The sequence below is a fragment of the Streptacidiphilus jeojiensis genome, from assembly GCF_042510965.1.
Lineage (GTDB): Bacteria > Actinomycetota > Actinomycetes > Streptomycetales > Streptomycetaceae > Streptacidiphilus > Streptacidiphilus jeojiensis.
The window spans coordinates 539,401-594,008 of record NZ_JBEUKS010000004.1 but is presented as its reverse complement, the minus strand read 5'-3'; the positions used below and the strand labels follow the sequence as shown (position 1 = coordinate 594,008).

54 protein-coding genes and 1 tRNA gene are annotated in these 54,608 nt (G+C 71.7%); 29 read left to right on the top strand and 26 right to left on the bottom strand.

Going from position 1 to position 54,608, the window contains the following annotated elements; translation table 11 throughout:
• Positions 1-146 precede the first annotated feature (146 nt).
• Positions 147-1,436, top strand: coding sequence for a carbohydrate-binding protein (locus tag ABUW04_RS14915; RefSeq protein WP_380565008.1), 1,290 nt, complete (start codon positions 147-149; stop codon positions 1,434-1,436).
• A 70-nt stretch (positions 1,437-1,506) separates the two neighbouring features.
• On the opposite strand, the gene ABUW04_RS14910 is transcribed toward ABUW04_RS14915, so the two are convergent.
• From ABUW04_RS14910 to ABUW04_RS14890, 5 genes are all read right to left on the bottom strand, one after another.
• Positions 1,507-2,808: a KamA family radical SAM protein gene (locus tag ABUW04_RS14910; RefSeq protein WP_380565006.1), complete on the bottom strand. Its 1,302-nt coding sequence runs from the start codon at positions 2,806-2,808 to the stop codon at positions 1,507-1,509.
• A gap of 10 nt (positions 2,809-2,818) precedes the next feature.
• On the bottom strand, positions 2,819-3,835 hold the full coding sequence (locus ABUW04_RS14905; protein WP_157623720.1) for a hypothetical protein: 1,017 nt from the start codon (positions 3,833-3,835) through the stop codon (positions 2,819-2,821).
• Between the two features lie 147 nt (positions 3,836-3,982).
• On the bottom strand, positions 3,983-5,140 hold the full coding sequence (locus tag ABUW04_RS14900; RefSeq protein ID WP_380565004.1) for a N(5)-(carboxyethyl)ornithine synthase: 1,158 nt from the start codon (positions 5,138-5,140) through the stop codon (positions 3,983-3,985).
• Positions 5,141-5,198: 58 nt separating this feature from the next.
• On the bottom strand, positions 5,199-5,678 hold the full coding sequence (locus tag ABUW04_RS14895; protein WP_380565003.1) for a helix-turn-helix transcriptional regulator: 480 nt from the start codon (positions 5,676-5,678) through the stop codon (positions 5,199-5,201).
• 24 nt (positions 5,679-5,702) lie between these two features.
• Positions 5,703-6,113 carry a VOC family protein gene (locus ABUW04_RS14890; protein ID WP_030253791.1) on the bottom strand — a complete coding sequence of 137 codons (411 nt, stop codon included), beginning with the start codon at positions 6,111-6,113 and terminating at the stop codon, positions 5,703-5,705.
• Positions 6,114-6,296: 183 nt separating this feature from the next.
• Between ABUW04_RS14890 and ABUW04_RS14885 the strand changes: the two genes are divergently transcribed.
• From ABUW04_RS14885 to ABUW04_RS14875, 3 genes are read left to right on the top strand one after another with little or no spacing between them, the layout of a single operon-like run.
• The gene (locus ABUW04_RS14885) at positions 6,297-6,890 is read left to right on the top strand and encodes a hypothetical protein (protein ID WP_380565001.1); all 594 of its coding nucleotides are present in this window, start codon (positions 6,297-6,299) and stop codon (positions 6,888-6,890) included.
• Between the two features lie 29 nt (positions 6,891-6,919).
• Positions 6,920-8,335: a sensor histidine kinase gene (locus ABUW04_RS14880; RefSeq protein WP_380564999.1), complete on the top strand. Its 1,416-nt coding sequence runs from the start codon at positions 6,920-6,922 to the stop codon at positions 8,333-8,335.
• Positions 8,332-9,006, top strand: a complete 675-nt coding sequence (locus tag ABUW04_RS14875) for a response regulator (RefSeq protein ID WP_030253786.1) — start codon at positions 8,332-8,334, stop codon at positions 9,004-9,006. The genes ABUW04_RS14880 and ABUW04_RS14875 overlap by 4 nt, the downstream gene beginning before the upstream one ends.
• A gap of 37 nt (positions 9,007-9,043) precedes the next feature.
• On the opposite strand, the gene ABUW04_RS14870 is transcribed toward ABUW04_RS14875, so the two are convergent.
• Positions 9,044-9,670, bottom strand: coding sequence for an NADPH-dependent FMN reductase (locus ABUW04_RS14870; RefSeq protein WP_380564998.1), 627 nt, complete (start codon positions 9,668-9,670; stop codon positions 9,044-9,046).
• A 112-nt stretch (positions 9,671-9,782) separates the two neighbouring features.
• Here ABUW04_RS14870 and ABUW04_RS14865 point away from each other — a divergent pair, with 112 nt between their 5' ends.
• Positions 9,783-10,622 carry a helix-turn-helix domain-containing protein gene (locus ABUW04_RS14865; protein ID WP_380564996.1) on the top strand — a complete coding sequence of 280 codons (840 nt, stop codon included), beginning with the start codon at positions 9,783-9,785 and terminating at the stop codon, positions 10,620-10,622.
• Between the two features lie 66 nt (positions 10,623-10,688).
• Here the strand turns inward: ABUW04_RS14865 and ABUW04_RS14860 are convergent, their stop codons facing one another.
• On the bottom strand, positions 10,689-11,252 hold the full coding sequence (locus ABUW04_RS14860) for a TetR/AcrR family transcriptional regulator (protein WP_380564994.1): 564 nt from the start codon (positions 11,250-11,252) through the stop codon (positions 10,689-10,691).
• Positions 11,253-11,407: 155 nt separating this feature from the next.
• Between ABUW04_RS14860 and ABUW04_RS14855 the strand changes: the two genes are divergently transcribed.
• The 3 genes from ABUW04_RS14855 (at position 11,408) to ABUW04_RS14845 (ending at position 14,905) form a co-directional block, all read left to right on the top strand.
• Complete coding sequence (locus ABUW04_RS14855; protein WP_380564992.1) at positions 11,408-12,364, top strand: quinone oxidoreductase family protein; 957 nt, start codon at positions 11,408-11,410, stop codon at positions 12,362-12,364.
• Positions 12,365-12,655: 291 nt separating this feature from the next.
• Positions 12,656-14,185, top strand: coding sequence for a UDP-N-acetylglucosamine 1-carboxyvinyltransferase (locus ABUW04_RS14850; protein ID WP_030253781.1), 1,530 nt, complete (start codon positions 12,656-12,658; stop codon positions 14,183-14,185).
• A gap of 126 nt (positions 14,186-14,311) precedes the next feature.
• Positions 14,312-14,905, top strand: a complete 594-nt coding sequence (locus ABUW04_RS14845; RefSeq protein WP_380564990.1) for a hypothetical protein — start codon at positions 14,312-14,314, stop codon at positions 14,903-14,905.
• 17 nt (positions 14,906-14,922) lie between these two features.
• On the opposite strand, the gene ABUW04_RS14840 is transcribed toward ABUW04_RS14845, so the two are convergent.
• On the bottom strand, positions 14,923-16,449 hold the full coding sequence (locus ABUW04_RS14840) for an alpha/beta hydrolase (protein WP_380564989.1): 1,527 nt from the start codon (positions 16,447-16,449) through the stop codon (positions 14,923-14,925).
• A 73-nt stretch (positions 16,450-16,522) separates the two neighbouring features.
• On the opposite strand from ABUW04_RS14840, the gene ABUW04_RS14835 reads away from it, so the two are divergent.
• Positions 16,523-17,470, top strand: a complete 948-nt coding sequence (locus tag ABUW04_RS14835; protein WP_380564988.1) for a helix-turn-helix domain-containing protein — start codon at positions 16,523-16,525, stop codon at positions 17,468-17,470.
• 76 nt (positions 17,471-17,546) lie between these two features.
• Here ABUW04_RS14835 and ABUW04_RS14830 read toward each other — a convergent pair whose 3' ends face one another.
• The 5 genes from ABUW04_RS14830 to ABUW04_RS14810 all read right to left on the bottom strand — a co-directional run bounded on the left by ABUW04_RS14830 (position 17,547) and on the right by ABUW04_RS14810 (position 20,538).
• Positions 17,547-18,287: a DUF899 domain-containing protein gene (locus ABUW04_RS14830; RefSeq protein WP_030253774.1), complete on the bottom strand. Its 741-nt coding sequence runs from the start codon at positions 18,285-18,287 to the stop codon at positions 17,547-17,549.
• Between the two features lie 93 nt (positions 18,288-18,380).
• Positions 18,381-18,905 (bottom strand): hypothetical protein, encoded by a 525-nt coding sequence (locus ABUW04_RS14825; protein ID WP_380564986.1) that lies wholly within the window; start codon positions 18,903-18,905, stop codon positions 18,381-18,383.
• A complete protein-coding gene (locus tag ABUW04_RS14820; RefSeq protein ID WP_030253771.1) occupies positions 18,889-19,383 on the bottom strand; it encodes an RNA polymerase sigma factor in 495 nt (164 codons plus the stop codon). Before ABUW04_RS14820 ends, ABUW04_RS14825 begins: the two co-directional genes overlap by 17 nt.
• Before the next feature lie 79 nt (positions 19,384-19,462).
• Entirely contained in the window at positions 19,463-20,119 is a 657-nt protein-coding gene (locus tag ABUW04_RS14815) for a class F sortase (RefSeq protein WP_380564985.1), read from the bottom strand.
• 2 nt (positions 20,120-20,121) lie between these two features.
• Positions 20,122-20,538: a sortase-dependent protein gene (locus ABUW04_RS14810; protein WP_380564984.1), complete on the bottom strand. Its 417-nt coding sequence runs from the start codon at positions 20,536-20,538 to the stop codon at positions 20,122-20,124.
• Positions 20,539-20,716: 178 nt separating this feature from the next.
• Here ABUW04_RS14810 and ABUW04_RS14805 point away from each other — a divergent pair, with 178 nt between their 5' ends.
• A complete protein-coding gene (locus tag ABUW04_RS14805) occupies positions 20,717-21,535 on the top strand; it encodes a maleylpyruvate isomerase family mycothiol-dependent enzyme (protein WP_380564982.1) in 819 nt (272 codons plus the stop codon).
• A gap of 92 nt (positions 21,536-21,627) precedes the next feature.
• On the opposite strand, the gene ABUW04_RS14800 is transcribed toward ABUW04_RS14805, so the two are convergent.
• Positions 21,628-23,220, bottom strand: coding sequence for an MFS transporter (locus ABUW04_RS14800; RefSeq protein WP_380564981.1), 1,593 nt, complete (start codon positions 23,218-23,220; stop codon positions 21,628-21,630).
• A gap of 171 nt (positions 23,221-23,391) precedes the next feature.
• Here ABUW04_RS14800 and ABUW04_RS14795 point away from each other — a divergent pair, with 171 nt between their 5' ends.
• Complete coding sequence (locus ABUW04_RS14795) at positions 23,392-24,135, top strand: TetR/AcrR family transcriptional regulator (protein ID WP_380564979.1); 744 nt, start codon at positions 23,392-23,394, stop codon at positions 24,133-24,135.
• A 72-nt stretch (positions 24,136-24,207) separates the two neighbouring features.
• Here ABUW04_RS14795 and ABUW04_RS14790 read toward each other — a convergent pair whose 3' ends face one another.
• A complete protein-coding gene (locus ABUW04_RS14790) occupies positions 24,208-26,283 on the bottom strand; it encodes a glycosyl hydrolase family 28-related protein (protein WP_380564978.1) in 2,076 nt (691 codons plus the stop codon).
• A 350-nt stretch (positions 26,284-26,633) separates the two neighbouring features.
• On the opposite strand from ABUW04_RS14790, the gene ABUW04_RS14785 reads away from it, so the two are divergent.
• Together ABUW04_RS14785 and ABUW04_RS14780 are read left to right on the top strand one after the other, a co-directional pair.
• Positions 26,634-26,885 carry a hypothetical protein gene (locus ABUW04_RS14785; RefSeq protein ID WP_030253761.1) on the top strand — a complete coding sequence of 84 codons (252 nt, stop codon included), beginning with the start codon at positions 26,634-26,636 and terminating at the stop codon, positions 26,883-26,885.
• 13 nt (positions 26,886-26,898) lie between these two features.
• On the top strand, positions 26,899-28,059 hold the full coding sequence (locus ABUW04_RS14780) for a flotillin family protein (RefSeq protein ID WP_030253760.1): 1,161 nt from the start codon (positions 26,899-26,901) through the stop codon (positions 28,057-28,059).
• 290 nt (positions 28,060-28,349) lie between these two features.
• Here the strand turns inward: ABUW04_RS14780 and ABUW04_RS14775 are convergent, their stop codons facing one another.
• Complete coding sequence (locus ABUW04_RS14775; RefSeq protein ID WP_380564976.1) at positions 28,350-29,408, bottom strand: sigma-70 family RNA polymerase sigma factor; 1,059 nt, start codon at positions 29,406-29,408, stop codon at positions 28,350-28,352.
• 220 nt (positions 29,409-29,628) lie between these two features.
• Between ABUW04_RS14775 and ABUW04_RS14770 the strand changes: the two genes are divergently transcribed.
• Positions 29,629-30,699, top strand: a complete 1,071-nt coding sequence (locus tag ABUW04_RS14770; RefSeq protein ID WP_380564975.1) for a TolB family protein — start codon at positions 29,629-29,631, stop codon at positions 30,697-30,699.
• Between the two features lie 4 nt (positions 30,700-30,703).
• On the opposite strand, the gene ABUW04_RS14765 is transcribed toward ABUW04_RS14770, so the two are convergent.
• The 3 genes from ABUW04_RS14765 to ABUW04_RS14755 form a co-directional block, all read right to left on the bottom strand.
• Complete coding sequence (locus tag ABUW04_RS14765) at positions 30,704-31,282, bottom strand: hypothetical protein (RefSeq protein WP_380564974.1); 579 nt, start codon at positions 31,280-31,282, stop codon at positions 30,704-30,706.
• Between the two features lie 99 nt (positions 31,283-31,381).
• On the bottom strand, positions 31,382-31,807 hold the full coding sequence (locus tag ABUW04_RS14760) for an STAS domain-containing protein (protein ID WP_037595121.1): 426 nt from the start codon (positions 31,805-31,807) through the stop codon (positions 31,382-31,384).
• A 55-nt stretch (positions 31,808-31,862) separates the two neighbouring features.
• Positions 31,863-32,012, bottom strand: a complete 150-nt coding sequence (locus tag ABUW04_RS14755) for a DUF6126 family protein (RefSeq protein WP_198037442.1) — start codon at positions 32,010-32,012, stop codon at positions 31,863-31,865.
• A 101-nt stretch (positions 32,013-32,113) separates the two neighbouring features.
• Between ABUW04_RS14755 and ABUW04_RS14750 the strand changes: the two genes are divergently transcribed.
• Complete coding sequence (locus ABUW04_RS14750; RefSeq protein ID WP_030253751.1) at positions 32,114-33,088, top strand: magnesium transporter CorA family protein; 975 nt, start codon at positions 32,114-32,116, stop codon at positions 33,086-33,088.
• 109 nt (positions 33,089-33,197) lie between these two features.
• On the opposite strand, the gene ABUW04_RS14745 is transcribed toward ABUW04_RS14750, so the two are convergent.
• Genes ABUW04_RS14745 through ABUW04_RS14730 form a run of 4 tightly spaced genes read right to left on the bottom strand, consistent with a single transcriptional unit; the run spans position 33,198 to position 37,081 of the window.
• Positions 33,198-33,842 carry a GTP-binding protein gene (locus tag ABUW04_RS14745; protein WP_084714104.1) on the bottom strand — a complete coding sequence of 215 codons (645 nt, stop codon included), beginning with the start codon at positions 33,840-33,842 and terminating at the stop codon, positions 33,198-33,200.
• Positions 33,826-34,140, bottom strand: a complete 315-nt coding sequence (locus ABUW04_RS14740) for a DUF742 domain-containing protein (protein ID WP_380564972.1) — start codon at positions 34,138-34,140, stop codon at positions 33,826-33,828. The genes ABUW04_RS14745 and ABUW04_RS14740 overlap by 17 nt, the downstream gene beginning before the upstream one ends.
• A 23-nt stretch (positions 34,141-34,163) precedes the next feature.
• Positions 34,164-34,598, bottom strand: a complete 435-nt coding sequence (locus tag ABUW04_RS14735; RefSeq protein WP_380564971.1) for a roadblock/LC7 domain-containing protein — start codon at positions 34,596-34,598, stop codon at positions 34,164-34,166.
• Positions 34,595-37,081 (bottom strand): sensor histidine kinase, encoded by a 2,487-nt coding sequence (locus ABUW04_RS14730; protein ID WP_380564969.1) that lies wholly within the window; start codon positions 37,079-37,081, stop codon positions 34,595-34,597. The genes ABUW04_RS14735 and ABUW04_RS14730 overlap by 4 nt, the downstream gene beginning before the upstream one ends.
• Before the next feature lie 358 nt (positions 37,082-37,439).
• Between ABUW04_RS14730 and ABUW04_RS14725 the strand changes: the two genes are divergently transcribed.
• The 3 genes from ABUW04_RS14725 to ABUW04_RS14715 all read left to right on the top strand — a co-directional run bounded on the left by ABUW04_RS14725 (position 37,440) and on the right by ABUW04_RS14715 (position 39,979).
• Positions 37,440-38,606 (top strand): hypothetical protein, encoded by a 1,167-nt coding sequence (locus tag ABUW04_RS14725; RefSeq protein WP_380564968.1) that lies wholly within the window; start codon positions 37,440-37,442, stop codon positions 38,604-38,606.
• A gap of 189 nt (positions 38,607-38,795) precedes the next feature.
• Positions 38,796-39,092 carry a type II toxin-antitoxin system VapB family antitoxin gene (locus ABUW04_RS14720; RefSeq protein ID WP_030253738.1) on the top strand — a complete coding sequence of 99 codons (297 nt, stop codon included), beginning with the start codon at positions 38,796-38,798 and terminating at the stop codon, positions 39,090-39,092.
• Between the two features lie 158 nt (positions 39,093-39,250).
• Entirely contained in the window at positions 39,251-39,979 is a 729-nt protein-coding gene (locus tag ABUW04_RS14715) for a LytR C-terminal domain-containing protein (protein ID WP_380565045.1), read from the top strand.
• Between the two features lie 7 nt (positions 39,980-39,986).
• Here ABUW04_RS14715 and upp read toward each other — a convergent pair whose 3' ends face one another.
• Positions 39,987-40,625, bottom strand: coding sequence for a uracil phosphoribosyltransferase (gene upp / locus ABUW04_RS14710; protein ID WP_030253735.1), 639 nt, complete (start codon positions 40,623-40,625; stop codon positions 39,987-39,989).
• A 148-nt stretch (positions 40,626-40,773) separates the two neighbouring features.
• On the opposite strand from upp, the gene ABUW04_RS14705 reads away from it, so the two are divergent.
• From ABUW04_RS14705 to ABUW04_RS14690, 4 genes are all read left to right on the top strand, one after another.
• Positions 40,774-40,971, top strand: a complete 198-nt coding sequence (locus ABUW04_RS14705; protein WP_030253733.1) for a hypothetical protein — start codon at positions 40,774-40,776, stop codon at positions 40,969-40,971.
• Between the two features lie 219 nt (positions 40,972-41,190).
• Positions 41,191-41,742: a tRNA adenosine deaminase-associated protein gene (locus tag ABUW04_RS14700; protein WP_030253731.1), complete on the top strand. Its 552-nt coding sequence runs from the start codon at positions 41,191-41,193 to the stop codon at positions 41,740-41,742.
• A gap of 36 nt (positions 41,743-41,778) precedes the next feature.
• Positions 41,779-42,321 (top strand): tRNA adenosine(34) deaminase TadA, encoded by a 543-nt coding sequence (gene tadA, locus ABUW04_RS14695; protein WP_380564966.1) that lies wholly within the window; start codon positions 41,779-41,781, stop codon positions 42,319-42,321.
• A gap of 33 nt (positions 42,322-42,354) precedes the next feature.
• Positions 42,355-42,441: transfer RNA gene (locus tag ABUW04_RS14690), tRNA-Ser, on the top strand.
• Positions 42,442-42,555: 114 nt separating this feature from the next.
• Here ABUW04_RS14690 and ABUW04_RS14685 read toward each other — a convergent pair.
• Positions 42,556-43,002, bottom strand: coding sequence for a DUF1772 domain-containing protein (locus ABUW04_RS14685; RefSeq protein ID WP_030253727.1), 447 nt, complete (start codon positions 43,000-43,002; stop codon positions 42,556-42,558).
• A 91-nt stretch (positions 43,003-43,093) separates the two neighbouring features.
• Between ABUW04_RS14685 and ABUW04_RS14680 the strand changes: the two genes are divergently transcribed.
• From ABUW04_RS14680 to ABUW04_RS14660, 5 genes are all read left to right on the top strand, one after another.
• On the top strand, positions 43,094-43,672 hold the full coding sequence (locus tag ABUW04_RS14680) for a TetR/AcrR family transcriptional regulator (RefSeq protein ID WP_380564964.1): 579 nt from the start codon (positions 43,094-43,096) through the stop codon (positions 43,670-43,672).
• Between the two features lie 124 nt (positions 43,673-43,796).
• The gene (locus tag ABUW04_RS14675) at positions 43,797-44,273 is read left to right on the top strand and encodes a hypothetical protein (protein WP_380564962.1); all 477 of its coding nucleotides are present in this window, start codon (positions 43,797-43,799) and stop codon (positions 44,271-44,273) included.
• A 267-nt stretch (positions 44,274-44,540) separates the two neighbouring features.
• Positions 44,541-47,390 (top strand): PKD domain-containing protein, encoded by a 2,850-nt coding sequence (locus ABUW04_RS14670; protein WP_380564960.1) that lies wholly within the window; start codon positions 44,541-44,543, stop codon positions 47,388-47,390.
• Between the two features lie 53 nt (positions 47,391-47,443).
• Complete coding sequence (locus tag ABUW04_RS14665) at positions 47,444-48,283, top strand: isocitrate lyase/PEP mutase family protein (RefSeq protein WP_380564958.1); 840 nt, start codon at positions 47,444-47,446, stop codon at positions 48,281-48,283.
• Positions 48,284-48,351: 68 nt separating this feature from the next.
• Positions 48,352-48,993: a GNAT family N-acetyltransferase gene (locus tag ABUW04_RS14660; RefSeq protein WP_380564956.1), complete on the top strand. Its 642-nt coding sequence runs from the start codon at positions 48,352-48,354 to the stop codon at positions 48,991-48,993.
• 45 nt (positions 48,994-49,038) lie between these two features.
• On the opposite strand, the gene ABUW04_RS14655 is transcribed toward ABUW04_RS14660, so the two are convergent.
• Entirely contained in the window at positions 49,039-50,928 is a 1,890-nt protein-coding gene (locus ABUW04_RS14655) for a cellulase family glycosylhydrolase (protein WP_380564954.1), read from the bottom strand.
• A 517-nt stretch (positions 50,929-51,445) separates the two neighbouring features.
• On the opposite strand from ABUW04_RS14655, the gene ABUW04_RS14650 reads away from it, so the two are divergent.
• Together ABUW04_RS14650 and ABUW04_RS14645 are read left to right on the top strand one after the other, a co-directional pair.
• Positions 51,446-53,074 (top strand): purple acid phosphatase family protein, encoded by a 1,629-nt coding sequence (locus tag ABUW04_RS14650; protein WP_380564952.1) that lies wholly within the window; start codon positions 51,446-51,448, stop codon positions 53,072-53,074.
• Between the two features lie 181 nt (positions 53,075-53,255).
• Positions 53,256-54,338, top strand: a complete 1,083-nt coding sequence (locus tag ABUW04_RS14645; protein ID WP_380564950.1) for a lactonase family protein — start codon at positions 53,256-53,258, stop codon at positions 54,336-54,338.
• The last annotated feature ends 270 nt before the right edge of the window (positions 54,339-54,608 follow it).

The following is a 54,608-nucleotide window of genomic DNA, read 5'->3' as shown; positions in this document are numbered from 1 at the left end:
AAGCAGCTTCTCACTCTGGTCTGTACCAATCTGGGTGAGTGGTCTTGACCAATCCGTTCACCGGCCGTACAAAGTGAGTCACCTTGTCGGTCCACTGACAAGGTGCGATGTGCGATCGCCAAGCTCCTCTCCCCCTTGGAGGGTTCATGCGGGTCGGAAGACGGATTCTTCACTCAGCACTCATAGCCGGTTCGGCCTTCGGGCTGGCGATCGGTGGATCGGTCATCGCGGTGGTCTCGGCGCCCGCCGCGCAGGCGGCGGTCACCTGCGCGACGGCGTGGAGCTCCTCCACCGTCTACACCGCCGGCCAGCAGGCCAGCGAGAACGGGGTCGAGTACACCGCCAACTACTGGACCCAGGGCAACGATCCGGCCACCAACAACGGTGGTACCGGTTCCGGGCAGCCGTGGACGTCCAACGGCGCGTGTACCGGCGGATCGACCGGGGGCGGCGGAGGAGGCGGGGGGACCGGTACCGGCACGGGCTCGGTGAGCGGTCTGCTCTTCAGCCCGTACAAGGACGTCACCATCAACATGAACTGGAACACCTACCAGATGCAGTCGGCCGCGTCCGGCTCCGTGCTGCCGGTAGTGGGTTCCGGGAGCCTGGTGTCGCAGTACGTCCCGAAGCTGCCCGCGCTCACGCTCGCGTTCGCCACCGGCGCCTGCGGCAGCGAGACCTGGGGAGGTGTCTCGGGTGCCAACTTCGCCACGGAGAACGTGGCCCAACTCCACACCGCCAACCTGAACTACGTCGTCTCGACCGGCGGTGCGGCAGGGTCCTTCACCTGTGCCTCGACGGCCGGCATGGATTCCTTCATCGCCCGCTACGCGAGCACGAACCTGGTCGGCATCGACTTCGACATCGAGGGCGGCCAGAGCCAGTCGGACATCCAGAACCTGGTCGCCGCCGCGGCGGGGGCGCAGGCGCAGTACCCGAAGCTGCAGTTCTCCTTCACGCTCGCCACGCTGGGCGCATCCGACGGGAGCTACGGCGGGGTGAACTCGCTCGGCAGCGAGGTCGTCCAGGCGGTGAAGGGCTCCAGCCTGACGAACTACGTCATCAACCTGATGACCATGGACTACGGCAGCGCGTCCAGCAGCGTGTGCGTCGTCACCTCCGGCAGCTGCGAGATGGCGCAGTCGGCGATCCAGGCGGTGAAGAACCTGGAACACACCTACGGAATCGCGGCGAGCAAGATCGCCGTCACGCCGATGATCGGCATGAACGACGCCACCAGTGAGACCTTCACCACCGCGGACGTGAGCACGCTGTCGTCGTACGCAAGCAGCAACGGCCTGGCCGGGCTGCACTTCTGGTCGCTGGACCGGGACACGCCCTGCTCCTACACGTACGCGTCCCCCACCTGCGACTCCGTCCCCAGCACGTCGCCGCTGGGATACACCAAAGCGTTCCTGAGCGCCCTCGGGTACTGACCAGGAACCAGGGCGGGCCGCGCACGAGCTACCGTGCGCGGCCCGCCGTGCTGTCGCTGAACCGCTGGACCTAGTCCACCCCCGGCAGCGGCCCCGCCCCAGGGAGTGGCTTGAGTTCGGTGAGCCAGCGGGCCGACGGGTCGTAGGCCGCGAAGAAGGGGCGGCCGACCAGGTCGGGGTCGCGGGCCTGGACGTAGTGCAGCACGAAGGCCTGCTGGCCGGCGACCTCGGCGACGCCGTCGACCTGGACCTTGCCCGGGGTGGCCGACATGATCGGCCCGCGTACCGTCCGGGCGAGGCCGGAGACCTGGGCGTACGCGTCCCGGAAGATCTCGTGGGCGCGGGCCAGCGGGACCGCGAAGTAGTCCTGCGGACCGGTGTCGCGCTCGACGAAGAGGTAGTAGGGCACCGCACCCTGGGCGACCAGGCGCCGCCACAGCACCGCCCAGTCCTCGGCCCGGTCGTTGATCCCCCGGATCAGCGGCGCCTGGGCGCGGATCACCGCCCCCGTCCCGCGGATCCGGTCCACCGCCCGCCGGGCCGACTCGGGCTCCAGCTCCCGCGGATGCGAGTAGTGGGCCATGAAGGCGAGCGTGCGCCCGCTGCTCCCGACCCGCTCGAACAGCCGCAGCAGGTCGTCGGCGTCCGGGTCGGTGAGCACACGGTGCGGCCAGTAGGAGAGCGCCTTGGTGCCGATCCGGATCGACTCCAGGTGCGGCACGTCCAGCAGCGGCTCCACATAGCGGGCCAGCACCGCGCTGCTCATGATCAGCGGGTCGCCACCGGTGATCAGGACGCTGGTGACCTCCGGATGGGCCAGCAGGTAGGCGCGCAGGGTGTCCGCGTCGCTACTGGCCATGCGCAGGTCGGGCTCGCCCACGAACTGCGGCCAGCGGAAGCAGTAGGTGCAGTAGGCGTGGCAGGTCTGGCCCTGCTGGGGGAAGAACAGCACCGTCTCGGGGTACTTGTGCTGCATCCCGTGGACCGGCTCGCCGTTCAGCCGCGGGGTGTTCAGCGACAGTTGCTCGCCCGGGTGCGGGTTCAGCCGCATCCTGACCGCGTGCGCGGCGGCCTGCAGTTCGCCGGGCGTGGCGCCCCCGCTCAGCAGCCGGGCGATCCGATTGACGTCCGCGGCCGGGAGCATGTCCGGCTGCGGGAAGACCAGCCGGTAGATCGGGTCGTCCGGGGCCGCGTCCCAGTCGATCAGCTCGTCCACCACATAGGAGTTGGTGCGGAAGGGCAGCACGGTGGCGACCGCACGTGCTCTGAGCTGATCCGCTGGATCGAGCCCGGCGCGGGCGAGCAGCCCGGCCAGTTGCGGCATGGTGACCGCTTTGAAGGTCGGTCCGGTACGGTCGCGCGAGGTCGGCACAGTGGCAACGCTATAGCCCCACTGGCCGCAGCCTCACGAAGACGTCGTCGACCGGCGTTCCGTACTTCTCCTCGAAGTCCGCGCCCAGCGACGCCAGCAGCGACTCGTCCGCGTCGTCCACCAGTTCCAACTCGTAGACCTCGTCGTCCCGTCCGTCGATCTGGGCCCGGGGCGGTCTTGGTCGCCGCCGGGCGAGTTCGACCACGACCCGTTGGTCGCTGATGTAGACGTGGCCGTCCTGGCGCCGGACGTACTCCAGTTGCAGCGCGCTGCGCCCGCCCTCGTCGTGCAGCAGCACCAGACGCTGCGTCATCACCTCCGCCATCGGGCGGGCGTTGGCCCACAGGTCGGCGAAGCGCTCGGCGACGAACGAGCCGAGCGGGGTGGAGACGCGCACCTCCAACTGCTGCCCCTCCCCGGAGAGTCGGTCGACCGGGTAGAAGCTGACCATCATCCGCTCGCCCCAGCGGTAGAGCTGGATCGAGGGGGCCGCTGCGTAGAGCCGCACCTGGAACTGGTCCCGGCGTCCGGCGGGCAGGCCGGCCTGGAGCCGGTGCAGGTCGCGCAGGTTGCGCATGATCTCGCGGCGCACGTCCTCCCGGATCTCGGCGGAGCGCTGCCGGGCGGCGAGCGACTCGGGGTCCAGCAGCAGGACCCGCACCACCGCGCCCCGGCCGACCGCGGCCGTCGCCGCCCGGACGAAGCGGTCCGCGGTGCGGCCGGAGAAGAGGTAGGAGAAGGTGTCGAGCACGAAGACGACGTCGGTGGCCGAGGCGACCTGCTCGCAGAAGGCCGGGTAGTCGAGCCGGATGTGCTCGCGTACCCGTTCCTCCTCGATCCGGGTCAGGAACGGCTGGATGATGAGCACGGTCACGATCGCGCCCAGGAACTCCGGTGCCAGGTTGAGCAGCAGGTTGGCCCGGAAGTCGGGCACGCTCCGGGCGGACCAGACCGCGACCAGGCCGCACACTGCGAGGGCGGCGCAGAGCAGCAGCATCCTGCGGTGCGGACCCCCGTGCCTGGACACTCTTCACCCCCGCCGTCCCCGACGTCCTTGCACACACCCGTGCGAGGCTTCCTACCCGCGCCGACGAGGCGTCATGCGACGGTTTCCAGCCCCGGTGACGTGGCGTCCGACCGCCGTCGTGGCCGGGCACCACATCACCGGAAGCGGCTACGACGCCCTGGCGTGGGGGTAGTCCGGGGAGCGGTGCTGGAAGGCCAGCACCGCTCGGTTCCGGATGGTGCCTTCCTGGATCTCGATGGCACGACGGATGGTCTCGTCCGCCTCCCAGCTGCTGGGGCCGTCGAGGACCGCACGCAGGTAGGGGATCAGCGCTTCGCTGTTCTCCCAGGTGGCGGCGTTCCACAGGTAGGAGGGGCTGTGGTCGACACCGTAGTAGTGCACCTGGTCACCGACGGTGAACATCGGGTCGGTGAAGGTGGTCGGCCGGGCCCAGCTGAAACCCATGCCCTCGTCGCAGGAGACGTCGATGATCAGGGTTCCCGGCGCCAGCATCGCCAGATCCTCGTCGATCAGGAACGTCAGCGGCGCGCCGGTGTCCTGCAGGACGCAGTTGACGATGATGTCGTGCCCGGCGAGGAAGTCCGCCAGCGGTACCCGGCCCTCCTCGGTGAGGGCGTGGCTGCGGCGCGGGTCGGCGGTGTCGTCCGCCACGTCATGGTCGAACTGGACGATGCGCGCCGAGTGGATCGGTGAGCTGACCGCGGTGACACCGCGCGCGGTGAGCACGTCCACGTCGTGCACACCCAGCGAGTTCAGCGCCGTCACGGCCCCCCGGGCCGTCGCGCCGAAGCCGATCACGACCGCGCGCAGCCGACGGCCGTAGTCGCCGGTCGAGCCCCGTAGCTGCAGGGCGTGCAGCACCGAGGAGTACCCGGCCAGCTCGTTGTTCTTGTGGAAGACATGCAGGTTGAACGAACCGTCCGTGGTCCAGTGGTTCATCGCCTCGAAGGCGATGAGCGTCAGCCGGCGGTCGATGGCCGTCTGGGTGACCTTCTCGTCCTGGACGCAGTGCGGCCAGCCCCACAGGACTTGCCCGTCCCGCAGTTCGGCGACGTCCTCCAGCATCGGTTTGGCCAACAGAATGACCTCGCACCGCTCGATGAGCTGCGCCCGTGGCAGGAACCCGGCGACCAGGGGTGCCAGCTGCTCGTCGGAGACCCCGAAGTACTCGCCGTATCCCTGCTCAAGGTGGATATGTGCCCGGAGATCGACGTCGATCCGCTCGAAATGCGCGGGGTGGATCGGCAGTCGGTGCTCGTTCTCCTTGCGTGACTGCGCCATGATTCCGAGATTGAGTCGGTGCAAAACTGCCCCTTTGATTACCTCCTGTGTAACACGCCGTACCTAATCGCACGCTCCGCGATCAGGCTGGTTGCAGTTCTGCGGCGGCCGCGGCGGTGGGCTGGGACTCCCGGTGCCGGACCGGTCTGGTCACCTGCTTCGCGACGCAGGACGGGATTCCGGCCGTGGCGTCCGCCGCCTGGCGCTGGTAGCTGCTGGGGGGCATGCCGACCAGTTCGGTGAAGCGGGTGCTGAAGGTGCCCAGCGACGAGCAGCCCACCGCGAAGCAGACGTCGGTGACACTGAGGTCGCCACGGCGCAGCAGCGCCATCGCCCGCTCGATCCGACGCGTCATCAGATAGCTGTACGGCGACTCCCCGTAGGCCGACCGGAACTGACGGCTGAGATGCCCCGCCGACATGAACGCGCCGCGGGCCAGCGCCTCGACGTCCAGCGGCTGCGCGTACTCCCGGTCGATCCGGTCACGGACCCGGCGCAGCCGCGCCAGGTCCTCCAGGTGCTGCGCCGCCGTGCGTGCGCGCGCCCATCCGGGACGGCACATGAGAGAGCTCCTTCCGGTATCGGGTCAGCGGAGTTCCTGGATGCGGACCAGGTTGCCCGCCGGGTCGCGGAAGGCGCAGTCGCGGATGCCGTACGGCTGCTCGGTCGGTTCCTGGACCACCTCGGCGTCGCCGGCCTGCACCTTCTCGAAGGTGCCGTCGAGGTCCCGGGTGGCCAGCAGGATCCAGCCGTAGGTGCCCTTGGCCATCATCTCGTGGATGGTGCGCCGCTCGTCCTCGGTGACCCCGGGGTCGGCGCCGACCGGCGCCAGCAGGATGGACGTGCTGGGCTGGTCGACGGGGCCGACCGTGATCCAGCGCATCTTGCCCTGGCCGACGTCGCTGCGGACCTCGAAGCCGAGGGTGTCACGGTAGAAGGCCACGGACGCGTCCGGGTCGTCGTGGGGGAGGAAGCTGGTGTGAATGGTGATGTCCATGGCTGTCACGTTAGCCGCGGCCGACGCGCGGCACTTCTCGATTCCTGACCGGTCCGGCCGCCGCGTACCCCCTACCGGAGTAGGGGGTCGGAACAGGACCGTGGTGTGAGGTGGACGAGGGTGTCCTGCTCCTAGCTTTCCGGTCGTCGGCAAGGGGCCGATCGGAGCGTGGAGGAGCAGACCATGGCAGTCATCACCGCACGGAACAGCCGCAGGACTTCCCCGTCGCAGGCCACCCCTGAGCGGTCCGTACGCCGCTTCGGGCGGCGGGTCGGGTACGCCGCGGCGCTGCTGCCGATCGCCGTCGGGACGGTTGCCGCGGTCGCGGTCGGACGGGCGGACCGGGCACGGACCTGGTGGGCGCGGGTCGCCGAGCAGCAGCCGGAACTGACGGAGGGGTCAGGCCCGCGCCCCGGCCCGGTGCGGCTGCTCGCGCACGCGGTGTTGGCCGTGCCGCTGGGGCTGCTGGCGCTGATCCCGGTCGGGATCGAGATCCTCTTCGTGCTGCGCGGCGTCTGCTACGGCCTGGTGGACCACGGCCCCTACGACCACTCGTGGGGCGGTCCGACCGCAGGCGGCGCCTGGCTGGCCCACTTCGGCATCGGGCTGCCCTGTGCGGCCGGCGGGGTGCTGGTGCTGTGGCTGCTGAACCGGCTGCACGCGCGTCTGGCGGGCTGGATGTGGGGACGCCGGGTCGGGTTCGGACCGGTCCTGCTGACGGTGCTGGCCTGCGTCGGCGGGGTGGCCCTGATGACCGCCTGGATCCACCAGCTGTGAGACCCGGTCCGGAGGTATCGTGGCGGACGATGATGATCGACACCGTGCGGGGGCGGCTCGGGGATCTGCCGGGGCTCGTCCGGCGGGCGGTCTGGGACGACCTGGGCCGGCCGGCGGAGGCCGCGCCGGGCGGGAGCCCGGGTCCGGGCAGCCTGGGTCCCGGCAGATGGGGTCCGGGCAGGTGGGGTCCGGGCAGGTGGGGTCCGCGGACACTGTGGGCGCTGGCCGTTCTGGTCCTGGTCAGCGGCACCCTCGATCTCGTCCAGCACTACGACTTCGACTACGCCCCGTCGCTGGCGCTGAGCCTGGCCCGGGCCGCCCCGCTCGCCGTGGCGCTCGGCCGACCGCGCACCGCCTGGTGGACCGAGCTGGCGGCGGTGACCGCGACCGCCGCGCTGACCCGCCCGCACTCGGCCGCCGAGCCGTGGCCGTGGGCGGTGACCTCGCTGCTGTCGCTGGCCCCGGTGTTCATCGCGGTCGGCCTGCGGACCTCGCGCCGCGCCACGGTCGCCATGTGGCTGGAGGTGACCGCGGTCGGCGCCGTGCTCTTCGCGCTGGTGCCGACCGGACACGGCTGGTTGGGGCTGCTCCCCATGGGCGTGCTGCTCGCCGTCGGCGCGCTCACCGCCGACGCCCTGCGCGGACGGAGCGAGGCCCGGACCCGGCTGGCCGCCGCCGAGCAGCTCGGCGAGGCCGAGCAGGCTCGGGCCACCCTGCTGGCCGAGCGGGCCCGGATCGCCCGCGAACTGCACGACGTGGTCGCGCACCACATGTCGCTGATCACGGTCCAGGCCGACAGCGCGCCGTACCGAATCCCGGACGTACCCGCGGCCGCCGCCGAGGAGTTCGCGTCCATCGCCGCCGAGGCGCGACGGTCGCTGACCGAGATGCGACGGCTGCTGCACGTGCTGCGCAGCGAGGACGCGCCGGACGGGGAGAACGCCCCGCAGCCGGGCCTGTCCGACCTCCCCGCGCTGGTCCGGGCCACCCGCCAGGCCGGTGTCGATGCCCGCCTGGTGCTGGCCGAGGGGCTGCCGGACGACGCCGAACTACCGGCCCTGGTACGGCTTTCCGTCTACCGGATCGTCCAGGAGGCGCTGAGCAATGTGGTGCGGCACGCGCCCGGGGCAGACGCCAGGGTCACCGTGGATCGGGGCACCACAGACCGGGGCGACGGCGCGGTGCGGATCGAGGTGGTCGACTCCGGTGCCACCGGTGCCGCGCCCCCATTGGAGCCGCGGGCCGGCGGCCACGGCCTGGTCGGGATGCGGGAGCGCGTCGCCGTGCTCGACGGTGAGCTGGACGCCCGGCCGCTCCCCGGCGGCGGCTTCCGGCTGAGCGCCGTCCTTCCGCTGCGTGGACTGCGACAGAGCGAACTGCAAGAAGGCGGACTGCGAGAAGGCGGACTGCGAGAAGGCGGACTGCGAGAGTCAGGAGCACCATGACCGTCAGCGTGCTGGTCGTCGACGACCAGGCCATGATCCGTGCGGGCTTCGGCGCGCTGCTGGCCGCCCAGCCCGACATCGAGGTGGTGGGCGAGGCGGCCGACGGCCGGGAGTGCCTGGAGCTCTCCCACCGCCTGCGCCCCGACCTCGTGCTGATGGACGTTCGGATGCCGGTCATGGACGGCCTGGAGGCCACCCGGCAGTTGATGGACCCGCCGCGCGGTGTCGAACACCGGCCCCGGGTGCTGATGCTGACCACCTTCGACATCGACGACTACGTGTACGCCGCCCTGGCCGCCGGCGCCAGCGGCTTCCTGCTCAAGGACGCCCCGCCCGCCGACCTGATCGCCGCGGTCCGGATCGTGGCGGCCGGCGACGCCCTGCTCGCGCCATCGGTCACCCGCCGACTGATCGAGGGCTTCGTCCGCAGCCGCCCGCCCGCGCTCCGGGACGCGACCCGCCTGAACGGGCTGACCCCACGTGAGACCGAGGTGCTCGGCCTGGTCGCCCGCGGCCGGTCGAACAGCGAGATCGCCGGGGACCTGTTCCTGGCCGAACAGACCGTCAAGACGCATGTCAGCCGGATCCTTGACAAACTGTCACTGCGCGACCGGGCCCAGGCCGTGGTCTTCGCCTACGAGAGCGGACTGGTCACCCCCGGTCAGTCCTGACCGGCCGGGACCGGGAGCCCATCAGGCCGGGAGCCCATCAGGCCGGATAGGGCGCCGTCCCGCGCGCCGTGCGGAGCGCTTCGGCCCACCAGACCAGCTGGTCCAGCACGGTCTTGGCGTACCCGGGGGCCGCCGGGTCGAGCGGTCGGCCGTCCTGCCAGGCGGTGAAGTAGTTGGGGAAGGTGAGACCGTCCCGGATGGTCACCGCGTGCAGTTCGGTCAGCACGTTCTCCAGGTGCAGCACCGCGTGCCGGCCGCCGGCCGCGCCGCCGTAGCTGACGAAGGCGACCGGCTTGGCCGTCCACTGGGTGAAGTGCCAGTCGATGGCCGCCTTCAACGACGCCGGATAGCTGTGGTTGTACTCCGGCGTCACCACGACGAACGCGTCCGCCGCGTCCAGGGCCGACGTCAGCGCCGCCATTCCGGCCGGACGGGGGTACGCGTCCCCGGCGTACTTCGGCGACGTCGCGGGCAGCGCCAGCGGGATGTCGATGTCGGCCAGGTCGAGGACCTCCGTCTGGAAGCCGCCGTGGACCTCGGCCTGCTCAGCGACCCACGAGGCCACCGTCGGGCCGAAGCGCCCCTCCCGGACGCTCCCGACGATGATCAGCAGCCTGGGCCGGTCGGAACTGGGCTGGTTCTCCTGCTTGTTCTCGTTCTCCATGCCCACCACCATCGCGCCGCCCCGCGCGGGCAACCAGGCCGTGCCCAGGCTGGCCCCCGCAGGACCATGCTGAGCCCGCCGCGGGCCGCCCGAACCGCCCTATCCTCGGACCATGAGCAGTACGCCGTTGGGGGACTTCATCCGGACCAAGCGCGACAGCATCCAGCCGGAGTCGCTGGGGCTGCCTGAGCGCGGCCGCCGCCGCTCGCCGGGGCTGCGCCGGCTCGACCTCGCCGCACGCGCCGGCGTGAGCGTCGAGTACCTGACCCGGATCGAGCAGGGCCGGGACCGCAATCCCTCGGCAGCGGTGCTGCACGCGATCGCCGACGCCCTCAGCCTCGACGCCTCGGAGCGCAACCACCTGCGCTACCTGGCGAAGATCACCGCCGGCGAGTGCCCCAGCCACACCCGGCCCGCACCCCCGCGCCGGGACGTGCGGCCGTCCGTCCTGGAGACGCTCCGGCTGCTCGAACCGGGCATCGCCATCGTCACCAACCGGCTCGGCGACGTCCTCGCCCGCACCAGCGGCTTCGAGGCGGTGACCGGCGGCACCGGGCTGCTCGACGGCGACGTCCCCAATGTCACCCGCTATGTCTTCACCGATCCCCGCGCCCGTGCGCTCTTCGCGGACTGGGACGACATCGCCGACCAGCAGGCCTTCGACCTGTGGCTCGGTCCGTCCGTGGAGAGTTCGGCCTGGTTCACCGCGGAGCTCGCCTCCGTCGCCGGCCCCGACTTCGCCCGCCGGCTCAACCGTCATGTGGTCCCGCAACGCGGTGTGCTCCGGCTCAACCACCCGGCGGGGCCGGCGCTCCAGTTGCACCGGGAGACGCTGGACCTCCCCACGGACGAGCAGCAGTTGATCGTCTTCCTGCCCGCGGACGAGCAGACGGCCCGGGCCGTCGAGCAACTGCGCCACCGGCCCCTGGGACGGCTCCGGTCCATCTCGTAGCGCCGGGCCTTGTCGGCCGTCGCCTCGGGTTGAGCCTCCGTCAGGGGGTGTGGAGCAGAGGGGTGTTCAGGCGTTCAGGTCCAGCCGGGCCAGCAGCGCCCACAGCACCTCGCGGCCGCGCTCGTCGCGCTGTCCGGTGGCCATCTCGGCCATGGACAGCTCCGCGGACATGGCGACCACCAGGCCTGCGGCCGTGCGCGCGTCGGACCAGCCCATGGCCAGCAGGTCCGGTTCGGCCATGGCGGCGAAGGCGTCGTTGCGGGCGGCGACGTCCGCGGCGACGCCGGGGGTGTTGCGGGCCTCCAGCACCAGTGCCTTGACCCCCAGATTGCTCAGGCAGACCTCGAAGTAGGCGGTCATCCCGGCCTGCATCCGGGCCCGGCCCGGCGGGTGCTGGGCCATGGCCGCGGTCACCGCCCGGCCTGCCTGCTCGTGGAATCGCTGGTGCATCGCGCTCAGGAAGGCGTCGCGGTCCGGGAAGTGCACATAGAAGGTGCCCTTGGCCACCCCCGCCACGGCCACCACCCGGTTGACGCTCATCCCGGAGAGCCCGTGCTCCTCCGCTATCTCAAGGCCCGCGTCCAGCAGCGCGGCTCGGGTTTCCTGGGCCGCAGCGGCACGAGCAGTCATGCCACGAAGGATACGGGTGACCTGGAGCGCAGCGGTCCACCGGTCGACCGGACGACCGGACGACCTGACGACCCGTTGACCGTTCGTCCCGCCCGTGGCTAGAGTGACTGACCGGTCGGTCATTCAACTCCGGAAGCCCGAAAGGCAGTGACGTGATGCGCGCAGCAGTAGTGGCCGAGCTCGGACAGGCGCCCGTGGTCGGTGAGCGGGACGAGCCGCGGCGGGCGCCGGGGTCGGCCCTGGTCCGAGTGGTGGCGGCGACCCTCAACCCGATCGATCTGCTCATCTCCGGCGGCGGCCACCCGGCCGGCCGACCGCAGCCCTCGCACGTCCCCGGGGTCGAGGGCGTGGGCACCGTGGTCGAGAGCGACACCCTGGCACCGGGCACGCGGGTCCGCGTCTCGGTGCCCGGCGGCTTCGTCGACGGCACCCTGGCCGAGTACCTGACCGCCCCCGACGCGGCCTGCCTGCCGGTCCCGGACGCTCTCGACGACGACCTGGCGGCCGCGGTCGGGGTGGTCGGCATCAGTGCCCTGATCGGCCTGCGGGACGAGGCCGCGTTGCGCCCCGGCGAATCGGTGCTGGTGCTCGGTGCGACCGGGGCCTTCGGCCAGGCCTTCGTGCACCTGGCCCGGGTACTGGGCGCCGAATGGGTCATCGCCGCCGGACGCGACGAGGCACGGCTCGCCGCCCTGTCGGACCTCTGCGACGGCACCGTGCTGCTGGACCGCGACCCCGCCGGGTTCGCCGCGGCCCTGGAGAAGGCCGGCGGACCGGTGGACGTGGTGGTCGACCCGCTGTGGGGCCCCTACGTCCAGGCCGCACTGGCCGGGCTTCGCCCGACCGGACGACTGCTCAACGTCGGCCAGGTCGCCGGCGCCGAGGCGGCCGTGGACGCCGGCGCACTGCGGCACTCCAGGCTCAGGGTGCTCGGCCTCAGCGGCGGCACCCTCACCCCGGAGCAGTCCGCCGCCGCCTACGCCGAGGCGGCCGGGTACGCCGCAGCGGGCCGCCTCGACCTGGCCCTGGAGGTCCACCCGCTCGACGACGTCACCGAGGTCTGGGCGGCCCAGGCGGCCTCGCCGGGCCGCAAGCTGGTGCTGCGCCCCTAGCCGCCACCGGGCGTACCGGTTCGACGGGAAGCGGCCGATTCGCGGCGACAGCATCGCGCTCCTGCTGTATCTTTCCGGCGCGCATGCCGTCGCCCGTATCCGCGCCGGGGACCGCCCGGCTCCGGGCACCGGACCACGCCGCCGCAGCGTGGTCCAGGTCAAGGGCCACGGCAGGGCCGCAACACCGGGGCCGGGTGGCCGGGCTCACCCTCCCGGCCGGATTCACCCGAACGGTCCCCGGTACGACCAGCGAAGATGCACTGCATCGCATCAGTGAGATACGTTCGGGCGGTGACCGACGACTACCTCTCCCGTATCGGCAAGCTCGTCCGTGCTGCCCGGACGCACAAGGGCTGGACCCAGACCCAGCTCGCCGTCGCCCTCGGCACCACCCAGAGCGCCGTGGCCCGGATCGAGTCCGGTGGCCAGAACATCGGCCTGGACCTGGTCGCCCGGATCGGCGAAGCACTCGACAGCGAGATCGTCTCGCTGGGCGTCGCGGGCCCGATGAACCTGCGGGTCGTCGGCGGGCGCACGCTGTCCGGCGCGATCGACGTCCGCACCAGCAAGAACGCCTGCGTGGCACTGCTCTGCGCCTCGCTGCTGACCACCGGCCGGACCACGCTGCGCGGCGCGGCCCGGATCGAGGAGGTCTACCGCCTGCTGGAGGTCCTCGCCAGCATCGGGGTGCGGCACCGCTGGATCAACGACGGCACCGACCTGGAGATCACCCCGCCGGCCACCCTGGACCTCTCCGCCATGGACGAGGACGCCGCCCGCCGCACCCGCAGCATCCTGATGTTCCTCGGCCCGCTGCTGCACCGCGCCGACCGCTTCGAGATCCCCTACGCCGGCGGCTGCGACCTGGGCACCCGCACGGTCCAGCCGCACCTGTCGGCGCTGCGCCACTTCGGCCTCCACGTCAGCGCCACCACCGGCACCTACCGGGCCACCGTGGAGCGCGACGTGGAGCCGCAGCGGGCCATCGTGCTGACCGAGCGCGGCGACACCGTGACCGAGAACGTGCTGCTCGCCGCCGCCCGCCACCCCGGCACCACGGTGATCCGCAACGCCAGCGCCAACTACATGGTCCAGGACGTCTGCTTCTTCCTGGAGCGCCTGGGCGTGCACGTCGAGGGCATCGGCACCACCACCCTGATCGTGCACGGCCGCGCCACCATCGACGCCGACGTCGACTACGCCCCCTCCGAGGACCCGGTCGAGGCCATGAGCCTGCTCACCGCGGCGGTGGTCACCAACTCCGAGCTGACCATCCGCCGGGTGCCGATCGAGTTCGTCGAGATCGAGCTCGCCGTCCTGGACGAGATGGGCCTGGACTGCGACCGCAGCCCGGAGTACCCGGCCGACAACGGCCGCACCCGGCTGACCGACCTCACCGTGCACCCCTCCAAGCTGACCGCGCCGGTCGACAAGATCCACCCGATGCCGTTCCCCGGCATCAACATCGACAACCTGCCCTTCTTCGCTGCCATCGCGGCCTGCGCGCACGGTTCGACCCTGGTGCACGACTGGGTCTACGAGAACCGCTCGGTGTACCTGACCGAGCTCAACCGGGTCGGCGCCCACGTCCAGCTGATGGACCCGCACCGGGTGCTGGTCGAGGGCCCCACCCGGTGGCGCGCCGCCGAGATGATGTGCCCGCCGGCACTGCGCCCGGCCATGGTGCTGCTGCTGGCCATGCTGGCCGCCGAGGGGACCTCGGTGCTGCGCAACGTCTACGTCATCAACCGCGGCTACGAGGACCTGGCCGCCCGGCTCAACTCCGTCGGCGCCCAGATCGAGGTCTTCCGCGACATCTGATCCGGCGACACCTGACCCGCCGGCACCTGACCAACCGTCACCCGACTCTGGCGATCCGCCGTCCGCGGCGGGACGCTGGAGCGGACGCGGGCTCGGCGTCCCGCGGTCGTGGGAGGTCGACGGGTGATGGCGGAGCGGGCCCGGGTGCGTGACGGTGGGATCGTCATCATCGCGACCGTGTTCACGGTGATGGCGATCGGGGTCGCCATGCTGATCACCCGCGGGCAGCGGGTCGGTATCGTCGGCGGCCTGCCGGGCCCGACCCCGGCGGCCGTGCCCTCCGCACCGGCCCGGCTGGTGCCGCCCGCAGCCCCCGCGCCGGCCCGCACCGTGGCCGGCTCGTCGGCGGACGCCGTCCCGGCCGGCTTCCTCGGCACCTGGTCGGGGACCCTGGCCGACGCCGACGGATTCCGCGCCTGGGAGGACGCGGTCACCGTACGGCCCGGACCGGTCGGCGGCGCGTCCACCACCGCGCTGGCCCTGGACACCGCCGCGACCGGACCGCAGGCCCCCTGCCCGACGGCCTGGACGCTGCTCAGCGCCGACTCCCACCAGCTCACCTTCCGCAGCAGCCCGCTGCCCGGGAGCCCGGCCGGCTGCCCGACCGGAGCGGCCGAGCAGCTTCTCAGCCGGAACCCCGACGGCACCGTCACCCACTCCTCGGTGGACGCCGCGACCGGGTCACCGACCCTGACCGGTGTGCTGGACCAGGGGCCTTGAACCGACTCCGTCGTCGTTCAGGCCCGCAGACGGGCCAGGACCGAGCCGAGCGCCCGGTGCACCGCCTCCCGGGCCGGCCCGGTGTGGTCGATGGTCTCGAACCCGTGGTGCCCCAGCGGCACGTCCACCACCTCCACGGCGGCGCCGACGTCCTCCGCCGCGGCCAGGAACTCGGCGACCGTGGCCGCGATCCCCGGCTGCTCCAGCTCCACCCGGGTCAGCACGATCGGCAGCCGGCCGGCCCCGCGCACCGTGGCCGCCGGGCGGAACCGGGACTCGGACAGCCCCCAGGCCGGCAGCGGCGCCAGGATCGGATAGCTCGCCGCCACGCACCGCAGCCAGGCCGGCGGCGCCGCCAGCCAGTCCGCCGACAGCAGCCCGCCGCCGGAGAAGAACCACAGCGCGATGCGCTCGCCGTCGACCCGCGGATCGGCCCGCACCAGCTCCACCGCCTCGGCGACGTCCTCGGCGGCCCGCCCGTAGTCGCCGAGGCCGTACAGCCGGTGGTCCAGCGTCACGGCGACCGCCCCCAGAGCCGCGGTCTGCCGGGCGTAGCCGAGGAAGGTCTCCGAGTCCCTTGGCGTGGGCCGCAGTTCGGGGGAGATCGGTCCGCCGTGGACGAACACCACGGCGGGACGGGAGTCGTCGCCGTCGGCGAGGTCACCGGGCAGATGCAGGTCGACCCGGCCGACCCGCTCCCGCGTATGCGCTCCCTCCGGCGGGTCCAGCAGGAAGCGGCCCGACCGGGCCGGGCCATCGGCGGCGGCCGGGGCCAGCCGCCGGCCCTCCCCCGCCGCGGCCCCGAGCAGGACGGCGGCCAGTTCGTCCGGGCAGGAGAGCATCGGCCAGTGGCCGGTGGCGAGTTCGAAGAAGCCCACCCGGGGGTCGGTCAGCCCCTGGAAGCGCGGGTCGCCGAACCACAGCACCGTCTCCACCAGGGCGATGCTGGAACCGTTGGCGGTGCAGAGGATGCCGCTGGTGGGCAGCTTGGCACCGGCCCCGGTGAGCCGGAGCGGCTGGGTCAGCGTGCCCACCGGCTGCGGCGCGGCCAGCCGGGTCAGCCGGTCCAGCGCCTCCTCGGGGACGCCGTCGGTGCTGCCGCGCAGCGCCCACTCCTCCCGGGTCGGCGCCGGCACCCGCCAGCCGGCGCCGCTCTCCCCCGCCTGCCGCAGCATCCGCTCCCGCACCGCCTGGTCCGGCACCAGGTCCAGCACCGACTCCCCGTCCAGCGGCAGACCGGCGTCCAGGTGGACCACCCTGGTGATCCGCTCCGGGCGCCGGTCGGCGGCGCCCAGCACCGCGTGGATGCCGGTGTCATGGCCGACCAGCACCAGGTCCGGGGCGTCCACGTGGTCGATCAGCTGCACCAGGTCCTCGATGTGGGTGTCCAGGTCGGTGCCGGGACCGGCCAGGTGCCGGCGGTCCCCCAGCCCGGTGAGCGTGGCCGGGAACACCTCCGCCCCCGACTCCCGCAACCGGGCGGCGACCTCGCGCCACACCCACCCGCCCACATGGCTGCCCGACACCAGCACCAACGCCGTCATGACTACCTCCTCGGATGTCCCGCTCCCGGGCTCACCGGTACCGTAGGAACTCCCCCTGAGGGAGGTTCAAGCCTTGTCGCCCGACGACCTGTGGAGCATCGGGGAACTCGCCGAACATGCCGGCGTCACCGTCAAGACCGTCCGCTTCTACTCCGACCAGGGCCTGCTCCCCGAGGCCCGCCGCAGCTCCGGGGGCCACCGCCGGTACGGGCCCGAGGCGCTGGAACAGCTCCGGCTGATCCGCTCGCTGCGCAGCCTGGACCTGCCGGTCTCCGAGGTGGGCCGGATCCTGGGCCGGGAGGACGCGGCACGGGAGGACGCCCTGGAGCACGCCGTCGCCGGGCAGCTGCGCGAACTCGGCTCGCAGCTGGCGGCGCTGCGCTGGCGCGAGGCCGCGCTGCGGCTGCTGCGTGACTGCACCGCCGAGGAGCGCGCCGACCGGTTGCGACTGATCGGCGCGGTCGCCGCACCGCCCAGCACCGCACCGCTGGCACGGTTCTGGCGCTTCCTGCTGCCCGCACGGCTCCCGGCCCGGCTGCGCAGCGCGATCATCGACGCGGCGGTGCCGCAGCCGCCGGCCGATCCGTCACCGGCCCAGGTGCTGGCCTTCGCCCGGCTGCACGCCCTCACCACCGGCGTCCGCCTGGACAGCGACCTCTGCCGCCCGGAGTTCCGCTGCGCCCCTGACAAGTACCGCCCGGCCGTGCTCTACGACGGGCTCGGCGAGGCCTACGCCCTGGCCGCCGCCGATCTGCGGGCCGGGCGGTCACCGCAGCAGGGCGGGGCGCTGGACTGCTTCGTGGCCGCGCACGCCGCCGCGGGCGGCACGGCGGACAGCCCCGCCTTCCGGCAGAAGCTGAGCGGCATCCTGGTGCTGTCCGCCGACCCGCTGGTCGACCGGTACTGGCAGCTGGCCGGCGAACTCGTCAGCCCGCCCGCCGGCCCGGCGGAGCCGACCATGGGCTCCGCCCACGACTGGCTCCGCGCCGCGCTGGACGACCAGCTCGCCGGGGCGGGTTGACCTCGACCCCGACGCCCGGTCGGCGGACGACTGTTCTGTTCCGCTGTTCTGTTCCGGTGTTCTGTTCCACCGACGGCTATGCGGAGAAGTCCGGTACGGCGCCCCTGGGGGCGGCCGAGCGGCCCTTGGGCTCCTCCCACTCCTCCTGGCGGCCCAGCGCGGTCATGTCCAGGAAGGCGTAGGCGCCGCCGAGTTGCTCGGCGCCGCGGGCGAAGGACGAGTAGGTGTGGAAGACCGCGTCGCCGTCCCGCAGGAAGCAGCTGTACCCGGGCATCTCCGTGGGCCCCTCCAGCATCCAGCCGGCGCCGGTCCGGGCCAGCTCGGCCGCGTCGCGGTAGTTGTACTGCACCGGCGCCACCGCCGGGTCCAGCGAGACGTGGAAGTCGTAGTTGAAGTCGCTGCCGTACGAGGAGTACCAGGGCAGCGACCAGCCCCGGCGGGCCCGGTACTTCTCGATCTTCTCCAGCGGGGTGCGCGAGACCAGCACGAACCCGGTCTCACGGACCCGCAGATGGGCCAGGAGCGCCTCGGGGATCTCGTCGATGCCGGCACTGCAGCTGGAGCAGGCGTCCTCCCAGGCCGGGTCGAACATGACGTGCTGGACGATCAGTTGACGGCATCCGTCGAACAGTCCGGCCAGCGTGACCGGTCCGTGCACCGAGTCGAAGGTGTACTGCTTCTCGACCCTGACCATCGGCAGCCGCCGCCGGTCGGCGTTCAGCTCGTCCCGTGCCCTGGTCAACTCCTTCTCCTTGACCAGCAGTTCCTTCCGGGCCTGGAGCCACTGCGCCCTGGTGGTGATCTCCGGCAGGCTCATGGTGCTGTCCTCTCTGCAGAGTGCTTCTGCAGAGAGGGACCGGACCTGGGCCCGGAACTCATCGGTCTGCCCAAGAGTGCCCCGGCGGAGCTGCTACCGGCCGGTGGCGCTCGGCGTGGCCGAACTGCCGTTCACGGCAGCGGCGGTGGACGCCGCGGACGGGGAGGTCGCCGAGGGCACCGCGGCAGCGCCGGCGCGGGACGTGGGCACCGAGGTCGCCCGGACCGGGCGGTGCGTCGGCGAAGGCGACGCCGAGGCCGATGCGGTCGGGCTCGCCGACGCGGAGGCCGTCCGGCGGGGGTCGTCCCTGGTCGGTGAAGGCGCCGCCGAGGAGGACGCCGGGGCGGTCGCGGCCGGCATCGGCGCGGCCGGGACCACCCGCACCGGGGCGGCCGGGGTGCCGGCGCCGGACAGCAGCAGCGGGGTGATCACCGCGGCGGCCACGGCCAGCACGAGTCCGCCGCCGGCCGCGGTGCGCCGCCGGCGCCTGCGCACCGCGCTGCGACGGATGTGTTCGAACGCGCCGGGTGGCGGCAGCAGGACCACCGGGCCGGGTCCGAGCAGCGCCGCCAGCCGGTCGTCACGCTCCTCGTCCGGCTCCTCAATGGGTGTGATCAAGGTGTCCCCCAAGCCTGCTGCGCAGTAGTTCCCGTGCCGCGTGGAGATCGGCCTTGACTGTCCCTTCCTTGCGCCCCGTCAGCACGGCCACCTCCCGGATCGGCAGATCAGCGTAGTAGTACAGCAGCACCGGGGTGCGCAGCCGCAGCGGCAGCGACTGGACCAGCAGCCGGACCGAGGGGTCGGCGCCCTCCTCCCGCTGCCCGCTCAGCACGGCCTCGGCGGTCACCCGGCGCATCGCCCGCCGCTCCCGCTCCGTCCTGCGCCAGTGGTCGCGGACCAGGTTGGCAGCGGTGACGTAGAGGAAGCCGCGCGGCTCGTCCACCTTGGTCCAGCGCGCCCACAGGCGGGTGAACGCCTCGGCGGCGATCTCGTGGGCGGTGCCGTCGTCATCGGTCAGACGACGGCACCACCCGGCGAGGGCCGGGTAGAGGGCGGCGAACAGCTCGGACGCCGCGGTGTCCTGTGACCGGCTCAACGCTCTCCATGGGTCGTGGTGCGGGTGTCTCTGCTGTGCGGGTGTCTCTGTGCGCGGGTGTCCCTGTGCGCGGGTGTCGTTACTGCTGGGCGGTCAGTGCGGCGTAGACCACTACGTTGTCGAGGTAGCCGTGCCCGGTGCTGTCCCTCGGGCCGCCGCAGGTGATCAGACGCAGTTCCGGGCGGTCGACGTTCCCGTAGACGGCAGCCGTCGGGAACTCGGCCTTGGCGACGGTCTGCACCTTGTACACGGTGAAGGCCGCCGACGCGCCGTCCTGGAGCCGTGCCACCACGCGGTCGCCCGGCCTGAGCCGGGAGAGGTGCAGGAACACGCCGTTGCCGTACTGGCCGACGGTCACATGGGCCAGGATCACCGAGGGGCCGACCTGACCCGGCGTCGGCGAGTTCCGGTACCAGCCGGCCGGTGCGTTCGCCTCGATCGGCGGCACCTGGACGCTCCCGTCGGCCGCCAGCCCGAGCCGCATCACCGAGGTGTCCACCCCGATGCTCGGGATCTGCAGCCGAACCGGGACCGAGGCCGCGAGGGCCTTCGGCGCCGTCGACGGTGCGGCGGCAGCGGACGACGGTGGCGTACTCGGCGCCGTCGAAGCGGACCCGGCCCCGGACGGCCCGGCCCCCGACCCCGCCCGCACCGCCGCCGTCCCGCTGCCGCAGCCGGAGACCAGCAGCACCGCGACCACGCCGGTGAGCAGTGCCCGCACGCTCTTCGTCGGCAAGATCAGCCCTGGGTCCTGGCCCGGCGGCGCAGCAGCACCACGCCCGCCCCGCCGACCAGGACCGCTCCGGCCGCGGCGGCACCGGTCACCGCGGCGGTGTCGCCGCCGCCCTGGGCGGCCACCGGCGCCACACCGGTGTCCGGGGCGCCCTTCGGCACGGCGCCGACCTGGCCCGACGCGACGGCGCTGGGCGCCCGGGTCGGCCTGGCGGACGCCGACGGAACAGCGGTGGAGCCGTCCCGGGTGGCACTCGGGGTCGCGGAGACGGTGCCCGCTGCCGCCGGGGACGCCGAGGCGGTCGGCGAGGCCGACCCGGCGGCGTTCGCGGACCCGGCCCCGGCCAGCACCGCGGCGCAGGCGAGGAGCGCGGCGGTGAACACACCGGCGCGGCCGGTACGGGCTGAACGAGCTGTACGCATGAGGGCTCTCTCTCGTCGGCCCGGGCCGCCGGGGTGGCGTGCGCCGGGCTGTGTTGCTGAACGGGAGGAGAGACGACACAGCCCGGGGACAGGTTGTAAAGAGATGGCAAAGTCCTGCAGCGGCCGTCGGGGCACGAACCCTGGACAGTGCGCCACCGCTGGTCCAGGCTTCTCCGTCATGACCACCCCCACGGCCGGCCCGGCGCAGCCACCCCGACAGCTGTACGAGGCCGTCACCGCGACCGCGGCGGACATCGCCGCGCTGCTGGCCTCCGGCGCCGACCCGACCGCCCGCGTCCCCCGCTCCACCTGGAACCTCGGGGAGGCCGCGGCACACCTGGCGCTGGCCAACGAGCTGATGGCGGAGCTGGCGGCGGGGGTCGACCGCCCCTACGGGGACGGGACCCCGGGGAGTCTGGCCGCCGCCAACGAGGACTCCCTGGCCTGGTTCACCCAACGCGATCCCGCGGTCCTGGGCGGGATCGTGGTCGAGCAGGCGCAGGCCTTCGTGGCCGCCGCCGAGCAGCGCCCCGGCGACCTGCCGGTGCTCACCCCGATGGGTCCGCTGGACCTGGACACGCTGGGGTCCTACCTGCTGACCCATATGCTCGGCCACGGCTGGGACCTGGCCCGGGCACTGCGCCGACCGCACATGATCGACCGTCAGCGGGTGGAGCTGTGCCTGCCGTTCCTGGTCACGGCGATGCCCCGGGTGCTCGACCACGACCGGGCCGACCGGCTGGACGCCGTCTACGAACTGCGGCTGCGCGGCGGCGGGCCGCGCTACACCGCCACCTTCGCCGGGGGCACCCTCACCGTCACCGCGGGCCCGGCGCAGCGGCCGGACTGCACCATCGTCACCGAGCCGGTGACCTTCCTGCTGATCGCGCTGGGACGGTGCTCCCCCTGGGGTGCGATCGCCCGTGGCGGGATCCTCGCCTGGGGCCGCAGGCCGCAGCTCGCCCCCGCCTTCCCGCGCTGCTTCCGGGCGCCCTGAGCAGACCCCCACAACGGCGGAACGCCCCGGGAACGACGAGAAGCCCCCAGAGGGGGGCTTCGTCGTCGGGCGACCGGAGGCGGCTGCCCGGTTCAGGCGGCCGCCCGGTCCAGCACCGGCGCGGGCGCGGGCGCCTCGCCGACGAGCGGGGCCTCGGCCTCGCCGCCCCCGGCCTTGCCGTTGCGCATCAGCACCAGCGCCAGGGCGGCCGCGACCAGCACCCCGCAGGCGCCGACCACGAAGCTCGCGGACATCGCGGAGGTGAAGGCCTCCCGGGCGGCTGCGGCCAACCCGCCGTCACCGGTGCTCGCGGCCAGCGACAGCGCCGCGGCGACCGAGTGGCGGGCGGCCTCGGGGGCCGAACCGGGCATGTGGCCGGTGAAGGTGCCGGAGAGGACGGTGCCGAGGACGGCGACCCCCAGCGCGGCCCCGGCCTGCTGCACGGTGTCGTTGAGCGCCGAGCCGACCCCGGCGTGCTCGGCGGGGATCGCGCTCATCAGCGCCGTGGTCGCGGCCGGCATCGCCAGTCCGGCGCCGGCGCCGATCAGCATCATGCCCAGGGCGACCATCCCGAATCCGGCGTGCACCGAGAGGGTGGTCAGCGCCCCGAACCCGGCGGCGATCACCAGCAGACCGGCGACGGTGATGGTGCGGTTGCCGATCTTCGCGCCCAGGGTGGCGCCGAGGGAGTTGAAGACCAGGGCGGCGACGGCCAGCGGGGCGAAGGCCACTCCGGTGCGCACGGCCGAGTAGCCGAGCACGAACTGCAGATACTGGGTCAGCACCAGCATCAGCCCGCCGTTGGCGAAGGTGACCAGGACCAGCGAGAAGCTGGAGGCACTGAACACCCGGTTGCGAAACAGGCTCAGCGGGGCCATCGGCGACTCGACCCGGGTCTCCCAGACCCCGAAGGAGACCAGGCTCGCCAGGGTCACCGCGATGCCGGCCAGGATGCCCGGACGGGTCAGGCCCTCCCGGGCCGCCTCGATGATCGTCCACACCAGCGCGGTCATGCCCACCATCGACAGCACCATGCCCAGCGGATCGGCCTTGCGCGCCGGGCCCTTGGACTCCGGCATCAGCACCACCGCGGCGACGATGGCGACAGCGGCGACCGGGACGTTCATCAGGAAGATCGCGCCCCAGGAGAAGTGGGCGATCACGATGCCGCCGACCACCGGGCCGCCGATCAGGCCGATCATGGACGCACCGCCCCAGATCGCGAAGGCCTTGCGCAGTTCCTCGGCGTCGAACACGGTCATCAGGATGGACAGCGTGCTGGGCATCACCAGCGCGCCGCCGACGCCCATCAGCACCCGGCCCGCGATCAGTTCGGCCGGGCTCGCGGCGAGCGCCGCCAGCAGCGAGGCGCCCCCGAACAGGGAGAGCCCGATGATCAGCATCCGCCGGCGTCCGAACCGGTCGGCCAGACTGCCCGCGGTGAGCAGCATCCCGGCGAAGACCAGGATGTAGGAGTCGATGATCCACTGGATGTCCTGAGCGCTGGCCCCGAGGCTGTCGGCGATGGTCGGGACCGACACCGTCAGCACCATGTTGTCGATGACCAGCACCAGCGCGCTGAGGCAGAGCACCACCAGGATCACCCAGCGGCGCGGGTTGCGCGCCGCCGGCACGCCTTCCGGCGACCCCTGTGATTCCGGCGATTCCTGCGATTCCTTCGTCATATCCATGATCGAACCCCTCCGGGACATCTGACCGTACAGCGTGCGCTTCGCCGCACACTGTTCGCTACTCCGCACACTGTACGGTCGCCGCACGGTGTGCGCAAGGGCGTACGCTGTGCGGCAGCAGTAGTCGAGAAGCACGAGAAGCAGCGGACAGATCGAGGAGGCGGCATGTCGGCCGACCAGCAGGGACTTCCGTCGGTGTGGACCCGTCCGCAGCGATCGCGCCGGGACCAGCCGGCCCTCAGCCGGGACCAGATCGTGTCGGCGGCCCTGGAACTGCTGGACGCCGAGGGCATCGACGCCCTGAGCATGCGCAAGCTCGGCACCCGGCTGAACGCCGGCGCCACCTCGATGTACTCGCACGTGGCCAACAAGGACGAGCTGATCGAACTGGTCGTGGACGAGGTCTACGGCGAGATCGACCTCACCGGCATCGACAGCTCCACCGACTGGCGCACGGCGGTGACCCGCCTCGCCCACGGCCTGCGGAACGGCTTCCTGCGGCACCCCTGGATCGCCTCGGCACTCGGCCAGGTGGGCATGGCGGCGCTCGGACCGAACCTGCTGCGGCTGTCCGAGGCGCTGCTGGGGGTGTTCGAGGAGGCCGGCTACTCGCTGCAGGCGGCCGAGCAGGGGATGAACACGGTCAGCGCCTATGTCATCGGTGTGGCCTCGACCGAGGCGGCCACGCTGGCCCTGCTGGCCCGCAGCGGCCAGAGCCAGCAGGAGTGGGTGGAGCGCTTCTGGCCGGTCGCCGAGCAGGCGGTCCAGGGTTATCCGCGGCTGCGCCGGCTCTACGCGGCGCAGCGCGAGGGCTTCGACTTCGACAGCACCCGGGGTGACAGCTTCGACGAAGGGCTCGCCTGCATCCTCGACGGCCTGGAGGCCCGGCGGCGGCTCGGCGACGGGTGACCGGAACGCCGCGGGCCCCGACCGCCCACTGGCAGGTCGGGGCCCTCACTGCGTGCGCCTACTGACGCCCCGTCACCAGGGTGACGGCGCCGGCGGGACGACCACCGTGGGACGGTCGTCGCAGGTGATGGTGTTCGGCAGCTCCCAGGGGGCCAGCCAGGGCCCGGTGGTGCCGCCGCCGGTGTTGCCGCCAAGGTCGGTCAGCGAGAACTCCGACCCGGCAGCGGTGAAGTTGAACGAACCGCAGTTATTGACGCCGACCGCGCCGACGTTGCGGGCGACCACGTTCTGGAAGGTCGCGGACCCGGCGGTCCTGGCGCTGACCACGTCGGTGCCGGTGCCGTCGACCTTGATGTCCTTGAAGTGGACGTTGGTGATGGAGTACTGGTCCTTCACCGGGAAGTCGGTGACCAGCATGATCGCGTCATAGGTGTTGTCCAGGAAGTTGTCCCCGGTCACCTCGATGTCCGCGTTGATGTTCTTCTCCAGCGCGTAGAACCAGATGGCGCCCAGGCCGATGTTCCAGTTCAGCTCGTAGGTCCCGGCCCTGACCGTGGTGTTGCCGGTGATCCAGAGATGTCCGGTGAACGCCTCGGAGCCGAAGCGGGAGCCGACCTGGATGCCGCTGCCCTCCCGGATCGGGTCGGCGATCAGGTTGTTCGACACGGTGTTGTCGGTCCCGCCGTAGATCGCGATGCCGTTGGCGAGCACCGGCGTCTGGACGGTGTTGTGGTCGAAGGTGTCGTTGGCGTCCTCGGTCTTCTCGGACCACATGGCCAACGCGTCGTCACCGGTGTTGCGGACGAAGTTGTTGGAGACCACCGAGTCGGTCACGCCGGTGTGGAAGTTGATGCCGTCGGCGATCTGGTCGACGATCGTGTTGTTCGTGATCCTGAGGTTGGTCATCGGCCCGTCGAACCACATCCCCACCTTGGTGTGCTGGATGTAGAGGCCGTCGATGGTGGAGTTGCTCAGCGCACCGCCGATGCCGTTCACCTGGTCGGTGTCGATGCGCTCGCGGACGTCGCCCTCGATCGCGAAGCCGGACAGGTGGACGTTGGTGCTGCCGCCGACCGAGGCGTCCTTGCCGTAGAAGCCGACGCCGGTGTGGATCGAACCGTCCGGCGCCGGGGTGCTCAGGGTGACCTGGTGGCCCTTGATGACGGTGTACCAGCTGCCGGCGCCCTCGATGGTGACGTTGTCCACGATGATGTGGCGGTTCACCTGGTAGGTGCCCGGTGGGATGTACACCTTGAGGTGGGTCCGCTGGGCGAAGGCGATGGCCCGGTCGATGGCGTCGGCCGAGTCGCGCCGCCCGGTCGGGTCGGCGCCGAAGGCCAGCACGTTGGCTGCGATCAGGTCGACCTTGGGCGGGGCCACCAGCTGGGAGTCCATCAGGTCGATGACGGTGGCCGAGGCGTCGCTCCCGGCGGGCACCGCCAGCCGGATCTTGTCACCGGCCTTGTAGGTGCGCCCCAGCAGCAGCCGCTGCTCGTCGTAGAAGTGGTTGGGGCGGAACGGGGTGGTGATCACCGGGGCCGGGGTGGTCTGGTCCGGCACGCAGGAGCACTCGGTGATCCACCAGTCCGGCTGCAGCAGGCCCGCGTTGGGATCGTTGGAGAACGGGTACTGGTTGTAGAGCCAGGCGTACTGGGAGGTCAGCGTCATGGTGGTGCGGCTCTTGCCGTTGACCGTGACGTCCAGCGGCGCGGTGATGCCGCCGCCGTTCGGCGCGTCGGGGATGCTGTAGCGGACGTTGATCGCATTGGCCGCGCTGGGCAGGGTGAACTCGACGTACTGGCCCGGCTTCAGGCTGACCGCCGAGCGGCCGGACGCCTCGGCCGGCAGGGTGTAGGCGGCCGTGCTCGGGCCGATCACCGTGCCGTCGGTGGCGGCCTTCTCGGCCTCCTGCTCGGTGAAGCCCACCGTGGCGCCGGTACCGGCGACCAGCGCCGGGTCGAGCGCCGCCCGGGTGGCGGCGGGAACGCCGGCCGAACCGGCCGAACCGGCCGAACTCGCAAAGGCGGTGCCGCCGGGGGCGACACCGAGTCCCACAACGGCAGCGGTCACCGCTGCCACCGCCAACGCGGCCCTGATCGGTGGTCTGGCTGCCCGCCTTGCTGCGGCCCTGGTAGTGCTCCGTGACATCGGATGCTCATTTCTCGCGCACGAGTGAACGGTGGAGCGGACGCGTTGAGGGTGAGCCGACACTAGGGCCGCCGCGCGGCGAGCCACAAGGCTCATGCGGCATATTTTCGTAGTCCTGCTCCCAAACTTCGGACATCACTTGATTTTTTGCGCTCACCCCGTCAAAGCACGACTCCGGCGCGAGGACGGTGTGCGCGCCTTCCACAACGGGGAGAACGGGGCTGGGAACGTGGCTGGGAACGTGGGTCGCACAACGGTCCTACGGAGGATGGGCCGCTGATCCGTTGTAGCGCTAGGGTCAGGAATCAGACAGGAATCAGACACAGGATCGACATAGGGGGCAGCTTCGGATGGCGCCGGACGAGGCCGTGGTGGGCTGCATCGGGGTGCTGCTGGTGCACACCCGCGGCGCGGCCGGGCCCGGCGAGGTCCTGGTGCGCGTCAGGGGTGGTTCCGAGGCCTTTCTCGCCTGGTCGGCAGAGCCGCTGCCGAAGGGGGCTCCGGTCCTGGTGATCGAGTCCCGTGGCAGTCGCCAGGTCGATGTCATCGCATGGGCAGATCCGTTGGACGCGTTGGCCGGCGACGCCGGCGACGCCGGTTGAGGAGACGCGAAGGATGTTCGGTTACAGGGTTCCCGCCCCCGACGAGGCGATGCTGATCTCCGGTGGCAGGCGCGGTATGGGGGACGCGCCGTTCCGCGTGGTCACCGGACACGGGGCGTTCGTGCTCCCGGTGTTCCGGAAGACCCGCTTCCTGACCCTGGCGATGTGCGAGGCGGAGGTCGCCGAGACCTGCGTGACCCGCCAGGGCATCGCCCTGACGGTGAAGGCGGTGATCGCGTTCAAGGTCGGCAACGACAAGGAGAGCATCGTCAACGCCGGCCAGCGCTTCCTCTCCGACCAGGACCAGATGTCGATCCTGACCGGTCGGATCTTCGCCGGCCACCTGCGCTCCATCATCGGTTCGATGACCGTCGAGGAGATCGTGACGGAGCGCCAGAAGCTGGCCTCCGAGGTCCTGGAGACCTCCAAGACCGAGATGGGCACGATCGGCCTGACCGTCGACTCGCTGCAGATCCAGTCCATCGACGACGGCCAGACCGGCTACATCGCCGCCATGGCCGCCCCGCACAAGGCCGCCATCCAGCGGCAGGCCCAGATCGCCCAGGCGCTGGCCACCCAGCAGTCGGTGGAGGCGCAGCAGGCCGCCGAGCGGAACCAGGCCGAGTACGCCCGGCAGACCGCGGTGGTCCGGGCCCAGTACTCCGCAGAGGTGGACCGGGCCCAGGCCGAGGCCGCCCAGGCGGGACCGCTGGCCCAGGCCCACGCCCAGCAGGAGGTGCTCACCGCGCAGACCGAGCTGGCCCAGCGCGCCGCCGAGCTGCGCCAGCAGCAGTTGGTGGCCGAGATCGTGAAGCCCGCCGAGGCCGAGGCCGAGCGGATCAGGGTGCTGGCGCTGGCCGAGGCCAACCGGATGAAGATCCAGGCCGAGGCCGCCGCCTCGCACGACCGGGTGGCGCTGGACCGGATGCTGATCGACCAGCTGCCGCAGATCGTCAAGGAGGCCGCGGCCGGCCTCCAGGGCGCCAACGTCAACGTGCTCAACGGCGCCGACGGCCTGGGCGAGATCGCGGCCGGACTGGTCGGCCAGGGGCTGACCATCCTGGACTCGGTCCGGCAAAACCTCGGCACCTCCAACCGCGCCGAGAAGGAGGAGCGCGACAGCCGGGACGGGCAGGGCCCGCGCCCGCTGACCGGCCGCGTCGAGCTGGACTGACCAACCGGCGAACGGTCGCGAACGGTCGCCAACCTTCGCGAGCCGCCCCGGGCGGGCACCGATGAGCCCGGGGCGCTCCGGGGGTCTGTCCAGGTATGGACGCTCCCACTCCCGGACGGCTCGGATGGCTGCTGTGCGACGTCAGCGCACTGACCGACCCCGACCTCGCCGACCTCGGCGAACTGGCGCGACTGCAGCTCAGGGCCCGTCGCGCCGGTCGCGAGCTGCGCCTGGTCGGTGCGGGTGAGCGGCTGCGCGAGCTGATCGTCCTGGTCGGGCTCTCGGAGCAGCTACCCCTGCTGACCGGTCCCGTCCTGCTCCAGCCGCGGCGGCAGCCCGAACAGCGGGAAGAGCACGTCGGTGTCGAGGAAGCTGTTCAGCCCGACGATCCGCCCGGCTGAGATCTCCAGCACCTGCAGCGCCCACGGCGCGTACCCGCCGTCCGGGGCGGGCCGGTACTGGCCGAAGGCCGGGGCGCCGTTGGCGACCACCGGTATCAGCCGCGATCCCCGGCAGCCGTGGCCGGGGCCCAGCATCCAGCCGCAGATCTCCTGCTGCCCGCGCAGCCACATCGCGAACGGCGGCATCGACAGCACCGCGTCCTCGTGCAGCAGCAGCACCAGCCCCTCCATGTCGTAGTTCTCGAAGGCCCGGACGTAGCGGGCCAGCAGCGCCGCCTGCTCCTGGTCCAGCGGGCGGACCGGGTCGGTGTCGGCGGGCTCGCAGGCCGCCAGCGTCGACCTGGCCCGCTGCAATGCGCTGTTGACCGAGGCGGTGCTGCTGTCGAGGAGTTCGGCCACCTCGCCGGCGTGCCAGCCGAGGACCTCACGCAGAATCAGCACGGCCCGCTGCCTGGGCGCCAGCCGCTGCAGCGCGGCGATGAACGCCAGCCGCACCGACTCCCGCTGGGCGGCCACCTCCGCCGGGTCCGCCGCCTCCGCCACCACCCGGCCGTCGGGAACCGGACCGATCCAGGTCACCTCGGGAAGGATCGCGTCCGAGGCCGTCGCCACCGTCACCGGACCGCCCAGATCCATCGGCCTGGCCCGGTTGCTGCGCCCCTTCAGCGCGTCCAGGCAGACATTGGTGGCGATCCGGTACAGCCAGGAGCGCAGCGAGGAGCGGCCCTCGAAGCGCTGGTGCCCGCGCCAGGCGCGGACCATGGTCTCCTGCACCGCGTCCTCGGCCTCGAAGACCGAGCCGAGCATGCGGTAGCAGTAGCCGGTCAGCTCCCTGCGGAACCGTTCGAGCTGGAGCTCCAGCGGCTGCTCAGGGGCATCGGTGTGTTCGGTGTCTTTGGTGTCCTCGCTGGGCTCGGCGGTGGACGCCGTCGTCGTTGGCTCCGCCATGGGACCACCCCACTGTGGGTCGGGTCTGGTGTTGGTTCGGTCTGTCGCGGACCGGTCTGGGCCGACCCGACGAACGTATACCCGGCCACTGACAGCGGCCGTCCGAACGGGTGCGGTGACGGACTGTTGCAGGGCTGTGACGGGCGCCACACGAATGCCGGACGTTCATGGCCCACGCTCTAGTTGTGCACATACTGCTGACACCATCGGGGGGAAACTGATGCGAGCTCACCGCACTGCCGCCGTCGCACTCACCGCAGCGATCACCGGAAGCGCGCTGCTGCTCACCGGGTGCGCCGCCACCACCCGGACCTCCGTCGCCGCTGCCACGCCCGCCGGCGGTCCGTCCTCGGGTTCCTCGTCGCCGTCGACACCCTCGTCGCCGCCCGCCCCGAGCGGCTCCGCCACCGCATCCGCGACCACCGCTGCCTCGGCCTCTGCCCCGGCTTCCGCCCCGGCCGCAGCCCCGCCTCTCAACGGCACCGCCGGCAGCCGGCTGACCATCAGCAACGGCACCACCAAGGTGGTGATGAACGGCACCGTGGTGGACTTCGGCACCGTGGTCCGCGACCTCGCCTGGTCCCCGGACGGCAGCAGGGCCGCCTTCATCGACGGCGCCGGCAACCTGGACACCGCCAACGCCGACGGCAGCGGGCGCGTGGTTGTCGCCCGCGCGCCCAGCGGCGAGAACTGGTCGCACCCGGTCTGGCGGGTCACCCAGCGGGACATGAGCATCGGCAGCCCCGGTCTGAACGAGATCCTCTTCGCCGCCTCCAAGGGCGGGACGCTGCTGCTCAAGCAGGTGCCCTCGGCCGGCGGCACCCCGACCGCACTGGGCATCCCGCAGACCGACGGCGAGCCCGGCGTCGTCGGCAAGCCGCTGCCGCAGACCGGCAACGCCTGGCCGACCGCCGGCGGGAAGGTCAGCACCGTGCTGTACGCCAACGCCGGCACCGACAGCGTCTACATCCTGGACGACAACCTGCGCACCACGGCCGTGAAGCTGGGCACCGGCTCCGAGCCCGCGATGTCCCCGGACGGCGAGTCCGCCGTCTTCGTCCGCTCCGTCGGCGGCCACGACCACCTCTTCGAGGAGTCGGTGCAGGGCGACCGGATCGCCAGGGACCTCACCCCGAACGCCACCACCGACTACACCGAGCCCACCTGGTCGCCGGACAGCCGCACCATCGCCGTCCGCACGCCCGCCGGCGTCGCCACGCTCCCGGCCGACGGCTCCGCCGCGCCGACCGTGGTCTCCTCCTGGACCGGCCTGCCCGCCTACCGGGGCTGAACGGCTACTGCGGCCGGGGACCGGTCGAACGACCGCCGAGTTCCGCCTCCAGCTCCGGGAGGTGGGACTCGGCGTTCTCGTGCGGCAGGAACTCCACCACGTCCAGGAAGCGGAACAGCACCTGGGTGCTGGTGACGGCGTACTCGTAGTCGGCGAAACCCACCACCGCGCCGGTGCCGCCCCGGGCGGCGCCGCGGACCGCATGGGCGGTCAGCTCGTCCGGCTGCTCCGCCGAGACCCCGCGCCTGGCGTTGGGCCGGGCCAGGTAGGGGCAGACCATCGAGGCGTACAGCATGCAGGCCCGGTGCCCGGGCCCCTCCGGCGTCGGCGCGAGATTGCGGTACGGGCGTCCCTCCGCCAGCGCCTCGGCGATCGCGGCGCTCTCGCCGGCGCCGACCACCCGCCAGACCGGTCCCCTGGGCATCACCCGGTTGCAGACCGAGCACAGCCGGCCGTTGGCGCAGTCGGCCTGCCGCTGGTAGTCGGTGAGCGCGAACTGCGGCTGCCCGTCCTCCCAGGGAGTGATCGCGGGAACCGGGTAGCCGCGCGGATCGCGCGGCCTGGCCCGGACGGACGGCGGCATCGGAACGGCATCAAAGCGCACAGCCCATGCCTACCAGCCCGACGCCCCCGGGCACAGCGCAACAGCGGACCCGCTGCCGGACGGGGCCGACTACGCCAACTACGCCGACTGCTCCAGCCACCCCGCGCTGCGCCAGTTCTGGTGGCCGCCCTGGTGCTCCGCCTCGGAGCGCGCCTGCTCGGACGCCGTGGCGGGGTGCGCGGCCAGCGCCGACTCCAGGTCGGGGTGGACCGGCAGCCCGCGCAGCTCGGGTATCAGCGCACTGCCCTCGCCGCCGGGCAGCGCGGCCAGTTCCACCGTCCGCTGCTGCACCGCCAGGCGCAGCACCGCGTCCCGCACCGCCGCCTGGCCCTGCGGGGACCATCCGTGCAGCGCCTTCAGGTCCACGATCAGGGTCCCGGTGCCGCGGGCCAGCGCCCAGCCGACCGCTCCGGCGAAACGCGGGACCGACTCGGCACCGAGGTAGCCGGAGACCGCCAGCACGCCGACCGAGGGGCCGTCCTGGAAATGCCACTGGATCGTCATGGGGGCCTCCGGCGCAGGTGGGGGGGACGTGCGGGACATGCCGTTCGGCACTGCTTCAGTGGTTCCGGCCGCCGAGGTAGAGCAGCAGCATCACGAAGCCGGCGAACACATGGAAGCCAATCACATAGATCCCGGCGCGGATCCAGACCCCCTTGCTGGACCGCCGTCCACCGCCCTCGGAGCCGTCGTCCTCAACAACGCTCATCGCGATAGTCCCCGCTGGTCTCCTGGTGCGTCCTGGACTGTCGAGCGTATCCCAGCGGGGCGCGTCCGGGCCGGGCCGCAGCCCGGCCGTATCCTGTCGGAATGGCTCGAACCCGGCTGTACCGCAACGGCACCCTGGCCCTGGAGAACTTCCCAGCACAGGACATATCGGACTATGTATGCCAGCCGGACTGCACCGTGTGGCTGGATCTGTGCGATCCCGAGCCGGCCGACTTCGACCTGATCACCGAGGAGTTCGGCCTGCACGAGCTGGCCGTCGAGGACGCCAGGCACGACCACCAGCGGCCCAAGCTGGACCGCTACCGCACCCACCTCTTCCTGAGCGCCTACGCGGTGCACACCGAGCCGGGCGACGGGACGCTGGAGACCAGCGAGATCGCGGTCTTCGTCACAGCCAACGCGCTGATCACCGTCCGCAAGACCGGGCACTTCGACATGGACCGGGTGGTCGCCCGCTGGGACGACTCCCCCGACCTGGCCAAGGAGGGCGTCGGCTACCTGCTGCACGGGCTGCTCGACTACCTGGTCGACGGCCACTTCAACGCCGTGCAGGAGCTGGACGAGCGGATCGAGGAGCTGGAGGAGCTGCTCTTCGAGGACGGCCGGGCCGAGGTGCAGGCCGTCCAGCGGCGCTCCTTCGAGCTGCGTAAGAACCTGGTGCGACTGCGCAGGGTGGTGCTGCCCATGCGCGAGGTCGTCAACACCCTGCTGCGCCGCGACCTGCACACCGTCAGCGACGCGATGCTCCCGTACTACCACGACGTCTACGACCATGTGCTGCGGGCCACCGAGTGGACCGAGTCGCTGCGCGACCTGGTGAGCTCGGTGATGGAGACCAATCTCACGGTCCAGGGCAACCGGATGAACATGATCATGAAGAAGGTCACCAGCTGGGCCTCGATCATCGCCGTCCCCACCGCGGTCACCGGCTTCTACGGCCAGAACGTCCCCTACCCCGGCTTCGGCACCCACGCCGGCTTCTGGGCCTCCACCGTGGTGATGGTCGCCCTCTCGGTCACCCTCTACCTCGGCTTCAAGAAGCGGGACTGGATCTGACGGAACCCGGCCGCGGACCGTGGCTGGACAGGGGCGCGGGGCTGTACCTGATCAACCGCGTGCGCGACAAGCCGACTACGGTCCGCAGCCGAGGAAGTTCCGGCCACCCCTACCGCACCAACGCACCGACCTTCCGCTGAGCGGCGATGTGCCGGCTGATCACCTGGTCCATCAGCGCCACCAGCACATCCCGCACCGACGCCCGGTCCCGGGCGTCACAGTGCACGACCGGTACGTCCGCGCCGAGCCCCAGGGCCTCCCGCACCTCCTCCAGCTCGAACGGATCCGCCCCGTCGAAGCGGTTGACGGCCAGCACGAACGGCGCTCCCCGCTCCTCGAAGTAGTCCACCGCGGGGAAGGAGTCCTCGATCCTGCGGGTGTCGACCAGGACGACGGTCCCCAGCGCCCCCTCCACCAGGTCGTCCCAGAGGAACGAGAAGCGGTCCTGCCCCGGGGTGCCGAAGAGGTAGAGCACCAGCGAGGCGTCGAGGGTGATCCGGCCGAAGTCCAGCGCCACCGTGGTGGTGGTCTTCCCCTCGACCCCGTCCAGCGAGTCGACGCCCACCGAGACCTCGGTGATCGCCGCCTCGGTGTCCAGCGGCTCGATCTCGGAGATCGCCCCCACGAAGGTGGTCTTGCCGACCCCCAGGCCCCCGCTGACCACGATCTTCGCGGCCAGCGGCACCTGGGCCGAGGCGGCAGGGCTCGCCTTGGGGCCCCGGTCCCTGCTGCGGTTCTCAAAGCGCCCGGACATGGTCCCTGATCCTCTCCATCACATCGAGCGGTACTTCCCTGGGCTGGTGGCAGACCAGCAGTTCGACGGCGACGAGATCACCGATCAGCACCTTGGCCACGCCGAGCGGCACCCCGATCCCTGCCGCCACTTCGGCCACCGACTGCGGGGTCTGACAGATTGTCACAATCCGCCGGCGTTCGAACTCCAGGGGTGCGAAAAGAGATCCAGGAGTTGCCGTGACCAGAGTCTCCAGCCGCAGGTCGTCCCGGACCGGACGGACCCGGCCGCCGGTCATGATGAACGGCCGCACGAACATGGCGTCAGGCGTGTCCTCGGAGCTCATCTCGGCAGGACCTGCCTCAGATCGGCGATCAGGGCCGGGGTCAGCAGGTCGCCGGCCCGCTCGGCCAGGACCGCCATCTCATAGCCAACCAGGCCCAACTCGGCCGTGCTGTCCGCGAGGACGCCCACACAGCTGCCGTCGCTGACGGCCGAGACCAGCAGGAAGCCCCGCCGCATCTCGATCATCAGCAGCTTCATGCCGTCGAAGTCGTAGCGCCGCGAGGCGCTGCGGGCCAGGCTGGCGAGGCCGGAGACCACCGCCGACAGATGGTCGGCGTCGGTCCGGCCCAGCCCCTCGGAGACCGCGATCAGCAGCCCGTCCGAGGACACCGCGACCGCGTCCCGCACCCCGTCCGTGTTGCGGACGAAGTTGGCGAGCAGCCAGTTGAAGGTCTGGGTGTCGGGCGAGTGGGTGGTGCTGGATGTGCTCATGACTCGGTCTCCCTCGACTGGGTCTCCATGTCTGCGGCGTCCGCGTCGTCTTCGAGCACGGTCTCGGTGCGGGCGGTCTCGCTGCGTACGGTGTCGGCCCCGCTCTGCATCGTGGCCGTCTCGCCGCGCTGGTGGGCGGCGCGGAAGGAGGAGAGCATCGAGCGGACCTCCTCCGGCGAGCGCTCCGGGGTGCGCTCCTCACCGGCCTGCCAGCGGCCCGACACCTCGGTCATGGCCGACGGGATGGCGGTCCGCCGGGGCCGCTTGACCAGACCGTTCCTGGTCCTCGCGGCGGAGGGGCTGCGCGCCCCCGCGCCGACCAGGTCGTCGTACGCGCCCCGGGGGCCGACCACGGCCGCGGCCGGTTCCGGCGCCGCCTCGGACTGCTGCCCGATGGTGTACTCGCTGCCCAGCCGGGCCGCGGTACGGATCGGCGGAAGCGCTCCCATGTCGATCTCCCGCTGGAGTTCCGGTGCGTCGTCGGCGGGCAGCGCCCGTCCGGCCCACTCGGGCACGCTGTCGTACTGCTCCTTCGGCTGGGCCGCCTCGGCGAGCAGGGTGTTGGGCAGCAGCACCCGGGCCACCACACCGGCGGCCGGGGCCTCGCCGAGCCGCACCTCGATGCCGTGCCTGCGGGCCAGCGAACCGACCACGAAGTGGCCCAGGAAGCGGGTCGGCTCGGCCATGAAGCTGGCCGTGCCGGAGAGCCGGACATTGGCCTCGGCCAGGGCCTCGGGGCCCATGCCCAGGCCGTGGTCGACGACCGCGACCAGGTATCCGGCACTGGTCCTGCGTCCCTCGATCTCCACGTCCACGTCCGGCGGCGAGAAGTTGAGGGCGTTCTCGATCAGCTCGGCGAGCAGGTGCGCGACCTCGGCGACGACCGCGCCGGTGACCTTCACCGGGTCGACCCGGCGCAGCGTCACCCGGCGGTACTCCTCCACCTCGGAGAGCGCGGCCCGGATCACGTCGGTGACGCTGAGCGGGGTGGCCCAGGGACGCGGGCTGGACTCGCCGGCGAGCACCAGCAGGGACTCGGCGTTGCGGCGCATCCGGGTGGCCAGGTGGTCCAGCTCGAACAGGTTCGCCAGCTGGGCCGGGTCGGCGTCCTCGTGCTCCAGCTTGTTGATGAAGCCGATCTGACGGCGGACCAGATTCTGGTTCCGGCGGCCCAGGTTGACCAGCGAGTCGGTGGCGTTGCGACGCAGCACCGTCTGCTCGGTGGCCAGGTCGAAGGCGACCCGCTGGACCTGGTCGAAGGCCTCGGCGACCATCCTGACCTCGGCCCCTGCGCGCTTGGGCACCACCACCGGCGCGGGCGGCGGCTGCTCGCCGGCGCCCTCCTGGACCTTGCCCACGGCCGCCGGGAGCCGGCCGCCGGCGATCTCGTCCGCCTCCCGGGCGAGGGCCGCGAGCGGCGAGGAGATGGAGCGGATGCAGGCCACCGCGAGGGCGCCGATCAGTCCGAAGGCCAGCAGGGCGAGCAGCCCGAGCAGCAGCAGCTGCCGCTGGGCGGCGTCCTGCAGGGTCTTCGCCCTGGCGGTGATGTCGTTGCCGAGGGTGATCTGCGCGGCTCGCATGTCGTTGACGGTCAGCGTCATCTTGGCGAACCACTGGTCGCTGGGGATGGCCCGGTCGTCGAGCGATCCGCCGCCCTGCACGGCCTGCAGGTCCCAGGCCTGGATCTGCTGGGCGTAGGGCTGCGTCCAGATCCGGTTGATCTGGGCCTGCTCGGCCGGCGTGGTCCACAGTGGCAGCTCGGCGAGGTTGGCCAGCCGGTCGGCCCTGGCCTCGGTGAAGCGGGTGTACCAGTCGTTGGGGAAGCGGCCCAGCGGCAGCGAGCCGGTCATCAGGGCGCGCTCCTGACCGGTCGACTCCTTGGCGTTGCCCAGCGCCAGCAGGGCCTGGATGCCGCTGTGCAGCCGCGGGTCCTGGGCCTGTTCCAGACCCATCGTCAGATGGGTCAGCGCGGTGTTGACGTTGGTGAAGTAGTCGAAGGTGGCGAACAGGTCGCCGTGCCCGCCGTCCGCGGCGCTGCGGATGGCCGCGAGCTGGTCGACGGCGCCGAGGTCGGTCCGCACCGACGCCGAAGCTGCGTCGGTGCGCCCCGCCACCAGCTCCCTGACCTGGGCCAGGGCGGCGTCGGTGGCCTTGCGCTGGGCCGGCAGCAGCGCCTTGAAGCTCTGCGTGCCGCTGATCAGGCCGGTGGTCAGTCCACGTTCCTTCTGGTGCTCGTGGACGAAGGACTGCACCGCGATCAGCAGCTTCACCTCACGCACCGTGGAGCCGGCCTGCTGTTCGGCCGAGAACTGCTGCCCGACCAGCACCCCGAGCAGCGCCATGACCAGGGCGAGCGCGATGACCAGGATCCGGACCAGCTTCGCCCTGATCGTGGCGGGCGAAATGACCGTCCGCCGGAACAGGCCGCGGGCTTCGGGCGACTCCTGCCTGAATTCACCTGCGGGTTCATGTAGATTTAACATGCGATTCGGCGCATTCACCGAGCCTCCGGTGCCATGAGAGAAAGTCAGAAACGTGGGTACAGCAGGTGAACCACGCTAGCGAGGCGTCCTCGTGCGGTTAATCGCAAACGACCCGATTGAATTCCTTCCAGTGAATCCGGATCATATTCGGTCAGTTTCCGCACTCATTTGCACGGACTGGCCGATCAATTCGGGGCATCCCTGAAAAGAATGCGTCGGACCGCCCCGTGTCCACCACCTGCCTCCACTAGGTCTAGACCAATGACCGCCCTCCGGCTACGGTGACGTCGGATCCGACGGTCGGTCCGACCGTCGAGCAGGCCCTACCAGCAGACCCCTACCAGCCGGAGCAGCCCCCGTGGAGTCGTCCGTCCTCGCCTTCGCCACCGACCTCCTGGACGAGGGCAGCGACCTCTTCTTCGGCAACCTCACCGACCGCGCCGGGGTCGGCGGCCTCACCCTCGCCTCCGTCTACCACCAGGCGCGCGACGTCTTCCCGCACAACCCGCGCCGGGTGGTCGGCTACCTGGAGCCGGGCGCCGCCTACTTCCGCCCCGACCCGGCCCGCTGGCACGGCCTGCGGCTGCGCCCCGCCCCCGCCGAGGCGATCGGCGACGGCGACCCCTTCGCCGAGGCCGCGCTCCAGGCCGGGCGCCGCGGCATGAAGCTGCACGCCTGGACGGTCTTCCTGCACAACGACCGGCTCGGCTTCCAGCACCCCGACTGCTCCCCGGCCAACGCCTTCGGCGACCGCGCGCTGACCGAGCTGTGCCCGGCCGCCCCGGACGTCCGCGCCTATGTCCGCACCCTGGTCGCCGAGCACGCCCGCTACGGCGTCGACGCCATCCGGGCCGAATCGCTGCACTTCCACGGCCTGCGGCACGGCTTCCACCACGAGCGCTACTTCGAACCGCTGGGCCCGGTCGCCGAGGCCCTGCTCGGACTCTGCTTCTGCGGGCACTGCCGCAGCCGGGCGGCGGCCCTGGGCGTCCCGCCCGAGGAGGTCCGCCGGGCGGTGCGCGAGGAGATCCGGCGGGCCCTGACCGACGAGCACGCCGCGGAGCGTCCGCCCGCGCTCGACACCCTCGCCGGCGGCGCCCTGGCCGCCTACATCGACGCCGCGGCCGCCACCGTCACCTCGCTCGCCGAGGAAGCCGCCGCGGTGGCCACCGAGCACGGCATGCGGCTGACCTTCATGGACGGCGACGGCCCCGGCAAGGGCCGGCTCTCCGGCATCGACCTGCCCGCACTGGCCAAGGCCGTCCACGGGATCGAGACCCTGGGCTACGCGCCCACCCCCGAGCAGGTGCGCGAGAAGGTCGCCGCCTTCGCCCTGTACGGGGTGGACCCCTCCGCCCTGGCGGTGATCCTGCGACCGATGTCGCAGGACTGCGAGGGCGCGGCCAACCTGGCCGCGAAGATCCGGGTGCTCGACGAACTGGGCGTCCCCGAGGTCGAGTTCTACAACTACGGCCTGATGCGGCTGAGCTCCATGGACCGGATCGGCGCGGCGCTGCGCGGCTGAGCCGACGCGGGGCGGGGCTGGGGGGCGGGGCAGATCGTGCACGGGGGCGGGGCCGGGCACCCTCAGGGGTGACCCCAGGCAAGGAACCTTCCCAAATCCCCCGGCAAACGCCCAGGTCGGAGCGGGGGGCCGGATAACGGCCCATCATCCCTGCTGCATCGCACCCCGGTGGCCAGGTAGGCTCTCCGTGTGATCTTCAAGCGCATCGGCAACGGGCGGCCCTACCCGGATCACGGCCGGGTCAGCACCCGTCAGTGGGCGGACGTGGCCCCACGTCCGGTACGCCTGGACCAGCTCGTGACCACCAAGGGGCAGCTCGACCTGGAGACCCTGCTCGCCGAGGACTCCACCTTCTACGGCGATCTGTTCGCCCATGTCGTGAAGTGGCAGGGCGACCTCTACCTGGAGGACGGCCTGCACCGAGCCGTGCGCGCCGCCCTGCAACAGCGTCAGGTCCTGCACGCACGCGTGCTGGAGATGGACTGATCGGGTGCCGTTGCACCCTTTCGGGTGCCCTGATACGCCAGATGATGATCCTTTAGTACGCAGAGTCGATCGACCGCACTAGTCTGAGAACAGCAGCCGCACAGGCTGTCCGACCATTCCAGACGAGCCCGTTGCACAAGGGGGCACCCGCGGTGAGCATGCTGACTCCCCCTGGACTCAAGGGAAAGCAGTACCGGATCACCGGTACGACTTATCCACGTCTGGCCCGGCCCAACACCCGGCGCCGGCGCATCGTGCAGAGCGTCACCGGGGTGGTGGTGCTGGCCGTGCTCGGCTGGGGCACCTTCCAGCTGGTGGACGTCTTCGGCGGCGGGCACAAGAAGACCGCCGCGGCGGGCTGCACCCGCACCACCACGGCGGCCGGCAGTGCAGGCGGTACCGCCGCGGGCTCGGCCGACAAGGCCTCCGGAGCCGCCTCGGCCGCCCCCTCGGGTTCCGCCCCCGTCTCGGCAGCACCGGTCGCGGCAGCCTTCGCCGCGCTGGTTCCGGGTGCGATCCCCAAGCCCGCCGCCGTCACGGTGAACGTCTACAACGCGACCAACCGGCCCGGACTGGCCGGGCAGACCGCCGCGGAGCTCAAGAAGCGCGGATTCACCATCGGGAAGATCGGCAACGCCCCGGCGGCCCTGGAGAACAAGGTGCCCGGCAGCGCCCAGATCACCGGCGGCAAGGCCGGAGCGGCGATGATGACCGTGCTCGGCACCGAGGTCACCGGCTCGCACCCGGTCACCGACAAGCGCAACGACACCACGGTCGACCTGGTCCTCGGCAACGGCTTCTCCGCCCTGGCCACCCCGGCCCAGGCGGCCAAGGCGGTCACCCTGGCCAGCCGCCCCAGCCCGTCCGCCTCAGCCGCCCACTGCTGAGCCGGCCTCAGTCCCCCACGGTCCCGTAGAGCCGGTCGCCCGCGTCGCCCAGTCCGGGGACGATGTAGCCCTGCTCGTTGAGGTGGTCGTCCACCGCCGCGGTCACGATCGTGACCGGCAGGCCGACCAGTTCCTTCTCCAGCACGGCGACCCCCTCCGGGGCCGCCAGCAGGCAGATCGCGGTGATGTCGTCCGCGCCGCGCTCGATCATCAGCCGGATCGCCGCCACCAGCGTCCCGCCGGTGGCCAGCATCGGGTCCAGCAGGTAGACCTGGCGGCCGGAGAGGTCGTCCGGCATCCGGGTCGCATAGGTGGACGCCTCGAGCGTCTGCTCGTTGCGCACCATGCCGAGGAAGCCGACCTCGGCGGTCGGCAGCAGCCGGGTCATCCCGTCGAGCATGCCCAGACCGGCCCGCAGGATCGGCACCACCAGCGGCCGGGGGTAGCTCAGCCGGGTGCCGGTGGTGACCGCGACCGGGGTGGTGATCTCCACCGGTTCGGTGCGCACGTCCCGGGTGGCCTCGTAGGCCAGCAGGGTCACCAGCTCGTCCGCGAGGCGGCGGAAGGTGGGCGAGTCGGTGCGCTCGTCGCGCAGCGTGGAGAGCTTGTGCGCCACCAGGGGGTGGTCCAGGACATGAATCCGCATGAGGCGACACTAACCGAGCGTGGACACGCAGACGACCTCCCGTGCCCGCATTCAGCAGCGATTCTGGCATGCACCTGTAAAATATGTGTCCCGGCTGTCGAAGTGGGAAGGTGAGAGGGACGAAACCACCCCGATCGGAGGGGCAGGCATGGTCGCCCAGCCCGCAGACAGCGCCGGACCCGAGGAGCAGGCCGGCTCGGAGACCCCCGCGGAACGCCGCCGCCGCCGGGCCGCCTTCCTGCGCGAGCTCACCGAGGCCCGCGAGCTCCAGGCCCGGGTGCACCCGCGACGCACCAAGACCGAGCGGATGCGACAGGCCGTGAGAATGCGCACCTTCCGGATCTGACGCCCCGTCGACCGGGCCACCAGCCGGGCATTCCCACCGCAACTCACCGAAGTGCCACCCCCCGTGCGCGACACGACCAGCGAAGACGCACAGCAGAACACTCCCCGGAGCGGCCCGCTTTCTGTCACGATGCCGATGGGGCGTTCGCACGGACCCCTGGACTCCGGACGCGCGGAAGAGCGGGTCCGGTCCTGTGGCCAAGACCTGGGAGAGTCGCTGGTGGCGTACTTCGCTGCATTGCTCGCTCGCACCGAGGACGGGTGGGACGTGAGCGAGACCGAGCTTGACGACGTCGAAACCCTCGCTGACCTGGCTGACCTGGCGCGCGAGGCCGCGGAGGACGAGGAGACCGTCCTGGTCTTCATCGAACAGGAGGACGCCTGGTTCGCCGTCGTCCGGGTGGACGGCGAGGAGGACCCGCGCATCTTCGTCTCCGACGCGGCCGCCGCCTCGCGCAGCGCCTACGGGGAGATCGTCCTCACCGACGAGCTGTTGGGGCGTGACTCCGACAGCGACCTGGACGACCTGGTGGTCGATCTGGACGAGGACGCCTCCGCGGACGGGGAGGACGAGGACGACGACGAGGACGCGGCTGTCGATCCCGACGGCGTACCGACGGGCCCGCTGGGCGACGCCGGTCTGCTGATCGAGTTCGGCGTCGGCGCCAAGGAACTGATGGACATGAGCGTCGAGGGCTCGGTGCCCGGCGACGCCCTCACCGAGATCGCCGACGCCCTGGGCGTGGGCGACGTCCTGGAGGCGGTGCGGTAGCCGCCGGCCGGGGGCCGGTGCGGGAGACTGGATGCCATGCAGCACCCCCTCTCCCGCACCGGCCCCCGGCCGGACCCGCTCCGCGACCGCTGGGCCCCCGCCATGCGGCTCGCCCTGGCCGAGGCGGAGCTCGCCCTGCCGAGCGGCGACGTACCGGTCGGCGCGGTCGTGCTGGACCGCGACGGCGCCGTCGTCGGACGCGGCCACAACGAACGCGAGGCCGTCGGCGACCCCACCGCCCACGCCGAGGTCCTGGCCGTCCGCGAGGCGGCGAGGGCCGTCGGGGAGTGGCGGCTGAGCGGCTGCACCCTGGTGGTCACCCTGGAGCCCTGCACCATGTGTGCGGGCGCGATCGTCCTCTCCCGGCTGGACCGGGTCGTCTACGGCGCCTGGGACGACAAGGCCGGCGCGGCCGGCTCGCTCTGGGACGTGATCCGCGACCGCCGCCTCAACCACCGCCCCGAGGTGGTCCCCGGCGTCCTCGCCCAGGACTGCGCCGCCACCCTGACCGCCTTCTTCGACACCCAGCGGGCCGGAGTGCCGCCGACCGGCCCCGACCACCCGACAAAAGCGGTTTAGGAGCACTGCCCCACGTCCGGTAGGCTGTCCCACGGTAGCGTGTCCGAGCGGCCAAAGGAGCACGCCTCGAAAGCGTGTGTGGGGGCAACTTCACCGTGGGTTCGAATCCCACCGCTACCGCTCTGAGCAGGAAAAACGAAAGCCCCGTCCGGGTTCGGACGGGGCTTCGTTCGTCGTCGGCGGCAGGCTGGCGACGGTTGGTCGGGGCCGGCCGGCGTGGTGTCCGACTGCGGGTCAGGTGAGGGCGGTGACCAGCAGGGTGAAGGCGGCGATGATGACGGCGACGCGGACGTAGTGGAAGCGGAGCCAGCGGTTCAGCTGCTCCTTCCAGTCCTCGGGGCGGTTCTCGGGGGTCCAGGCCTTGTTGCGGTTGTTGATCGGGACGAGCAGCAGCACCGACATGATCACGCTGAGGATCAGCAGTCCGGCGGCGATGAGGACCAGGCCGGTGCCGTGGTGGTGCCATCCGGTGGCGGCCCAGAGCGCGGCCAGGACGAGTGAGCCGATGTACCAGAACGGCATGACGGCGCCGAGCATCCGCCCCCCGTGGGCGTGGCCGAGTTGGCCGCTGTCCTCGGGCAGGGCGTCGAGGATCGGGTTGATGACGAACAGGACGGAGAACTCCACCCCCACCATCACGCCGACGACCACGGTGGTGAGGACCTCGAGTGCGTTGAGCATGATGACCCCTCCTGGGATCTAGCGCTGCTAACTGATGAGGCAACGCTAGTACTACTGCCGCTCCGTTGTCTAGCGGTGCTAGGATCGAATCATGTCGGTACAGGAACGCAAGGAACGCGAACGGGCGCACCGCGAACGCCTCATCGTGGCCACCGCCCGCGAACTCGCCGAGCAGCAGGGCTGGGACGCGGTCACCACCCGCCGGCTCGCCGAGCGCATCGAGTACAGCCAGCCTGTCCTCTACAGCCACTTCCGTGGCAAGCGCGAGATCATCGGCGCCGTCGCCCTGGAGGGCGCCACCGAACTGGCCGCGGCGGTGAGGGCCGCGACCTCCGCCGCGGACGGCCCGCGCGCCAAGGTCACCGCGCTGGCCCACGCCTACCTCGACTTCGCCACGGACAACCCCGCGGTCTACGACGCCATCTTCCAACTCGACGGCGGCCTCGCCTTCGCCCGCGAGGACACCCCCGAACCCCTCAAGGACGCCTTCGCCGCCCTGCTGGAAACCCTCGCCGCGGTCGCCGGCGACGGCGTCCACCCCGGCCTGTTCACCGAGGTCTTCTGGGCAGCCCTGCACGGCCTGGCAACCCTGACCCGCGTCGGACGGCTGCCACCGGCAGAAGCCGGGCGAAGGGTGGAACTACTGGTGGACCGGCTCGCCATCGTCTGACACACCATCGCGAGGGCACACGGCCGGGTCCCTCAAGTCCTGTGCCGAGCTGCAGGGTCGACTCTCCCCGGACACCTGCTGCAACAGAACCGCTGCGCCGTGGCGTTAGTGGGGCATGGAGCACATGACGGCCGCCGATACGGCGGCACGGTCCCGGGTCCGCGCACAGGAGTCCGTCGACTTCCAGGAGTTCGCGGTGGGCCGGAGCGGGCAGCTGTTCCGGACGGCGTTCCTGCTGACGGCCGGTGACGCGCACCTGGCCGAGGATCTGGTGCAGGAGGCGCTGGGGCAGGCCCTCGCCGGTGCGGCCGTGCTCGGTGTCGTGGCCGCCGTGGGGATACCACTGCTGGGCGGCGGCGGTTCCGGTACGGCACCGGTCGGGACCGCACCAGCGCCCACCGCGAGGACCGCGGTGACGGCCGGCCCCACGGGTTCTCTACTGGAAAGCGCCCAAGGGTCGGTCGATGATCTTCCGCGAGGAGACGGACGGATCGCAGCAGGCACTGACGATGCAGCAGGTCATCGCACTGGTAACCGCCTCGGTCTGGGACCGGGTGTGGAAGTCGCTCCCTGCCGACTGCCCGCTCGGAGCGACGGATGACCCGCACGCGTCGGCAGCCCTGGTGGCGACAGGGGTGGATCTGTCTGCGCCACCGGCAAGGACACCGGCCTGTACGTGGTGAGCGCGGCACCGGCACCATTGATGTCCTCCCGCTGAGACCCGACGGGCCGGCACGGAACGCCCGCTTAGCCTTGTGGCGGGCCAACCGCCCCGTGCGGCACAATCGCGTGGATCATCACACTGTTCCTTGGGGGGAACGTGCGCTCTTCGCGCATATCCGGACGTGCCGTCAGGTTCGGCGCCATCATGCTCAGCCTCGGGCTCGTCCTGCCGTCCGCCGCCATGCTCGTCGGGGCGGCACCGGCCTCCGCCGACGGCACGACGCTGTACGTGGACAAGAAGAACGCCGCCTGCTCGGACACGGACGCGGCTGCGGGGACCCAGGGCATCCCCTACTGCAGCATCCAGGCGGCCGCACTGGCGGTCCAAGCGGGCCAGACCGTTGAGGTCGCGTACGGCAGCTACAGCGGAACGGTGACCGTCACTCATTCGGGCACGCCCGGACACCCCATCGTCTTCAAGGGCGACGCAGGGTGGGAGAACGGCTCAGTGCTCGATCTCGACACACAGCCGAGCGCCGACGGAGGCTCCGGCTTCGTGCTCCAGGGTGTTCATGACGTCACCTTGCGGGGCTTCAGGTACGGCGCCGGTGCCGTCACGGTCAAGGACTCGTCGGACATCTCGGTCCTGCACAGTTTCAGCGCCATGGGCTCGTTCCTCGTCCAGGGGGCAAGCCACAATGTGACGTTGTCCGGGCTGTTCATGTATGCCGGGGGCAGCAACAGCGGCGTGAGGGTGGAGGGTGGCGCGACGGACACGACCATCACCGGCAACGTCGTAGATTCGCCGAGTAACTTCGACACGACCGGCATATCCCTGACCGACGCTCCTGATTCCGTCGTCGTGGCCAACACGGTTTCGCAGATCTGCGACACCGGAATCGCCCTCTCCGGTGACTCGCACGGCGCCACCATCGAGAACAACGTCGTGTCGGGCAGCAACTGCCAGGGGGCCGCGGACGGCCTACTGTCGATCTCGGCAGCCTCCACGACCGGGTCAACCGTGGACTACAACCTGCTCGGCCCGACCTCAGCAGGGGATCCCTACAGTTGGGCGGGGACGACCTATGCCACGGTGGCCGCCTTTCAGGCCGCCTCTCAGCAGGGTGCCCATGATCTCTATGCGAATGCAGATCTCCGCACGGTGGGCGCCCGCGCCTGGGAGCCGGCCGATCCATCGCCGGCGATCGACTCCGGCAGCGCGGATGCACCGGGTGAACCCGCACGGGACGTCTACGGTGACCTCAGGGCTGTACAGGATCCGCTGGTCAAGGACATCGATGCCACGAGCGCGCCGGTCGACCGTGGCGCGGTGGAAGCCCAGAACCCCTACACCTTCGACTTCAACGGTCCGGCAACCGCCGACGATCCGGCCGATCCGCTGGCCTACACCGTCCGGGCGCAGACGACGTCCAACCCGTGGAAGACCAGCGTCACCTCGTATGCGTTCTACTTCGACGGGTCTACGCCGACGACCACCAGCGCCCAGCCACAGGCGACTTACAGGTATCCGCTCACGATGGCCGGCCAGGTCGCCTACCCCAAGGTCTACGCGGTACTGCCGGACGGGGAGCAGATCCCGACGACGGACAGCGAAGGCCTCATGGACGGAGGGGAGTACACGCCCATCGCCACCCCCGCCCCGCTCTCGGCCTCCTTCCCCGCCGCCCCCGCCTCCGCCTCGGCCCCGCAGACGGAGTCGCTGAAGGTCCAGGGCAACACCTACCTGGCCTCCGCCACCGTCGACCCCGGGGACGGCACCGGGACGCTGGCCGCCGCCGTCCCGGCACGCAGCACGACCGCGACCGCCGTCCACCACTACGCCGAGCCCGGCAGTTACACCGCCACCGCGACCGTCACCGACGTCTACGGCCGCAGCACCACGGTCAAGCAGACGGTCACCGTGGGCGACGCCTTCGTCCCGGTCCGGCCGACCCGGCTGCTGGACACCCGCAACGGCACCGGAGTCGCCGAGGGGAAGCTGGGCGCCCGAAAGGCCCTGCGGCTGAAGATCGTCGGAGCCGGAGGGCTCCCTTCCAGCGGGGTCACCGCGGTGACGCTCAATGTGACGGTCACCGGGTCCAGCTCCGGCGGCTGGCTGGCGGCCTACCCGGACGGAGCTCCCGTCCCGAGCACCTCCAACCTGAACTTCACCAGCGGTCAGACCGTGCCCAACCAGGTCACCGTCTCCGTCGGCAGTGACGGCTACGTGGACCTGTACAACGCCTTCGGGACCACTGACGTGGTCGCCGACGTCCAGGGCTACTTCACCGACGTCAAGGCCGCGGCCGACCAGGGCTACTACCAACCGCTCACGCCCGTCCGGGTGATGGACACCAGGAAGGGAACCGGCGGAGTACCCGAGGCGAAGATCGGGCCCGGTGGCACCGACACCCTGCGGCTGAACCTGGCGAAGTACCCCGGGGTGACCGCCGTCGTCCTCAATGTCACCGCGGCGGACGCCGACAGTTCCGGCTATGCGGTCGTCTACCCGGGCAACACCACCCGGCCCTCGGCGTCCGACCTGAACTTCGGCAAGGGCCAGATCTCCCCCAACCTGGTCACCGTCCCGGTCGCCCCGGACGGCACGGTGAAGTTCACCAACGGCTACGGCCATGTCAACCTGATCGCCGACCTGGAGGGCTACTACACCACCGCGACCTCGGCGGCGGCGTTCGTACCTCTGACTCCGGTCCGGATCTTCGACACCCGGTCGGGCACCGGCGTCCGCAAGGGGGCCGTCGGCGCCGCCAGTTATGTCGCCGTCCACATCGCCGGCTCGCACGGGGTGCCCACCAACGCCCTGGCGGTGGCCACCAACCTGACCGCGGCGCTGCCGACCGTCGACACCACCGTCACCGCCTGGCCGGCGCCCTGGACCAAGGCGCCGCAGACCTCCACCCTCAACCCGGCCCGCGGTACGACCCGGCCCAACGCGGCCTTCATCCCGATCGGCTCCGGCGGAAACGTCGACTTCTACAACCAGTCGGGCCGTGTCGACCTGGTCGGCGATCTGGCGGGCTACTTCGGCCGCTGAGCCTGTCGGAAAACCGCCAGCGGGATGCGGCGGGGGCTGGTCGAATGGGGCGTATGACTACTCAGGACGATCACGCCAGGCTGTTTCGTTCGCTGCACGATCCGCTGGCTCCGCTGGCGCTGGCCAACGTCTGGGACGCGGCCAGTGCCCGCGTCGTCGAGGCGGCCGGGGCGACGGCGCTGGCCACCACCAGCGCCGGGGTGGCCTGGGGGCTGGGGGCCCCCGACGGCAACAGGCTCGACCGTGGGCAGGCCGTCGCGCTGATCGCGCGGGTGGTGGCGGCGGTGGACCTGCCGGTCAGCGCCGACATCGAGAGCGGCTTCGGGGAGACCGCGGCCGAGGTCGGCCGGACCGTGGGCCTGGTCGTCGCCGCTGGCGCGGTCGGGGTGAACATCGAGGACGCCCACACCGAGCCGGTCTCCCCGCTGCGTCCCACCGGCGAGCAGGCCGAGCGCATCGCGGCCGCCCGCGCCGCCGCGGACGCGGCCGGTGTGGCGTTGTTCGTCAACGCCCGGATCGACACCTACCTGCGCGCGGTGGGGGACCCCGAGGGGCGCCTGGCGGAGACGCTGGACCGGGCCCGCGCCTACCTCGACGCCGGCGCCGACGGCGTCTTCGTGCCCGGTGTCACGGACCCCGCCACCGTCGCGGCCCTGACCGCCGGCATCGACGCACCGGTGAACATCCTGGTCGGGCCGGGCGCGCCCAGCGTCGCCGAACTGTCCGGGCTGGGTGTCGCCCGGGTCAGTCTGGGCTCGTCGCCGGCCCTGGCCGCCTATGCGGCGGTTCGTCGCGCCGCCGAGGAACTGGTGCGCAGCGGCACCTACAGCACGCTCGACCAGGCCCTCGACTACCGGGAGTTGAACACCCTCATGCGCGACGATCGCTCCTGACAGCCCTGTGTAATATCCGAGTACAGTACTCAACCATTACTCAGAGGACTGTTCGGAGGGTTGTTCGGATGCTGGAGATCGCACGCTCATGGGTCGAGGGATGGACCGTCTCACGGCGGACGCCGAAGCCGGTGGACACGCCGTGGGGACTCAGCATCGCGGTCGGACTGCCGACCCAGACGGTCCGGCACGTCCTGCTCGACACCGACGTGGAGACCGCCCGCGGGCTCGTCGACTCCGTCACCGAGCCGGCCACCTGGATCAAGGCCTTCCTCGAACCTGAGGTGATGCGGCCGTGGTTCCGCTCCGGGTGGGAGCCGGACAGCCCCGGTTTCCTGATGAGCGTGGACCTGCGCCCGTCCGCTGTACAGCTGCCTGACGGCTACTCAGCCACCGTCGAGACGGCCGACGGTGTCACCTGTGTACGGATCCTGGCCGCCGACGGGGAGCTCGCCGCCGGCGGCCAGACCGGACGGCCGGATGCTCCGGATGCCGCCTGCGTCTTCGACCGGATCTCCACCGAGAAGGCCCATCAGCGCCTCGGCCTCGGGACGGCCGTGATGGGCACGCTCGCCAACGCGGCCGTCGAGAACGGTGCGGCCACCGGCGTCCTCGGCGCGACCGACCAGGGCCGAGCGCTCTACGAGACGCTCGGCTGGAAGGTCATCGCACCGCTGACCGGCTTCATCCACCGACCCGCCACCGCCTGAGCCGGGCAGGTCGGCTTCGGCCGCCCGCGCTTCAGCCGCCCGCGCTCAGCCGGTGCCGGACCAGGCCGCCAGTTCCTTGGCTGCGGCCGTGCGTTGGGACGCCGAGTCGGGGGCACCGGCGGCGATCAGGGCGTAGTGCAGGGTTCCGGCCGGGGAGCTGCTGGAGAGCAGCAGCCGGTTGGAGCCGTCGCCGGCCTCGTCCGGGGCGACCGCGACCGGGTGGTCGGCGACCTCGCCGGTGGCGGTGTAGGAGGGCAGGCCGCGGAGGGTGCCGAGGTCGGAGACCACCGTGGTGGTGGCCGGGTCGAAGGCCTGCGGCAGGTGGAGTTCGGTGGGTGCATCGGTGCTGCCGGAGCGCCAGGTCAGCACCGCGTAGGGGCCGCCGGTCGCCAACAGTGCCGCGACGTTCGGCAGGGTTCCGGGGACGGTGTTCCAGCGCATGGTGGTGCTGCCGTCCCGGGACAGGTCCTCGTAGCTGAAGGCCAGCGCGTCGCCGGAGACGGCGCGCGGGTAGACCCGGTCGACCAGCAGTTGGTCCACCCGGAGGGCCACGCCGGAGCTCCCCTGCTGGACGACGGAGTAGTCCTCGCCGTTCCATCCGTCGCCGCTGGTCTGCACCTTGCTGGGGTTGTCGTTCATCAGCTCGTGGTGCTGGCCGCTGTAGATGTCCCACTGCCACTGGGTGCCGGAGACCACGGTGCCGGTGGGCGCCCCGCCCGCCGCGGCGCTCCACCAGGCCGCGCCGGTGGCGGTGGAGTCCAGCGCCTGGTAGGTCGCCTTCTCCACGCTCGGGCCCTTGTCCGAGGTGTAGCCGGTGAGCGGGTACCCGAACTCGGTGACGGCCAGCGGGCTGCCGAGCGCCGCGGCCCGCTGCCGGAACCCGGCGAAGGTGGAGCTGTACTGCCCGTCGGTCGCCTTGCCCAGCATCAGGATGCCGCTGAGCGCCTTGGCGTCGTAGTAGTGGGTGTTGAAGACGTAGCGGCTGCCGAGCGAGGCCACCAGCGGGAAGCCCCCGGGCTGCGAGGTGCCGCCGACGTTGACGTTGACGTCCCAGAAGGCCAGCGGTTCGACCCAGGCCGTCTTGGACTGCCAGCCCGCCGCGTCCATCCGGGCCCGGAACCGCTGGTAGAACGGCCACAGCAGGTCCCGTTCCCAGGTCGTGCTGGTCTGCCCGGAGTCGTAGCTGCCGGACGAGGGCTCGTTGAACGGGTCCACGCCGACGATCTGCGCGAAGTCGCTCGCGGAGAGGTGCTGGCGCAGGTAGTCCATGGACTGCTGGGCCTGGTCCAGGAAGGCCGTCTGCACACCCACCGCGCCGGCCGAGGTGGTCAGCGTCCGGTTGTGCCAGAAGTCGTGCAGCGCTTCGGTGACCGCCGCGTTGGTGAGGTAGTTCTGGCCCCACTGCACGCAGATGCCGCAGGACTCCTGCGGGTATCCGCCGGCCTGCACCACCCAGGCCGGCGCCCCGTCGCCGGTGTACCAGCTGCCCTGGTTGAACAGCGCGCGGGAGTAGAGGTCCTGGTGGTAGTCGATGAGGACCCTGATGCCGCGTGAGGTGAAGGCCTGGATCTGGTCGGTGAGGGCGCTCAGGTAGCCGGTGTCGACGCCGGCGGGGGTGGGCTCGGCCCCCGCCCAGGACACCACCAGCCGGATCAGGTCGGCGCCGGTCAGCTTGCGCATCGCGGCGGCCGCGATGTCGGCGTCGGCGCGGGTGGCGAAGGGCAGGTAGCCGTTCTCGGCGAGTTTGGACTCACCGGAGACGTTGAACCCGCGCAGCACCACCTCGCGGCCGTAGCCGTCCCGCAGCACGGGGGCACCGCTGCTGTCGGTGGTGACGACCACCTGGTCGGCGGTCGCGGTGTCGAACCAGAGTGCTGAACTCGCGGCGGCGGCGGAGCTGCGGGTGGCCCCGGTGAGCTGACCTCCGGTCAGCATGGCTGCGGCGAGGGCCAGCGCGGTCGCCGCAGCGGCCCCGCGCCGCCGCCGGCGACGTAACAGGGAGGGGGACGGGGATCCGGACACGGGCGGGGGCGGGGGCGAGGGCGGGGACGGCGGCGAGGACGGGGGCGAAGAGGGGGGCGAGGACGGTTCTGTGGATGCCATGACCGCGACAGTCGCACCGAACCCGCGAAGGCGGAAGAGAACGGAACAGGCCGGTTCCGGCTTCTGCCCGAGGCGTGTTACGCCTGGTCACAGCCGTTTCGCGGCAGCACCGGCGGGTCCTGCGGGGCCGCTGGTGCGGGCCTGGACAGTGGTGCGCAGTGCGATGCGGTGCGGTGGCAGCGCAGTGGCAGCGCGGTCGCGGCCCGGGGGTGGCTGAGGGCCCGCTGTGACTCCGCCAAGCACGTCATATGTCCAGCCCCGAAAGCGAGTTGGGCTCATTGGTCATGGCTGTTCGGTGTTCATGTCCGCGCCCTCTCGGCTTCACCTCACGCTGCCAGAGTCCCGCCACATGGACATTCCACGGATGGGCATTCCCGACCACCTCGCCGAGCAGATGAGCATGGCCGAGCAGCACGACTACCTGCGCCGACGGTTCTCCCGCGGGTACTCCAGAAGAGGCATCCTGCGCGCGAGCGCGGCCACCACCGGTGCGCTCACGGCCGTCGGCGTGCTCGGCTCCCCCGCCTTCGCCGCCGCGCCGGACCTGGTGACCCGCTCCGCCACCGACGGGATCGACGGCTCCCTGGTCGCCCCGGTCGGCCGCCACCTGGCCTTCGGTGCCGACCCGAGCACCCAGTTCCGGATCTCCTGGCAGGTCCCGGCCGCCGTCAAGAAGCCCTTCCTGCGTTTCGGCCGGCATCCGCACGAGCTGGGCCAGCGCATCCCGGCCGAGCTGCGCGACCTGCACACCCCCGCGCTCACCGCCACCTCCGCCGCGCTGGACCAGTACTACCTGCACGTGGCGCTGGACCACCTGCAGCCCGGCACCACCTACTACTACGGGGTGGGCCACACCGGCTTCGACCCGGCCGACCCGGCGCACGCCGCCACCCTGTCCACCTTCACCACCGCCCCGGCCCCGCGCCGCGGCGAGGGCAGCAGCGCGCACGACGCCTTCACCTTCACCGCCTTCGGCGACCAGGGCGTCAGCGCCCACGCGCTGGCCAACGACAACGTGATCCTGGCCCAGCAGCCGGCCTTCCACCTGCACGCCGGCGACATCTGCTACGCCGACCCCGACGGCCAGGGCCTGGAGAGCGACAGCGCCGACTACGCCGCGACCACCTGGGACAGCTTCCTGGCGCAGACCGAGACCGTGGCGTCGAAGATCCCGTGGATGGTCGCCTACGGCAACCACGACATGGAGGCCTGGTACTCGCCCACCGGCTACGGCGGCGAGGAGGCCCGCTTCTCGCTGCCCGAGAACGGCCCGACCAAGGACAGCGGCGTCTACTCCTTCCGCTACGGCAACGTCGGCGTGATCTCCCTCGACGCCAACGACGTCTCCTACGAGATCCCGGCCAACAACGGCATCACCAGCGGCAAGCAGACCACCTGGCTGGAGCGCCGGCTGCGGGAGTTCCGCCAGGACGCGGAGGTCGACTTCATCGTCGTCTTCTTCCACCACTGCGCCTTCTCCACCACCCACCAGCACGCCTCCGAGGGCGGGGTGCGCGACGCCTGGGTGCCGCTGTTCGAGCAGTACCGGGTCGACCTGGTGATCAACGGCCACAACCACGTCTACGAGCGCACCGACGCGATCCTCGGCGGCAAGGCGTCCAAGGCCGCCCCGAGCGGTGCGAGCATCCGTCCGGCCGAGGACGGCGTGGTGTACGTGACGGCGGGTGCCGCCGGCCGTAGCCTCTACAGCTTCGACTACGCGGACACCTACGAGGGCAACGAGCACCGGGTGGACGAGCTGGTCACCTACCACTGGGAGAAGGGTTCGGTGAAGGTCGCCGAGACCATCGACTGGTCCCGGGTCCGCTACACCGGCTACTCCTTCCTCCGCGTCGACGTGGTCCCGGCCCGGAAGGGTGCGACCGCCAAGCTGAAGCTGACCGCCCTGACCGAGTCCGGCACGGCGTTCGACCACCTCACCATCGAGCGCGAGGCGGGCTCCACCCGCGGCTGGTGACATCCCGTCAGCACGGCTGAGCAGCAGCCTAGCTCGGTGGGCTGCGGTGCTGTGGGGTGGGGTGCGGTGCGGTGGGGTGCGGTGGGGTGCGGTGCGGTGGGGTGCGGTGCGGTGCGGGGTCGGCGCGAACAGTCGGCACCCGCTCCGCCGCACCGACGCCCCACCGTGGACACTGATCCCCATGACAGCGCACCCCGCCCCCACCGGCCCGCACCCCGGTCTCCTCGTCCACACCGGCTCCTACACCCCGGACACCGGTGGTGAGGCCATCGGCCTGGCCGCTCTGCGGTTCGACCCGGAGACGGGCACGCTCACGGTCGACGCCGCCCTGCCGGAGGTCCCCGTCAGCGGCCCCTCCTTCCTGGTGGCCCACCCGTCCGGGCGGGTCGTCTACAGCACCAACGAGTCCGTGTCCGGGACCGTCAGCGCCTTCGCCCGGCAGCCGGACGGCGCGCTGGTCCCGCTGGGGTCCCCGATCGCGAGCGGCGGCACCAACCCCTGCCATCTGAGCGTGCACCCGGACGGCGGCTGGCTGCTGACCGCCAACTACGGCGACGACACCATCGCCGGCACGGTGGCCGTGCACCGGCTCGACGAGGACGGCGTCCCGGTCGAGCTCACCGATGTCGCCTTCCACCAGGGCGGCGGTCCGGTCGCCGGGCGGCAGGAGGTCAGCCACGCCCACCAGGTGGTCGTCGACCCGTCCGGCCGCCATGTGCTCGCGGTGGACCTCGGCACCGACACGGTCTACACCTACCGGCTCGACACCGTGTCCGGGACCCTGGAGCTGGTCGTCGCCAACCAGTTGCGGGCCGGATCCGGACCCCGGCACCTCGCCTTCGCCCCCGCCGGCGACCTGGCCTGGATCGCGGACGAGCTCTCCTCGTCCGTCACCGGCCTGCGCTACGACGCGGCGGCCGGCACCTTCACCGAGGTCTCCAGCGTCCGCGCCACCGCGGCCGACACCCACAACCAGCCGGGCGGCATCGTCGCCTCGCCCTGCGGCCGCTTCGTCTGGATGACCAACCGCGGCGCCGACACGGTGGCCGCCTTCCGGGTCGAGGGCGACACCCTGCAGCCCGTCGGGGAGACCCCCAGCGGTGGCAGCTGGCCCCGTGGGCTGGCCCTGACCGCAGGTCACCTGCTCGTCGCCAACCAGTACAGCGGCACCGTCGCCGCCCTGCGCATCCTGGACGACGGCTCCCTGGAGCAGCCCGCCCCGGCCGCCGCCATCCCCTCGGTGATCTGCACGCTGGCGCTCTGACGTCCACGGCCGGGCGGGACGGGACGCCAGCCCGACGGGAAGCCGCCGGACATGACGAAACCCCCTGCACCCGGGTGCTGATCACCAGAACCCGGGGAGGGGGCTTGCCGGAAGGTCCGGAAGGTACTGCCGGAAGGAGGGGGGAGCGGCCGTGGGGGGACAGGCCGCTCCCCCGGCGGAGTCCCACAACCGGCCGTCGCGTCGGGGGGATGCCGCGGCGGCCGGTCCCACAGCGGGGACTCCGGTCCGTGTACCGGGAGGTTCCTGCCA

What these genes read in the sequence shown, in the direction of transcription:
- ABUW04_RS14800 (WP_380564981.1), bottom strand. Translation starts at nt 23,220, where the DNA reads ATGACGAAGGAATCGCAGGAATCGCCGGAATCACAGGGGTCGCCGGAA.
- ABUW04_RS14760 (WP_037595121.1), bottom strand. Translation starts at nt 31,807, where the DNA reads ATGACGATCCAGTGGCATTTCCAGGACGGCCCCTCGGTCGGCGTGCTG.
- ABUW04_RS14765 (WP_380564974.1), bottom strand. Translation starts at nt 31,282, where the DNA reads ATGCCGCCGTCCGTCCGGGCCAGGCCGCGCGATCCGCGCGGCTACCCG.
- ABUW04_RS14795 (WP_380564979.1), top strand. Translation starts at nt 23,392, where the DNA reads ATGTCGGCCGACCAGCAGGGACTTCCGTCGGTGTGGACCCGTCCGCAG.
- ABUW04_RS14705 (WP_030253733.1), top strand. Translation starts at nt 40,774, where the DNA reads ATGGTCGCCCAGCCCGCAGACAGCGCCGGACCCGAGGAGCAGGCCGGC.
- ABUW04_RS14685 (WP_030253727.1), bottom strand. Translation starts at nt 43,002, where the DNA reads ATGCTCAACGCACTCGAGGTCCTCACCACCGTGGTCGTCGGCGTGATG.
- ABUW04_RS14895 (WP_380565003.1), bottom strand. Translation starts at nt 5,678, where the DNA reads ATGTGCCGTCCCGGATGGGCGCGCGCACGCACGGCGGCGCAGCACCTG.
- ABUW04_RS14865 (WP_380564996.1), top strand. Translation starts at nt 9,783, where the DNA reads ATGAGCAGTACGCCGTTGGGGGACTTCATCCGGACCAAGCGCGACAGC.
- ABUW04_RS14680 (WP_380564964.1), top strand. Translation starts at nt 43,094, where the DNA reads ATGTCGGTACAGGAACGCAAGGAACGCGAACGGGCGCACCGCGAACGC.
- ABUW04_RS14770 (WP_380564975.1), top strand. Translation starts at nt 29,629, where the DNA reads ATGCGAGCTCACCGCACTGCCGCCGTCGCACTCACCGCAGCGATCACC.
- ABUW04_RS14855 (WP_380564992.1), top strand. Translation starts at nt 11,408, where the DNA reads ATGCGCGCAGCAGTAGTGGCCGAGCTCGGACAGGCGCCCGTGGTCGGT.
- tadA (WP_380564966.1), top strand. Translation starts at nt 41,779, where the DNA reads ATGCAGCACCCCCTCTCCCGCACCGGCCCCCGGCCGGACCCGCTCCGC.
- ABUW04_RS14870 (WP_380564998.1), bottom strand. Translation starts at nt 9,670, where the DNA reads ATGGAGAACGAGAACAAGCAGGAGAACCAGCCCAGTTCCGACCGGCCC.
- ABUW04_RS14780 (WP_030253760.1), top strand. Translation starts at nt 26,899, where the DNA reads ATGTTCGGTTACAGGGTTCCCGCCCCCGACGAGGCGATGCTGATCTCC.
- ABUW04_RS14790 (WP_380564978.1), bottom strand. Translation starts at nt 26,283, where the DNA reads ATGTCACGGAGCACTACCAGGGCCGCAGCAAGGCGGGCAGCCAGACCA.
- ABUW04_RS14670 (WP_380564960.1), top strand. Translation starts at nt 44,541, where the DNA reads ATGCTCAGCCTCGGGCTCGTCCTGCCGTCCGCCGCCATGCTCGTCGGG.
- ABUW04_RS14890 (WP_030253791.1), bottom strand. Translation starts at nt 6,113, where the DNA reads ATGGACATCACCATTCACACCAGCTTCCTCCCCCACGACGACCCGGAC.
- ABUW04_RS14785 (WP_030253761.1), top strand. Translation starts at nt 26,634, where the DNA reads ATGGCGCCGGACGAGGCCGTGGTGGGCTGCATCGGGGTGCTGCTGGTG.
- ABUW04_RS14885 (WP_380565001.1), top strand. Translation starts at nt 6,297, where the DNA reads ATGGCAGTCATCACCGCACGGAACAGCCGCAGGACTTCCCCGTCGCAG.
- ABUW04_RS14810 (WP_380564984.1), bottom strand. Translation starts at nt 20,538, where the DNA reads ATGCGTACAGCTCGTTCAGCCCGTACCGGCCGCGCCGGTGTGTTCACC.
- ABUW04_RS14755 (WP_198037442.1), bottom strand. Translation starts at nt 32,012, where the DNA reads ATGAGCGTTGTTGAGGACGACGGCTCCGAGGGCGGTGGACGGCGGTCC.
- ABUW04_RS14830 (WP_030253774.1), bottom strand. Translation starts at nt 18,287, where the DNA reads ATGAGCCTGCCGGAGATCACCACCAGGGCGCAGTGGCTCCAGGCCCGG.
- ABUW04_RS14675 (WP_380564962.1), top strand. Translation starts at nt 43,797, where the DNA reads ATGACGGCCGCCGATACGGCGGCACGGTCCCGGGTCCGCGCACAGGAG.
- ABUW04_RS14880 (WP_380564999.1), top strand. Translation starts at nt 6,920, where the DNA reads ATGATGATCGACACCGTGCGGGGGCGGCTCGGGGATCTGCCGGGGCTC.
- ABUW04_RS14875 (WP_030253786.1), top strand. Translation starts at nt 8,332, where the DNA reads ATGACCGTCAGCGTGCTGGTCGTCGACGACCAGGCCATGATCCGTGCG.
- upp (WP_030253735.1), bottom strand. Translation starts at nt 40,625, where the DNA reads ATGCGGATTCATGTCCTGGACCACCCCCTGGTGGCGCACAAGCTCTCC.
- ABUW04_RS14735 (WP_380564971.1), bottom strand. Translation starts at nt 34,598, where the DNA reads ATGAGCACATCCAGCACCACCCACTCGCCCGACACCCAGACCTTCAAC.
- ABUW04_RS14650 (WP_380564952.1), top strand. Translation starts at nt 51,446, where the DNA reads ATGGACATTCCACGGATGGGCATTCCCGACCACCTCGCCGAGCAGATG.
- ABUW04_RS14915 (WP_380565008.1), top strand. Translation starts at nt 147, where the DNA reads ATGCGGGTCGGAAGACGGATTCTTCACTCAGCACTCATAGCCGGTTCG.
- ABUW04_RS14660 (WP_380564956.1), top strand. Translation starts at nt 48,352, where the DNA reads ATGCTGGAGATCGCACGCTCATGGGTCGAGGGATGGACCGTCTCACGG.
- ABUW04_RS14645 (WP_380564950.1), top strand. Translation starts at nt 53,256, where the DNA reads ATGACAGCGCACCCCGCCCCCACCGGCCCGCACCCCGGTCTCCTCGTC.
- ABUW04_RS14655 (WP_380564954.1), bottom strand. Translation starts at nt 50,928, where the DNA reads ATGCTGACCGGAGGTCAGCTCACCGGGGCCACCCGCAGCTCCGCCGCC.
- ABUW04_RS14860 (WP_380564994.1), bottom strand. Translation starts at nt 11,252, where the DNA reads ATGACTGCTCGTGCCGCTGCGGCCCAGGAAACCCGAGCCGCGCTGCTG.
- ABUW04_RS14840 (WP_380564989.1), bottom strand. Translation starts at nt 16,449, where the DNA reads ATGACGGCGTTGGTGCTGGTGTCGGGCAGCCATGTGGGCGGGTGGGTG.
- ABUW04_RS14750 (WP_030253751.1), top strand. Translation starts at nt 32,114, where the DNA reads ATGGCTCGAACCCGGCTGTACCGCAACGGCACCCTGGCCCTGGAGAAC.
- ABUW04_RS14805 (WP_380564982.1), top strand. Translation starts at nt 20,717, where the DNA reads ATGACCACCCCCACGGCCGGCCCGGCGCAGCCACCCCGACAGCTGTAC.
- ABUW04_RS14730 (WP_380564969.1), bottom strand. Translation starts at nt 37,081, where the DNA reads ATGTTAAATCTACATGAACCCGCAGGTGAATTCAGGCAGGAGTCGCCC.
- ABUW04_RS14775 (WP_380564976.1), bottom strand. Translation starts at nt 29,408, where the DNA reads ATGGCGGAGCCAACGACGACGGCGTCCACCGCCGAGCCCAGCGAGGAC.
- ABUW04_RS14740 (WP_380564972.1), bottom strand. Translation starts at nt 34,140, where the DNA reads ATGTTCGTGCGGCCGTTCATCATGACCGGCGGCCGGGTCCGTCCGGTC.
- ABUW04_RS14665 (WP_380564958.1), top strand. Translation starts at nt 47,444, where the DNA reads ATGACTACTCAGGACGATCACGCCAGGCTGTTTCGTTCGCTGCACGAT.
- ABUW04_RS14715 (WP_380565045.1), top strand. Translation starts at nt 39,251, where the DNA reads ATGCTGACTCCCCCTGGACTCAAGGGAAAGCAGTACCGGATCACCGGT.
- ABUW04_RS14845 (WP_380564990.1), top strand. Translation starts at nt 14,312, where the DNA reads ATGGCGGAGCGGGCCCGGGTGCGTGACGGTGGGATCGTCATCATCGCG.
- ABUW04_RS14745 (WP_084714104.1), bottom strand. Translation starts at nt 33,842, where the DNA reads ATGTCCGGGCGCTTTGAGAACCGCAGCAGGGACCGGGGCCCCAAGGCG.